The organism is Chryseobacterium sp. L12 (genome assembly GCF_056133985.1).
In genome coordinates, this window is record NZ_JBVYOF010000002.1 from 1 (window position 1) to 57,671 (window position 57,671).

59 protein-coding genes (1 of these 59 running past the window's edge) are annotated in these 57,671 nt (G+C 33.9%); 42 read left to right on the forward strand and 17 right to left on the reverse strand.

Translation table 11 applies throughout. From position 1 onward, the window contains the following. Positions 1 to 103: 103 nt before the first annotated feature. The 17 genes from AC0NBN_RS02605 to AC0NBN_RS02685 all read left to right on the forward strand — a co-directional run bounded on the left by AC0NBN_RS02605 (position 104) and on the right by AC0NBN_RS02685 (position 17,861). Positions 104 to 643, forward strand: coding sequence for a hypothetical protein (locus tag AC0NBN_RS02605; RefSeq protein WP_160813014.1), 540 nt, complete (start codon positions 104 to 106; stop codon positions 641 to 643). Between the two features lie 144 nt (positions 644 to 787). After that, positions 788 to 1,132 carry a hypothetical protein gene (locus tag AC0NBN_RS02610; RefSeq protein ID WP_160813013.1) on the forward strand — a complete coding sequence of 115 codons (345 nt, stop codon included), beginning with the start codon at positions 788 to 790 and terminating at the stop codon, positions 1,130 to 1,132. 29 nt (positions 1,133 to 1,161) lie between these two features. Further along, positions 1,162 to 1,629 (forward strand): DUF4280 domain-containing protein, encoded by a 468-nt coding sequence (locus AC0NBN_RS02615; RefSeq protein WP_160813012.1) that lies wholly within the window; start codon positions 1,162 to 1,164, stop codon positions 1,627 to 1,629. Between the two features lie 21 nt (positions 1,630 to 1,650). After that, positions 1,651 to 2,274 carry a hypothetical protein gene (locus AC0NBN_RS02620; RefSeq protein ID WP_474466915.1) on the forward strand — a complete coding sequence of 208 codons (624 nt, stop codon included), beginning with the start codon at positions 1,651 to 1,653 and terminating at the stop codon, positions 2,272 to 2,274. Then, the gene (locus AC0NBN_RS02625; protein WP_474466917.1) at positions 2,253 to 4,475 is read left to right on the forward strand and encodes a hypothetical protein; all 2,223 of its coding nucleotides are present in this window, start codon (positions 2,253 to 2,255) and stop codon (positions 4,473 to 4,475) included. Before AC0NBN_RS02620 ends, AC0NBN_RS02625 begins: the two co-directional genes overlap by 22 nt. A gap of 343 nt (positions 4,476 to 4,818) precedes the next feature. After that, positions 4,819 to 5,748, forward strand: coding sequence for a hypothetical protein (locus AC0NBN_RS02630; RefSeq protein ID WP_160813016.1), 930 nt, complete (start codon positions 4,819 to 4,821; stop codon positions 5,746 to 5,748). After that, entirely contained in the window at positions 5,748 to 6,728 is a 981-nt protein-coding gene (locus AC0NBN_RS02635; RefSeq protein WP_474466918.1) for a hypothetical protein, read from the forward strand. Before AC0NBN_RS02630 ends, AC0NBN_RS02635 begins: the two co-directional genes overlap by 1 nt. A 73-nt stretch (positions 6,729 to 6,801) precedes the next feature. Then, a complete protein-coding gene (locus tag AC0NBN_RS02640) occupies positions 6,802 to 7,356 on the forward strand; it encodes a hypothetical protein (RefSeq protein WP_474466920.1) in 555 nt (184 codons plus the stop codon). Next, on the forward strand, positions 7,337 to 7,555 hold the full coding sequence (locus AC0NBN_RS02645) for a hypothetical protein (RefSeq protein WP_474466921.1): 219 nt from the start codon (positions 7,337 to 7,339) through the stop codon (positions 7,553 to 7,555). Before AC0NBN_RS02640 ends, AC0NBN_RS02645 begins: the two co-directional genes overlap by 20 nt. Positions 7,556 to 8,691: 1,136 nt before the next feature. Further along, complete coding sequence (locus tag AC0NBN_RS02650; RefSeq protein ID WP_474466923.1) at positions 8,692 to 8,871, forward strand: hypothetical protein; 180 nt, start codon at positions 8,692 to 8,694, stop codon at positions 8,869 to 8,871. Positions 8,872 to 9,461: 590 nt separating this feature from the next. After that, positions 9,462 to 10,091 carry a DNA glycosylase family protein gene (locus tag AC0NBN_RS02655; RefSeq protein WP_160813011.1) on the forward strand — a complete coding sequence of 210 codons (630 nt, stop codon included), beginning with the start codon at positions 9,462 to 9,464 and terminating at the stop codon, positions 10,089 to 10,091. Beyond that, positions 10,063 to 10,698, forward strand: a complete 636-nt coding sequence (locus tag AC0NBN_RS02660) for a TetR/AcrR family transcriptional regulator (RefSeq protein WP_160813010.1) — start codon at positions 10,063 to 10,065, stop codon at positions 10,696 to 10,698. Before AC0NBN_RS02655 ends, AC0NBN_RS02660 begins: the two co-directional genes overlap by 29 nt. 48 nt (positions 10,699 to 10,746) lie before the next feature. Further along, the gene (locus AC0NBN_RS02665) at positions 10,747 to 11,262 is read left to right on the forward strand and encodes a carboxymuconolactone decarboxylase family protein (protein ID WP_160811510.1); all 516 of its coding nucleotides are present in this window, start codon (positions 10,747 to 10,749) and stop codon (positions 11,260 to 11,262) included. A 319-nt stretch (positions 11,263 to 11,581) separates the two neighbouring features. Next, entirely contained in the window at positions 11,582 to 12,175 is a 594-nt protein-coding gene (locus AC0NBN_RS02670) for a TetR/AcrR family transcriptional regulator (RefSeq protein ID WP_160811511.1), read from the forward strand. A gap of 69 nt (positions 12,176 to 12,244) precedes the next feature. After that, positions 12,245 to 13,597: a TolC family protein gene (locus AC0NBN_RS02675; RefSeq protein ID WP_160811512.1), complete on the forward strand. Its 1,353-nt coding sequence runs from the start codon at positions 12,245 to 12,247 to the stop codon at positions 13,595 to 13,597. A gap of 7 nt (positions 13,598 to 13,604) precedes the next feature. After that, complete coding sequence (locus AC0NBN_RS02680; protein ID WP_143883600.1) at positions 13,605 to 14,666, forward strand: efflux RND transporter periplasmic adaptor subunit; 1,062 nt, start codon at positions 13,605 to 13,607, stop codon at positions 14,664 to 14,666. A 6-nt stretch (positions 14,667 to 14,672) separates the two neighbouring features. Further along, positions 14,673 to 17,861 carry an efflux RND transporter permease subunit gene (locus AC0NBN_RS02685; protein ID WP_143883601.1) on the forward strand — a complete coding sequence of 1,063 codons (3,189 nt, stop codon included), beginning with the start codon at positions 14,673 to 14,675 and terminating at the stop codon, positions 17,859 to 17,861. Positions 17,862 to 18,084: 223 nt separating this feature from the next. Here the strand turns inward: AC0NBN_RS02685 and AC0NBN_RS02690 are convergent, their stop codons facing one another. Beyond that, positions 18,085 to 18,531: a KTSC domain-containing protein gene (locus tag AC0NBN_RS02690; RefSeq protein ID WP_143883602.1), complete on the reverse strand. Its 447-nt coding sequence runs from the start codon at positions 18,529 to 18,531 to the stop codon at positions 18,085 to 18,087. Positions 18,532 to 18,850: 319 nt separating this feature from the next. Here AC0NBN_RS02690 and AC0NBN_RS02695 point away from each other — a divergent pair, with 319 nt between their 5' ends. The 7 genes from AC0NBN_RS02695 to AC0NBN_RS02725 all read left to right on the forward strand — a co-directional run bounded on the left by AC0NBN_RS02695 (position 18,851) and on the right by AC0NBN_RS02725 (position 29,076). Beyond that, positions 18,851 to 20,281 carry a tetratricopeptide repeat protein gene (locus AC0NBN_RS02695; RefSeq protein ID WP_160811513.1) on the forward strand — a complete coding sequence of 477 codons (1,431 nt, stop codon included), beginning with the start codon at positions 18,851 to 18,853 and terminating at the stop codon, positions 20,279 to 20,281. 127 nt (positions 20,282 to 20,408) lie between these two features. Continuing rightward, positions 20,409 to 21,047: a hypothetical protein gene (locus tag AC0NBN_RS02700; protein ID WP_160811514.1), complete on the forward strand. Its 639-nt coding sequence runs from the start codon at positions 20,409 to 20,411 to the stop codon at positions 21,045 to 21,047. A 77-nt stretch (positions 21,048 to 21,124) separates the two neighbouring features. Continuing rightward, positions 21,125 to 22,321: a hypothetical protein gene (locus tag AC0NBN_RS02705; RefSeq protein WP_160811515.1), complete on the forward strand. Its 1,197-nt coding sequence runs from the start codon at positions 21,125 to 21,127 to the stop codon at positions 22,319 to 22,321. A 74-nt stretch (positions 22,322 to 22,395) separates the two neighbouring features. Next, positions 22,396 to 23,322, forward strand: coding sequence for a hypothetical protein (locus AC0NBN_RS02710; RefSeq protein WP_160811516.1), 927 nt, complete (start codon positions 22,396 to 22,398; stop codon positions 23,320 to 23,322). Positions 23,323 to 23,325: 3 nt separating this feature from the next. After that, the gene (locus tag AC0NBN_RS02715) at positions 23,326 to 24,306 is read left to right on the forward strand and encodes a hypothetical protein (protein ID WP_160811517.1); all 981 of its coding nucleotides are present in this window, start codon (positions 23,326 to 23,328) and stop codon (positions 24,304 to 24,306) included. 85 nt (positions 24,307 to 24,391) lie between these two features. Next, positions 24,392 to 28,498 (forward strand): lectin-like domain-containing protein, encoded by a 4,107-nt coding sequence (locus AC0NBN_RS02720; protein ID WP_160811518.1) that lies wholly within the window; start codon positions 24,392 to 24,394, stop codon positions 28,496 to 28,498. Positions 28,499 to 28,539: 41 nt separating this feature from the next. Next, a complete protein-coding gene (locus AC0NBN_RS02725) occupies positions 28,540 to 29,076 on the forward strand; it encodes a hypothetical protein (RefSeq protein ID WP_160811519.1) in 537 nt (178 codons plus the stop codon). A 99-nt stretch (positions 29,077 to 29,175) separates the two neighbouring features. Here the strand turns inward: AC0NBN_RS02725 and AC0NBN_RS02730 are convergent, their stop codons facing one another. Genes AC0NBN_RS02730 through AC0NBN_RS02750 form a run of 5 tightly spaced genes read right to left on the reverse strand, consistent with a single transcriptional unit; the run spans position 29,176 to position 32,029 of the window. Further along, positions 29,176 to 29,574, reverse strand: a complete 399-nt coding sequence (locus AC0NBN_RS02730; protein WP_160811520.1) for a hypothetical protein — start codon at positions 29,572 to 29,574, stop codon at positions 29,176 to 29,178. A 12-nt stretch (positions 29,575 to 29,586) separates the two neighbouring features. Further along, on the reverse strand, positions 29,587 to 30,135 hold the full coding sequence (locus tag AC0NBN_RS02735) for a hypothetical protein (protein ID WP_160811521.1): 549 nt from the start codon (positions 30,133 to 30,135) through the stop codon (positions 29,587 to 29,589). A 25-nt stretch (positions 30,136 to 30,160) separates the two neighbouring features. Continuing rightward, a complete protein-coding gene (locus tag AC0NBN_RS02740) occupies positions 30,161 to 31,081 on the reverse strand; it encodes a TIGR01777 family oxidoreductase (RefSeq protein ID WP_160811522.1) in 921 nt (306 codons plus the stop codon). 7 nt (positions 31,082 to 31,088) lie between these two features. After that, positions 31,089 to 31,430, reverse strand: coding sequence for a hypothetical protein (locus AC0NBN_RS02745; RefSeq protein ID WP_160811663.1), 342 nt, complete (start codon positions 31,428 to 31,430; stop codon positions 31,089 to 31,091). Between the two features lie 2 nt (positions 31,431 to 31,432). After that, entirely contained in the window at positions 31,433 to 32,029 is a 597-nt protein-coding gene (locus AC0NBN_RS02750; RefSeq protein ID WP_143883615.1) for an HPP family protein, read from the reverse strand. Between the two features lie 298 nt (positions 32,030 to 32,327). Here AC0NBN_RS02750 and pnuC point away from each other — a divergent pair, with 298 nt between their 5' ends. Together pnuC and AC0NBN_RS02760 are read left to right on the forward strand one after the other, a co-directional pair. Further along, positions 32,328 to 32,921, forward strand: a complete 594-nt coding sequence (pnuC, locus tag AC0NBN_RS02755) for a nicotinamide riboside transporter PnuC (RefSeq protein WP_160811523.1) — start codon at positions 32,328 to 32,330, stop codon at positions 32,919 to 32,921. Between the two features lie 268 nt (positions 32,922 to 33,189). After that, positions 33,190 to 34,200, forward strand: coding sequence for an acyl-CoA dehydrogenase family protein (locus AC0NBN_RS02760; RefSeq protein ID WP_160811524.1), 1,011 nt, complete (start codon positions 33,190 to 33,192; stop codon positions 34,198 to 34,200). A 71-nt stretch (positions 34,201 to 34,271) separates the two neighbouring features. On the opposite strand, the gene AC0NBN_RS02765 is transcribed toward AC0NBN_RS02760, so the two are convergent. The 5 genes from AC0NBN_RS02765 to AC0NBN_RS02785 all read right to left on the reverse strand — a co-directional run bounded on the left by AC0NBN_RS02765 (position 34,272) and on the right by AC0NBN_RS02785 (position 38,435). Next, positions 34,272 to 35,033, reverse strand: a complete 762-nt coding sequence (locus AC0NBN_RS02765) for a hypothetical protein (RefSeq protein ID WP_160811525.1) — start codon at positions 35,031 to 35,033, stop codon at positions 34,272 to 34,274. Positions 35,034 to 35,077: 44 nt separating this feature from the next. Next, positions 35,078 to 35,701 carry an FEKKY domain-containing protein gene (locus AC0NBN_RS02770; RefSeq protein WP_160811526.1) on the reverse strand — a complete coding sequence of 208 codons (624 nt, stop codon included), beginning with the start codon at positions 35,699 to 35,701 and terminating at the stop codon, positions 35,078 to 35,080. Positions 35,702 to 35,840: 139 nt separating this feature from the next. After that, positions 35,841 to 36,419 (reverse strand): hypothetical protein, encoded by a 579-nt coding sequence (locus AC0NBN_RS02775; protein WP_160811527.1) that lies wholly within the window; start codon positions 36,417 to 36,419, stop codon positions 35,841 to 35,843. 110 nt (positions 36,420 to 36,529) lie between these two features. After that, positions 36,530 to 37,420 carry a hypothetical protein gene (locus AC0NBN_RS02780; RefSeq protein ID WP_160811528.1) on the reverse strand — a complete coding sequence of 297 codons (891 nt, stop codon included), beginning with the start codon at positions 37,418 to 37,420 and terminating at the stop codon, positions 36,530 to 36,532. Next, entirely contained in the window at positions 37,413 to 38,435 is a 1,023-nt protein-coding gene (locus tag AC0NBN_RS02785) for a hypothetical protein (protein WP_160811529.1), read from the reverse strand. The genes AC0NBN_RS02780 and AC0NBN_RS02785 overlap by 8 nt, the downstream gene beginning before the upstream one ends. A gap of 254 nt (positions 38,436 to 38,689) precedes the next feature. Here AC0NBN_RS02785 and AC0NBN_RS02790 point away from each other — a divergent pair, with 254 nt between their 5' ends. From AC0NBN_RS02790 to AC0NBN_RS02805, 4 genes are all read left to right on the forward strand, one after another. Next, on the forward strand, positions 38,690 to 39,022 hold the full coding sequence (locus AC0NBN_RS02790; protein ID WP_160811530.1) for a single-stranded DNA-binding protein: 333 nt from the start codon (positions 38,690 to 38,692) through the stop codon (positions 39,020 to 39,022). A gap of 24 nt (positions 39,023 to 39,046) precedes the next feature. Then, positions 39,047 to 39,505 (forward strand): HRDC domain-containing protein, encoded by a 459-nt coding sequence (locus tag AC0NBN_RS02795; RefSeq protein ID WP_160811531.1) that lies wholly within the window; start codon positions 39,047 to 39,049, stop codon positions 39,503 to 39,505. 138 nt (positions 39,506 to 39,643) lie between these two features. Next, positions 39,644 to 41,011: a histidine--tRNA ligase gene (gene hisS, locus AC0NBN_RS02800; RefSeq protein WP_160811532.1), complete on the forward strand. Its 1,368-nt coding sequence runs from the start codon at positions 39,644 to 39,646 to the stop codon at positions 41,009 to 41,011. Between the two features lie 133 nt (positions 41,012 to 41,144). Beyond that, positions 41,145 to 42,137, forward strand: a complete 993-nt coding sequence (locus AC0NBN_RS02805) for an aldo/keto reductase (RefSeq protein WP_160811533.1) — start codon at positions 41,145 to 41,147, stop codon at positions 42,135 to 42,137. A 120-nt stretch (positions 42,138 to 42,257) separates the two neighbouring features. Here AC0NBN_RS02805 and AC0NBN_RS02810 read toward each other — a convergent pair whose 3' ends face one another. Then, a complete protein-coding gene (locus AC0NBN_RS02810; RefSeq protein WP_143883626.1) occupies positions 42,258 to 43,022 on the reverse strand; it encodes a succinate dehydrogenase/fumarate reductase iron-sulfur subunit in 765 nt (254 codons plus the stop codon). A gap of 379 nt (positions 43,023 to 43,401) precedes the next feature. Next, positions 43,402 to 43,590 (reverse strand): hypothetical protein, encoded by a 189-nt coding sequence (locus AC0NBN_RS02815; RefSeq protein WP_143883627.1) that lies wholly within the window; start codon positions 43,588 to 43,590, stop codon positions 43,402 to 43,404. A gap of 276 nt (positions 43,591 to 43,866) precedes the next feature. On the opposite strand from AC0NBN_RS02815, the gene AC0NBN_RS02820 reads away from it, so the two are divergent. From AC0NBN_RS02820 to AC0NBN_RS02855, 8 genes are all read left to right on the forward strand, one after another. Further along, the gene (locus tag AC0NBN_RS02820) at positions 43,867 to 44,328 is read left to right on the forward strand and encodes a hypothetical protein (RefSeq protein WP_160811534.1); all 462 of its coding nucleotides are present in this window, start codon (positions 43,867 to 43,869) and stop codon (positions 44,326 to 44,328) included. 101 nt (positions 44,329 to 44,429) lie between these two features. Continuing rightward, positions 44,430 to 44,813 (forward strand): hypothetical protein, encoded by a 384-nt coding sequence (locus tag AC0NBN_RS02825; protein ID WP_160811535.1) that lies wholly within the window; start codon positions 44,430 to 44,432, stop codon positions 44,811 to 44,813. A 421-nt stretch (positions 44,814 to 45,234) separates the two neighbouring features. Continuing rightward, on the forward strand, positions 45,235 to 45,408 hold the full coding sequence (locus AC0NBN_RS02830; RefSeq protein ID WP_160811536.1) for a hypothetical protein: 174 nt from the start codon (positions 45,235 to 45,237) through the stop codon (positions 45,406 to 45,408). A gap of 201 nt (positions 45,409 to 45,609) precedes the next feature. Further along, the gene (locus AC0NBN_RS02835) at positions 45,610 to 46,578 is read left to right on the forward strand and encodes a KGG domain-containing protein (RefSeq protein ID WP_160811537.1); all 969 of its coding nucleotides are present in this window, start codon (positions 45,610 to 45,612) and stop codon (positions 46,576 to 46,578) included. 72 nt (positions 46,579 to 46,650) lie between these two features. Then, entirely contained in the window at positions 46,651 to 47,274 is a 624-nt protein-coding gene (locus tag AC0NBN_RS02840) for a YciE/YciF ferroxidase family protein (RefSeq protein ID WP_160811538.1), read from the forward strand. Between the two features lie 66 nt (positions 47,275 to 47,340). Continuing rightward, entirely contained in the window at positions 47,341 to 48,138 is a 798-nt protein-coding gene (locus AC0NBN_RS02845) for an SDR family NAD(P)-dependent oxidoreductase (RefSeq protein WP_160811539.1), read from the forward strand. Between the two features lie 32 nt (positions 48,139 to 48,170). Beyond that, entirely contained in the window at positions 48,171 to 49,694 is a 1,524-nt protein-coding gene (locus tag AC0NBN_RS02850; protein WP_160811540.1) for an FAD-dependent oxidoreductase, read from the forward strand. Between the two features lie 65 nt (positions 49,695 to 49,759). Continuing rightward, positions 49,760 to 50,359: a hypothetical protein gene (locus tag AC0NBN_RS02855; protein ID WP_160811541.1), complete on the forward strand. Its 600-nt coding sequence runs from the start codon at positions 49,760 to 49,762 to the stop codon at positions 50,357 to 50,359. 26 nt (positions 50,360 to 50,385) lie between these two features. Here the strand turns inward: AC0NBN_RS02855 and ccoG are convergent, their stop codons facing one another. Further along, complete coding sequence (gene ccoG, locus AC0NBN_RS02860) at positions 50,386 to 51,843, reverse strand: cytochrome c oxidase accessory protein CcoG (RefSeq protein WP_143883635.1); 1,458 nt, start codon at positions 51,841 to 51,843, stop codon at positions 50,386 to 50,388. 353 nt (positions 51,844 to 52,196) lie between these two features. On the opposite strand from ccoG, the gene AC0NBN_RS02865 reads away from it, so the two are divergent. The 3 genes from AC0NBN_RS02865 (at position 52,197) to AC0NBN_RS02875 (ending at position 54,947) form a co-directional block, all read left to right on the forward strand. Then, positions 52,197 to 53,459 carry an SDR family oxidoreductase gene (locus tag AC0NBN_RS02865; RefSeq protein WP_160811542.1) on the forward strand — a complete coding sequence of 421 codons (1,263 nt, stop codon included), beginning with the start codon at positions 52,197 to 52,199 and terminating at the stop codon, positions 53,457 to 53,459. Positions 53,460 to 53,471: 12 nt separating this feature from the next. Beyond that, positions 53,472 to 54,242 carry an alpha-amylase family glycosyl hydrolase gene (locus AC0NBN_RS02870; protein WP_160811543.1) on the forward strand — a complete coding sequence of 257 codons (771 nt, stop codon included), beginning with the start codon at positions 53,472 to 53,474 and terminating at the stop codon, positions 54,240 to 54,242. A 93-nt stretch (positions 54,243 to 54,335) separates the two neighbouring features. After that, positions 54,336 to 54,947, forward strand: coding sequence for an alpha-amylase domain-containing protein (locus AC0NBN_RS02875; protein ID WP_160811544.1), 612 nt, complete (start codon positions 54,336 to 54,338; stop codon positions 54,945 to 54,947). Between the two features lie 19 nt (positions 54,948 to 54,966). Here AC0NBN_RS02875 and AC0NBN_RS02880 read toward each other — a convergent pair whose 3' ends face one another. Both AC0NBN_RS02880 and AC0NBN_RS02885 read right to left on the reverse strand, forming a co-directional pair. Then, positions 54,967 to 55,374: a hypothetical protein gene (locus tag AC0NBN_RS02880; protein ID WP_143883637.1), complete on the reverse strand. Its 408-nt coding sequence runs from the start codon at positions 55,372 to 55,374 to the stop codon at positions 54,967 to 54,969. Between the two features lie 24 nt (positions 55,375 to 55,398). Then, on the reverse strand, positions 55,399 to 56,664 hold the full coding sequence (locus AC0NBN_RS02885) for an NAD(P)/FAD-dependent oxidoreductase (RefSeq protein ID WP_160811545.1): 1,266 nt from the start codon (positions 56,662 to 56,664) through the stop codon (positions 55,399 to 55,401). Positions 56,665 to 56,938: 274 nt separating this feature from the next. Between AC0NBN_RS02885 and AC0NBN_RS02890 the strand changes: the two genes are divergently transcribed. Next, complete coding sequence (locus AC0NBN_RS02890; protein ID WP_143883639.1) at positions 56,939 to 57,550, forward strand: DUF4142 domain-containing protein; 612 nt, start codon at positions 56,939 to 56,941, stop codon at positions 57,548 to 57,550. Between the two features lie 64 nt (positions 57,551 to 57,614). Here the strand turns inward: AC0NBN_RS02890 and AC0NBN_RS02895 are convergent, their stop codons facing one another. Beyond that, positions 57,615 to 57,671, reverse strand: partial view of a MarR family winged helix-turn-helix transcriptional regulator gene (locus AC0NBN_RS02895; RefSeq protein ID WP_160811546.1) — the end only. It continues 591 nt past the right edge of the window; the window shows 57 of its 648 coding nt (coding positions 592-648); the start codon falls outside the window, past its right edge; it ends in the stop codon at positions 57,615 to 57,617.

Sequence of the window (57,671 nt, forward strand, 5' to 3'; positions counted from 1 at the left end):
TAAACACCAAGGGCGACATTATTGATCAAGATAGATTGATTGCGGCTTAAATAGAACTCACGTTATTTTAAATAAAAAAGTATCTATTATTATGATTAAATATATGAGTATAGCACCAAAAACCTGCAAAATATCTAAAGGCACAACTCTAAAAGAGTTGGCAAATTTCTTCAAACTGACAGAAGAACAGCTTAAGAGGTATCACAATACTTATTGTCCTTTGGATAATTTAATAGGTCATGATATTCCAAACCATGTTACTATTATTTATGTTCCACCAGAAGATAAAGAGCTGAGAGAAAAAATATTCAATCCCAGAGGAGGAAATTATGTAAACTATAAAAGTAAAAATACTTTAGATAACAGGGGCTCATTCAACAAAAGATACGGTATTATTCAGAAAACATTCATCAACGGTGAGGAAAAACTGAAAATTCATTATGAAATAGAAATTAAGAAGAATAATAATATAGTAGAAATAAAAAGAAAATCAGTTTATCTCAACCATCAACGTCCCGATTTGATTGTGGAACAAATGGCAGATAAAATTGGGAATATGATGTATCCGTTAGAATTAGAACTCAACGATGAAGGTACTATTAAAGAAATTAAAATCAGCAAGCAATTCTTGATCGTTGGTTAAGATTAAGACCAGAACTTGAAGATTATTACAAAGGAAAAGAAGCGGAGGAGATTTTTCAAAAAGTTGGCAAAAATATAAGAACTAGAAGCAAATTCTTAAACAGGATCAAAGATAGTTTATTTTATGTAATGTATTTTTTTTCCTTTGTACGAAGCCTTCAATGATGATAAAAAATATACTTTCCAAATATATCTTCCTTTAGAAAAAAATTCAGGAAAAGTACCTTTTGAGATTACCCTATCATTAAATGAAGAAATATCAAAAGCAAATAAAATTTTTATAAAAGCGGAAGGAAAAGGTATGTCTCCTATGCCTTATTCTATCCAAATTCCAGAAAATGAAAATCAACCTATAAATGAAGGGTATTTTGACATCATTTATAAACTCAACTCCAAAGACAATAGTATTTTTTCCATTTTTGGAGAAATGGGTTTTGAATCCCAAAAATTAAACAAAAAAATAACTTTTGAATGTTATGAGCAGTTATAATAACATCTAAAAACTAATAAAAACACAATATGAGCCAGAAACATTTAGTTTGTCAAGGAGCTTTATGCAAATGTAACTTCGGAACTACACCAGATAAGCTCAAAGTCTTGACCCAAAGCAAACGCTATATCAATGATAAAGATGGAAGCGAAAAGCTGATGGCAACACACAAAGACATTGGTAAAACCTTAGAGAAAAATACCTTTGGTAGTTGTGCAAAAATGAATAATAATCCCTGTCAAGTTGTGGTGACGGAATGGAGCGGATATTATGATAAGATTACTTTGGAAGACAACAAAGGGAAAGCATTGTTAGAAGATAGTAAAGCAACCTGTCCTATTGGAAGCAAAGACTGTATTACAATCATTAAGCACGGGCAAAATGCTGAAGTTTCCTCACAGAATATAAAGAATGCCAATAAAGAGGCTGTTGCGGAGTTGTGTCCGATTATGGATGTTAATAAATATATTCGTAAAACAGACAATATTGAAGTTTAATAAACTCTTTGACTTAAAATTATGGGACAGAAACTAACAGCATTTATTTTACATCCGGATAATGGGTTTAATGAGCAATATCGTGTTTTAACTTTAAATGAAGGAGAGGTCTTTACAGTTGGAATTAAGGAATATGAAGAAGCTAAAAAGGAATTCCAAAAGAAAATTGATGATATAAGAAATGAAAAAAATATTATTGATGCCAATTTGAAAACGGAAGAAAATAGATTATTTCAGCAAGCACAAGAGAGATACAGAGAAGGTGGAAAATGGATTGAACCAAAGAAAGTTAATGGTAAGATTGTTAGCCAAGCACAAGAAACCTATGATGCAAATATAGAAGATGCGAGAGCAAGAGTTGGTAAATTAAAAGATCAGAAAAATGCTCAAATAAAAGTTATTGAAAATGAACTATCCACCTTAGAATCAACATTTAGTTCTGTTGTTTGGGCATGGAATCTCGCATACAGCAGAAGCAGTAAACCTTCAGGAAAGAACGAACTTTTAGGAGTAGGAGAAAAAGAACAGACGCTTACACTAAGACGACATTTGCATGGAGGTGGTTTTGCTTGGATAGAACCATTTTTAGATGGAGATAAACCCACTGGGATATTAAAAACGGATTGTATGTTCACACAAGACTAAATGAACCTGATGCTAAAATTGCCGAATGGTACGGTTATGATGCATCAGGAAATCCAATGAAAATTGATAAACCGGTTGCACCTGGATCTAAAGTTCAATTGCACATTTACACTCAAGGTTTGTATGGTCAAAATATTCGGGTAGAACTAAAAGCAAACGGAAAAACTCTAAAAGCCAATAATTATGGAAATACACTCATTTTATATGTCAATAAGGATCCGAAAGCAAAAACAAAAAATTCTGAATTCAAATATGAAATTCAGGATTCTAACGATTTTTTTCTAACAGAAGTTGAAATTTATGATTATTCAGACCCCAATAGCATTCAACCTCCCAAAGGTTCTATAACAGGATATCTGATTGATGACTCTGATGATTTTTCCGATGGAAGTATCACAAGACTTGCTAATGTACAGAAGGCCGTGTTGGATTTATATATAGATCCCATATGGAGTTTTGATATTCCGGAGACGGAGGTCACTATTAAGCCAACTATCCACTTTATGGGTAAAATGAAAGAATTGGATGCGGAGTTACAAGTGAATAGACATAAAGATCCCGAAATCACCATTCCTGAAACTGGGAATATGCCAGTTTTTGTAGATAAAATAGAAACAGATTTCAAATCATTTCATCCATGTGGTTATAATACATTTGAGATAAGTGATGGTAATCGCACAGTTAATTTATTAGAAGACAAATCCATTCCTCCACTCAACCTTTTTGAGCTGGTAGCTGGGCCAAAAGAAAACACGCATGACATTACCATAGATTTGGATACAGATACATCAGAATGTTCGTTTGACGACGAAAAATATGTAATTACACTTGCAGAATATCCCGAAAAAAAGATAGAACAAGATGCCAAACCAGAAGAAGAAAGCAGTACTTCTTTTGATAGTAAGTTAAAAGTACAGGTTGGAGGAGATAAAAACAATATGAGCCATGAGCATCAATTGGGCTTTAGTGGGAAATTGGAGAAATATACTCCAGATGGAGATGATAAACAACTTAAGTTTAAAGCTCGATTTATATATGACTATACTCCTATTAAATTTGCAGGATTTTCTGTGCATCCCATTTTTAGATATTTTTGGTTAGGCAACGGTGTTCCTACTAATACCTATTTGGTGCAGACCCGTACTTGCCGATACCAACAGGATGTTGCTGTAAAAACCTATCCTGATGTAGCTTGGAGCCTGAAACTCTCCTATAAAAATACAGCAGTTGAAAAAGAATTATGGGGTAATCAGCGATATGTAGATACCAAAAAAGCTAAATTTAAACGCGAACCACAAAAATGGATAACCACAGGCGATAAAAGCATTGGAATTTCTTTAGGCGCGACTTGGGATAACGGTAATACATACGATGCTACGGCAGACATTACAGAACAAGTACAAAAACTATTGAATAGTTTGGGAGTTATAGGCAAATTTGTAAACTCTGTCTTTTTGGGTGAAGAAAATAATGGAGATAAAAATAATGAACATGCTACAGATGAAAACAAAGAAGCTTTAGAAAAAATAAAAAACCAACAACAAGGAAAAAATGCAACAGCTGATGCAGAAAAAAAGAGAGATAAAGAGCTGAATGAGCTTAAGAGAAATTTTAATGATGCAAAACAAAGGTATGAAACCGCCAAAACAGAAAGAGACAGAGAGAAAGCCAAATCGGATATGACATCTTTGCAACGTAAAATGGATAGTAGATCTGCAGATTTGGATCTGAAACTTACCCGATCCATTGCCTCTATTAGCATACAATGGCCACAGTTGGATGCACAGTTTGAGTGGAGTTTGGAAAATATAGACCAGCAAGGGCCGTATTACAACCAGACGGGGGTGGTTTTGCAAGGTGTTTTGGAGTTAACACCTCTGATAGGTCTTACCGCTACGCTGGACTTTCTGGCATTGGCACAACGGGCACATCCTGTGGCTCTAGCAGTAATAGCTGCGGCAGATATTACGAGGGCAATTATTGGGGATGGTAGCAAGATTACTTGCGACCTTTCCGCATCAGGTACTTTTGGTGGAAAAATACAGGGATTTTTAAACACCAAAACAAAAGAAAACAGCTTTAACAAATACGACCGCAATGCCAACGATAAACAATTGGCGGAACTGAAATGCGATTTGGAATTTAATTTAGAGATAGGTATTAGATTAAATATAAAAAAAAAAATATACTTGCTGAAGTAATTTTAACAGGTGAAGTTAATGCTAAAGCAACAGCCAAATGGACAGGGAGAGCACCATTAGATGCTGATGATTACGGTTGGTATATTGCTCCAGAATTAAATTTCGAAGGATTAGAAATAAGGGGAGAAGCAAATTTTACAGCTGATTTAAAAACAGGAAAAGGAACTCCTATGGGATCTGCAAGTAGTAATAATAATTTCAATTGGCAAGCCATTGATGCATGGGAAGAACCAAAGAAATTTGAGAAAATGTATTTCATAAAATCACAATAATAATGTATAAAATTTTAATTCTAATAATCAGTTTAATGAGTCTGCAAGGTTGTGGGCAAAACAATAAAGTCATGGATGAAAAAGTAACAGAAATTTTTGGTAACCTTTATAAAGATGTAAAAAATTATAATGAACGTATAAACTATCATGCTCAGATATCAATTGGTGGATGTAATTTCGAAGTATTAATTAATGATTTTCCGGTTCACCAATTTTTCGGTCCTATAAATGGCTCCTTAAACACCAATACCCCTATAAATATGGCGATTTTAGGAAATGGAGAACAAACTTGGAAAGTCAGAATATACCCTATACACGATCGTAAAGAAATTAATGATGGTGTAACTTTTACTCCTAGAGCAGCAATAGAAAAAGGAGCAAGAGCAAAAATTAGTATTAAGGGCTTACGCTTTAAAGAGAATGGTGATATCGAAAAAGAATTTGGAAAAGTACTTAATTTTGAAGCTCCATTAAATAAAGATGAAAAAACAGGGGAAAATATTTTTTCAGATGCAGGAAAACCATACATAGAATATAGTGGAACATTTCAGGCGGATGTACCTTATACTTTAAATGGATGGAAAAATAGTATTGACTTATCAAAGGAAAACAAAGCACAACTTAAAAATGAACTTCTCAAAGAATACGAAAAATATAAAGATTGGTTACAAAATCGTGAATTGGATAAAATTGCAAGTAGTAAACTCAATGGTAAAAAAGAAGATGCACAAGCTTTATTTTATAATAAAAAAATCAATCAAGAGTTTATATATGATTTCATTGATATGTGGGAAAAAAAGGGACTTAAAACACAATCATTAGAAAATATTGATATAAAATATTATGGGAATAATAAAGTAATAACCTTAACCAATAGATCATATAATGACTCACCACTATGGGCAACTTATATTGATGAAGAAAATGATAACAGTTATATTTTAATACCATTGTACTTTCACAGACCAAAACCAGATGCTCCATTAGAAGTCATAAGATAATGAAATTTTTATTAATATTTTTTGGTTTGTTTATTTCTCTGCAAAGCTGTGCACAAAAAGAAATAAAAATGGATAAAATCGCAAATTTATACAAGGACGTTAAGTACAGAAATCAAGCAATAAGCTATCAAGCTGAATACTTTATAGGGGGGTGTAATTTTGAATTGTTAATTAATGGATTTCCAATTGAAAGACACTTTAGTTCAGGTGATGGTTCTCTAAGCGCTAGTGCACCAATCAATTCGGAGATTTTAAAAAGTGGAGAACAAACTTGGGAAATCAGAGTGTACCCAGTTCATATTGATGGTATTCCACAACAAAGTATTTCAGATGGAGCAAGAGCCGAGTTAAAAATACAGGCTTTTAAATTTAAAGAAAACGGTGATATAGCAGAAACATTTGAACCAGTATTGAACTTTGAAGCTCCATTGAAGAAAAATGATAAAACTGGGAAAAATATTTTTGCCGATTCAGGAAAACCTTATGTAAGTTATAAAGGTACATTTACAGCCGAAGTCCCTTATTCATTACAAGGTTGGACAAACGGAGAAGAGTTTAATCCCGCAGATAGTGTTATACTTAAGAAAGAAGTACTAAATAAATTCAATGAAATTAGAAATTTGATTGTAAACAAAGAAGCTATTAAGTTTGAAGATATTGTTTTAAATAAGGAAAGAGAAGTGGCACAAGCACTATTTATGAAGGAAACTGACAGTAGAGATATTGCAAATTTCTATTCTAGTGCGTTTAATAATTCTTTGGAAGGCTTTTCTATGGTTCCTATAGATAATGAGGAAATCGTATATTATTGTGATAATAAAGTTCTTACATTATTGTTTACAGCAAAAAAATGTATTCGTTGTAAAGGAGAATCTGTATTGTCAGGAAGATTTAAAGATGGTGATAAATATAGAGTAAGGTCTTTTTACATATATCTATATCGTCCCAAAGGCAAAAAAGAATTAGAAGTCATTAGATAATATGAGGTTTTCAATATCAGTAATTTTTAGTTTATTGTTTTGTCTGCAAGGTTGTGGGCAAAACAATAAAGCTATGGATGACAAAGCAACAGAAATTTTGGGTAATCTTTATAAAGATGTTAAAAATAGAGATGAAGCAATCAGTTATCGTGCAATCTATTTTATAGGAGGCTGTAACTTTGAACTTTTGATAAATGATCTCCCAATTATGACCTATTTTGGATCTGGAGATGGCTCATTAAGCGAAAGTGCACCAATTAATACAGCCATTCTCAGATCAGGAGAACAATCGTGGAAAATTCGTGTTTATCCTGTACATGACAAAAAAGAAATGAATGGAAAAATTATCTCTGTTTCAAGACCACTAATTCAAGATGGAGCAAGAGTAGAACTAGCAATTGAGGGAGTTCTGTTTAAAGAAAATGGAGATATTGAAAAAAGGTTTGGAAAATTATTTGAGTTTGAGGCTCCATTAAAGAAAGATGAAAAAACAGGGAAAAATATTTTTGCGGATGCTGGTAAACCTTACATTGAATATAATGGAACATTTCAAGTTAATGTACCTTATCAACAAGAAGGATGGACAAATAGTGAAGACTTATCTATAATTGACAAATCAAATTCTTGAAGGACTGTTGCTAAAAAAATATAAAGAATATAGTACTTGGTTGCAAAACAGAAATTTAGAAAAAATAGCATTGTCTAATCTTAAATCTGAAAAAGAATATGCACAGGCACACTTTTTTAACGAAGAATTAAATCATGAGTTTTTAGAAGGATTTATAAATAGTTGGGAAAAAAAAGATTTAAATATATATCCAATTTAAAATTACACAATCAAATTTTATGGAAATGGTAAATTAGCCACGCTTCAAAGAACTGATCATGTTGGAGATACGGCACTTGCTGGTTGGTACATAGATGAGAATAATAGAAGAAAAATGAAAACTTTTACTTTATACTTTCACATTCCTAAAGGCAAAAAAGAATTAGAAGTCATAAGATAATATGAAAAGTATTTTGTTTTAGGTTTGTGTATGTCTCTTTCTTTTACTTCTTGTGCACAGGAAGTAAAAAGAAGACATTATGAAAGAAAGTGATTTTCAAATTGTGATTAAGGAGTGGATTAAGGTATATTATTGCAGGTTTACATTTTCTTTTATTCTACGTTCTATTTATGTGCTTATAATGTACTCTTATCGATGGTTCGATTATATTTTGGGATTTATCTCGTTAGGGATTTCTCTGCTAATAGTGGTTCAAACTTCATTATACTATCTCGTAAAGCGTAATAGGAAGCAAAAAAGAAATAGTAGCTAAATATTATTGTGTTTGAACTGAATTTATTGTATATGTAGAATATTAGACATTGGATTTATGAATTACAACTTTTAGCTTGAGGCATTTTGATGTGTCTTTGCTTATTCCGTTTCTTAATATATTTTTTTTAACTTAATATTTGATTATTTAAAACAAGCCGTTACCCTCATATTTTAAATTAATTTTTCCAAATCAAAAACATCTGCCAAATCGCTTCCTAACTGCGGTTTGGCTTTTTACTATTGCAAATGTAGGACAGCATCATTCACTCAAAAAAATCTTTTTGGGTTTCTACAAAAATTCTTTCCACGAGTTCCAATAATTTTTCCAGACACTCCTAAATTCTTCGGACAAAAAGATTTCTAGTTCGATTCAAAACTTGTAAGCAATTACGGAAATTGAATCGGGTTTTTGTGCGCCTGATACTGTCCTATAATCATCGGCAAAGAAAAAACCGGAACCTCAGTTATACGAATCAATTTAACAGCAGACGTTCTTTGACATCAACAAATACATAAATATAAATCATACTTTTTCAAAAAAGAAAAGAAAAAAGAAGCCGAGTGTCCTTGATACCAAATCATTTTACTCGAAAATTTCAACAACAATTAACTAAAAAATCAACAATTAAAATCAAGAAATTATGAACACAATCGTAGGCAGAATTACAAGAAATGCAGAAATCAATACCTTAAAAATCACAAGCAAGTTGTCAATTTTTCAATTATCATCAATGACAGCTACAAAACCAAACAGAGCGAGCGCAAAGAACAAAAAACTTATTACTTTTTCAGAAGAAATAGAAGGTGATTTATTATTTTGAAATTCAGAAATATGCAAGCACAATTCAATTTTCAAGTAAAAACAAAGTAACAATGATTGATTAGTTTTATACGTAGTCTTTGCTGAGTTCGGTCAGTACTCTTTAAAAAGGGTACATCCTCATAACTGTCTGCCCATTATCTTCTTCATCTTGTGCGTGTTGACGGGGAAATAACATTATCAAAAATTGTGTCCAAATTGGTCATCATGGTTTTATAAGCCAGAGATTCAATGTTATTACTTTTATTGGTGTTTTTTATTTTATACTTTACCTCAAAATAATAGTTTTTTAAGTCGATTCATTTTTAATAATGTCAGTAAAAAACACAATGCTTTTTTGAGAAAGTAAGATTCTGGCTCATCCGGTCAGATGCCTATAAATAAATGGTGTTTTGAGAAATTTTGGCTAAATTTGTAATATCAGTAGTTTGCAGACAAAAGGTGAACCCCTCGGAATGTCAAAATAGCGCAGAAAACCGCTCTAAATCGTACTCTTCAATTGAAAGCATATTCGTTTGTTTTGATTATTAAGTGTTTATGTATTAATACAATTTTTTATCTTAGTTTTTTCTACATCATCAAATTAAGTTTATGAAATTAAGCATAGAAAATAATTTAGCTAAGTCAGATCCTGTTCTTGAAAAGATTATTTCCCAAATACCCAGTATTATTATCAATTCCACAAATAATATTTTTCACGATGTAATAAGCTGTATTATAGAGCAGCAAATCCATTACCGAAGTACTAAAAAAGTCTTTGAAAAAGCTTTGGAGCGAGCAGGAATTGAATTTTTAACTATAGAAAATTTTCATTTAATTGAAAAACATTCTCTTTCAAAAATCAAACTCTCAATGGGTAAATATGAGACTATGATGGCTTTTATAGAATATTGGAATGCAAATACAAAAGACTTTAGTAAATTATCTGACGAAGAAATCAGAAAAGAGTTATCTGCTGTAAAAGGAATTGGCAGATGGACTATTGATATGATTTTGCTTTACACTCTGCAGAGACCAGATGTTTTTCCCTATGATGATTTCCATCTAAAAAATATCATGGTTTCACTTTACAATCTAGATCCTAAAATAAAACTTAAGTCACAAATGTTGTCAATAGCACAACAGTGGGGAAATCAAAAGTCATTAGCTGTATTATATCTACTTAGCTGGAAAAACTTACAAAAACAATACAATGCGACGAGCCAGAACAGAAATATCTAAAGAAAACCGTAAACAATTTATTTTAGATTGTGCAGAAGAGCTAATTCTTGCAGAGGGTTTATCAAGTTTAAGTTTAATGAAAGTATCTAAAAAAACCAAGCTTGCCGTTGGTACTATTTATCTTTATTTTAGTAGTAAAGAGGATATAATTGCAAATCTTACAATTAAATCCAGAGAAATTTTACTTGAAAAGTTTATACAATATACCAGCGAAAAAGAAAATGCCATTGAAAAAATAGCTGAACTTCTTAAGGCATTTTATTCTTTTTATAAAGAAAAGCCTTTCTATAATCAGCTGGTGTCCTTCTATGAAACCAATTCAGGTCTTGAGGAAACTGAAGAATTAAAAGCAGCAAGCTTCAATATAACAAAACTAGTGTCAGATATTATACGAGAAGGAAAAAAAGAAAATATCATTCACAAAGATTTAAACGAAATGGAATTTTCGTTCTGGCTATGGGCAACTACCATCGGTGTTATTCAGCTTTTAGAAATAAAAGGGAATATATTGACTGATACATTAAAACAATCTGAATCTGAATTTTATCAAAATCATATTAAAATGATAATCAGTTCTTTAAGTAAAAAATTAAAAATACAAAAATAAATGANNTCATTTATTTTTGTATTTTTGTTCTTATTAAAACTTAAAGAAATGAAAGAAACAAAAATTAGATTATTTCAAGAAGCTGAAAAATTAGGAATGTTTGTAGTTGGTCAAAAAAGACCAGACATTTTTAATGCCTTTTTGAATCTGGCTCATGAGGTTATGCATCCCGAAAGTGCTTTTAGTCCTTTAATTAGAGAGTTGCTGGGTTCCTATGTATCAAAGAAGTTCGGGTGTAGTTTTTGTCATTTAGGACATTTAGAAACAGCTTTTGCTATTGGTGGAGATAAAGTAAGAACGCTTGTAGACAATCCGTCAGAAGAATTAAAACCAATATATTCACTGGCTGATAAAATAGTTGATAATGCTGTAAAAGAACAAGATGTAGTAGATTTTCTTAATTTAGGCTATACTGAAAAACACTATGAAGATATTGTTTTTGTATGCGCTTTATTTGGATTTGCTAATCGAATGGTTACCGGCTTTGGAATTGAATACAATCCAAAACGAGATGAATCGTCTTCTCGCTATTTAGCAAGAGGATATAAAATGATAAATAATTAAACTGACTCTGGTAAATGCTTATATCTTACCATTAGAATAAACTAAACCCATCTAGACAAAGCCGTTTCGCTTATTAACAGTAATTTACATAATCCTTAATTGATAAGTGTAACGGCTTTGTATATTAGGATATAGAGTATTATAATGTTAGTTACTTTATTTCCTGCTTTATCATTCTGATCTATAGTCTCACTTTTATTGTATAAATGATATTAACTAATATATGATGCATATCATAATAATTTTATTAATATTTTAGTTTAACAATTTTGTCAAAACATTTGTTTGGTATAAATTTGCACAAATTTGTTTAACAAAAATGTCAAATCAAAATAAGAAAGATCAAACTCAGGAATTAATAAAAGATACTGCCAAGAATTTGTTTTTCGTACAGGGAAAGTTCAATGCAACGACACAGGAAATTGCAGATGAAGCAGGAGTAAACAGAACTTTGATTAATTACTATTTCAGATCAAGAGACAACCTCATTCAGATTATTTTTAACGAAGCACAACGTGTGGAAAAAGAAAAATCTGAAATCATTATGAATTCTGATCTGCCACTCAAGCAGAAAATCAGCGAGTTTATAGAAGGAAGTCTGTCAACAAGCCTGCAATATCCATATCTGGAAACTTATATTGTTTCTCAAATCAATAAAGGAACCTGTCATCAAAAAGATATTGAAGAGAGAGATCTGAAAAGGCTGTATGACGATATTGAAAAGGAAATGGATAAAGGCAATATCGAAAAAATGGCTCCCGTTCAGTTTCTGATCAATATGGTTTCGCTACTGGTTTTTCCAAGTGCAGTGAGACCTTTATTCATGGAAAATCTTATGCTTAGCGAAAGTGAATTTAATAAAATTATTTCTGAGCGAAAAGAAATTATCATCAATATGCTTTTTAAGAATTAATTTTTAAAGTAAATGAAACAGTATTCCGTCATTTAATAATAACATAGAAAAATAAACGAAGTATAAATTATGAACAGAAAACGTATAACTGCTAAAAAACTCAAAATAGGAGTTGCTGCAGCATTTATGTTGTTTACCTCTTCTTCTGCATTTGCCCAGCAGCAGGTTTCTTTACAGGAAGCCATCAAACAGGCTCTTCAGAATAAAGCGGAAGCCAAAAAGGCAGCTTTGCAGGTAAAAAAAGCAGAGTACAAGATCAATGAAGCAAAGGCAGGAGCCTTGCCTCAGATAAGTGCTAATGCGGGTTTAACGTATAATCCCATCATTCAGGAGTCTTTGCTTGAATTTGGAGGTCAGCGTTTACGAGCACAGTTGGGTCAGCCTTGGGTTTCTCAGGCAGTCGTGCAGGTTCAGCAGGCAATTTTTGACCAAAGAGTTTTCACCGGACTGAAAGCAGCAAAATCAACCAGAGAATTTTATATCCTCAATGCACAGCTTACCAACGAACAGCTTATAGAAAATGTTGCAACCGCTTACTATCAGGTTTTTGTACAGGAAGAAAATCTTAAAACCATTGAAGCCAGCTATGCTAATACCGAAAGAGTACGCAATATCATCAAAAGTCTGGTAGATAATGGTCTGGCTAAAGGAATTGATTTGGACAGAACCAATGTGCAGCTTACCAATATAGGTTCTAATAAGCAGCAATTGATCAATGCCGTTGAACTTTCAAAAAATGCGCTGAAGTTTTATATGGGAATCCCTATTGACACAGCAATTGAACTGGAAGAGAAAACGATAGAACCACAGCCTCAGCTTTTAGAAAATACGGTAAATCTGAATAACAGAACCGAGCTGAAAGTCCTTAGCAAAAATAGAGAACTTTTGGTATTCAATAAAAAGGCAACGGAAGCATATCTTTATCCAACTGTCGGACTGCAGGCAAATTACGGATGGGCAGGAATGGGTTCTAAATTTCCTTTAACCAATGGTTTCAACAACGGAGTTTTATGGAGCGATTATTCTGCAATCGGATTGAATATCAATATTCCAATTTTTACAGGAGGATCTACCAAATCTAAAATCCAACAGGCGGAAATTGATATTCAGGATCTTGATCAGGATATTCAGAACACGCAGCAAAGTCTTGATCTTGATTATAAAAATGCAGTTACCAATATTGAAAACTCTTTAATCAATATCGAAAGCATGAAGAGTAATGTAGCACTTGCCGAGAAAGTACAGAAAGATACACAGGCAAACTACCAATATGGCCTTGCTCCTCTTACAGAAGTTTTGGATGCTGAAAATGCGCTTACCCAGGCAAAACAGAACTACGCCAATGCACTTTTGGACTATAAGCAGGCAGAAATTAAATTAATAAAAGCTAAAGGAGAACTCAATACACTACAAAACCCATAATTAAACAATGAAAAAAACTTTAATATACATTATCGTAGCTGCTGTACTGATAGGTTTGGCAGCATGGAAAATTGCTGATAATAAAAAGAAACAGGAAACAGAAGTAAAAGAAGTAGCAAAGCAGGTTGATAAAATCAATGTAAATGTAGTTACTGTTTCCAGAGAAAATATCAATACAGATTACTCAGCCAACGGAACTTTTATTCCAAAGCAGGAAATGAATCAGTCAGCTGATATTTCCGGACGTATTGTAAGCGTGATGGTAAAAGAAGGAGCAAGAGTTGGTGCAGGTCAGGTATTGGCAACAATAAAAAGAGACGCTATTGAAGTAGATGTTACTCAGGCTCAAAATAACTTACAAAACGCGATTATTGACAATCAGCGTTACGAAAACGCTTTCAAAACAGGCGGTGTTACCAAACAGCAGCTTGATAACTCCAGATTACAGCTTAAAAATGCACAGGCTGCAGTAAGAGCACAAGGTGTGAGAGTAAATGATACAAGCATCAGAGCGGGTATCAGCGGAACAATCAACAAAAGAATGGTAGAGCCGGGAAGCGTAGTTGCTCCGGGAACTCCTTTATTTGAAATTGTGAATATCAATACTTTAAAACTTTCTGTTTTAGTGGATGAAAGCCAGATTGGAAGAATTTCATTAGGTCAGGATGTTGCCATTAATGTCAATGTTTTACCAGAAGAATCTTTCAGCGGAAGAATTACTTTCATTGCTCCGAAAAGTGATGCTTCTCTGAATTTCCCGGTTGAAATTGAAGTTCAGAACAGAGGAAATCTGAAAGCAGGGATGTACGCGACAGCAATATTCAAAACCAATAACGGAGCTGAAACCCAAAATATGCTTACCGTTCCTGCAGAAGCATTTGTAAACGGAGTAAGTTCAGGGCAGCTATTTGTTGTAAATAATGGAACTGCGAAACTCATTAAAGTTCAGACCGGAAAAGTGTATGGTGATAAAGTACAGATTTTAAGCGGACTTAACGGTGGTGAACAAGTGGTAACAAGTGGACAGATCAATCTGGACAACGGTTCAAAAATCAATATCGTAAAGTAAGAGAAGATGAAGTTAGCAGAAATATCCATTAAAAGACCATCCCTTGTCATCGTATTGTTTACGATTCTTACATTGGGAGGTTTATTAAGCTACTCCATGATGGGGTACGAGCTGATTCCAAAGTTTGAAACCAATATGGTAACCATTTCTACGGTATATCCGGGAGCTTCACCGAGCGAGGTAGAAACTTCGGTAACCAGAAAGATTGAAGATGCTGTTGGTTCTTTGGAAAACGTAAAAAAAGTTGAATCATCTTCCTATGAGAGTTTGTCGGTAATTATGGTTCAGCTGAATACCGGAGCCGATGTAAACTATGCTTTGAATGATGCTCAGAGAAAGGTAAATGCGATTCTGGCAGATCTTCCGGAAGATGCAGATCCGCCTTCTTTGCAGAAATTCTCATTAGATGATTTACCAATCATGACTTTGAGTATTACCAGTGGTAAACTAAATAATAAAGAGCTTTATGATCTTTTAGATAAAAAAATAGAGCCTATTTTCTCAAGAGTAAATGGTGTTGCTCAGGTTGACCTTATTGGCGGACAGGAGAGAGAAATTCAGGTAAATCTGGATGAAAAGAAAATGCAGGGGTACGGCATTGCTATTGGAGATGTGCAGCAGGCAATTTTATCATCCAATTTAGATTTCCCTACCGGAGCACTGAAAACAAGAACTTCAAGATCAACGATCAGACTTTCAGGAAAGTACCGTAACATTGAAGAGATGAATAATCTTGTAGTTTCCAATAAAAACGGAGCACAGGTTCGTTTGTCTGATATTGCTATGGTTTTTGATACTCAAAAAGATGTAGAAAAAGTAGCACGTTTTAACCAGAATCCTACGATTTTACTTCAGGTAAAAAAACAGTCTGATGCCAATGCGGTTTCTGTTTCGGAAGCTATTCAAAAAACAATTGCTCAGGTTCAGGAAGATTACAAAAATCAGTCACTTAAAGTGAATATCGTTGATGACAGTACCAATTTCACGTTAGATGCAGCAGATCACGTAATATTTGATTTATTTCTTGCTATTATTCTGGTAGCGGTTGTAATGCTTTTATTCCTTCACAATATCAGAAACGCATTTATTGTAATGGTTTCTATTCCGGTATCATTGATTGCAACGGTTATTGGAATGTATTTGATGGGATATACTCTTAACTTAATGAGTTTACTTGGTCTTTCGCTTGTGGTGGGTATTCTTGTGGATGATGCCATTGTGGTATTGGAAAATGTTTACCGTCACATGGAAATGGGAAAAAGCAGAATCCGTGCAGCGTATGACGGAGCTTCAGAAATTGGCTTTACGGTAACGGCAATTACTTTGGTAATCGTGGTAGTATTTTTACCGATTGCAATGAGTTCAGGATTAGTTTCTGATATTCTTGCGCAGTTCTGCGTAACGGTGGTAATTGCAACAATGTTCTCATTATTGGCATCATTTACCATTATTCCTTGGCTATCTTCAAGATTTGGTAAATTAGTTCATTTGACAGGTAAGAATCCTTTCGAGAAATTCATTCTTTGGTTTGAAAAGCAATTAGAAAAGTTTACACAGTGGATCAGCGGAATTCTGGAATGGTGTCTTAAAACAACTTTAAGAAGAGTAATGACTGTGATCGTGACTTTCATTATTTTGATTTCTTCATTTATGCTGGTAGCGTTCGGATTTATTGGAGGTGAATTTTTCCCTAAAATGGACAGAGGACAGTTTCTTGTTCAGATGGAATTGCCAAAAGATGCTTCTGTAGAAAAAACCAATCAGGTAACTTTGGAAGTTGAAAAGTATCTCCGAAATGATAAAGATGTAGTAGATATGATTACCACAGTAGGTCAGCAGTCTTCCGGATTTGGTGGAGTTCAGGCTACTTTATATCAGTCAGAGATTCAGGTTATCTTAGTGGATAAATCAGAACGTAACGAAAGTACCGATATTAAATCTGCCAAAATCAAGAGAGCTTTAGAAGAAAAATTTACCGGAGTTGAGTTCAAAACAGCGCCAATCGGTTTAATGGGGGCAGACAATGCACCAATTGAGTTGGTGGTAACTGCTCAGGATAACGAAACAGCGAATAAAGAAGCCAACAGAATTTTGGAATTGCTTAAAAAGGTACCGGGATCTGTTGATGCAGAATTATCTACCGATTCCGGAAATCCTGAAGTTCAGGTAAATATCGACAGAGATAAAATGTCTTCTTTAGGATTAAATCTTGCAAGTGTAGGACAGACTATGCAGACGGCATTCAGCGGAAATACAGATGGAAAATTCAGAGCTGGTGAATATGAATATGATATTAACATCCGTTTTGGTGATGCCAACAGACAATCTATTGAGGATGTAAGAAATTTAATTTTCACCAATCCTCAGGGAGAGCAGGTAAGACTAAGTCAGTTTGCTGAAGTGAAAATGGGATCTGGACCAAGTTTGCTTGAACGTAGAGATAAATCACCTTCTGTAAAAGTAAAATCTAAAGTAGTGGGTCGTCCTGTAGGAGATGTAGCAAATGAATGGGCAGCTCAGTTTATGGATAACGAAAAAACAAAACCTGCCGGTGTAAGTTATATTTGGAGTGGAGATATGGAGAACCAGACAGAAGGTTTCGGTACCTTGGGAATCGCTTTATTGGCAGCTATTGTATTGGTATATCTGGTAATGGTATCGCTGTATGATTCATTTGTGTATCCTTTTGTGGTATTATTTTCTATTCCTCTGGCATTAATTGGAGTAATGGTAATTCTTGCTATCACAGGAAATTCTTTGAATATCTTCACCATGCTCGGAATGATTATGTTGATCGGTTTAGTAGCGAAAAATGCAATTATGATTGTCGACTTTGCCAATATGAGAAAAGCGGCAGGGGCAAATACACATGATGCATTGATTCAGGCAAACCACGCCCGTCTTCGTCCGATTTTGATGACAACAATTGCGATGATTTTCGGGATGATTCCGATTGCTATTGCAAAAGGAGCGGGAGCTGAAATGAATAATGGTTTGGCATGGGTAGTAATCGGTGGTTTAACATCATCTTTATTCCTTACATTGATTATTGTACCGGTAGTTTATTCATTGTTTGACTCTATTTTAAGAAGAATGGGTAAACATGAAAAAGTAGACTACGATGCGGAAATGAAGGCAGATTATGAACACAGAGAACTGAGTGAGGATGGTTTTACTCCTAAACACGTAGATTAAATTTATAATAGCCATTAATTAACCTTAAAACCGTATCAGAAATGATGCGGTTTTTGTATTTATATATAAGAAAAGTGATCATAAAAATTATACATTTATTAAAGAGAATAATTTCAGCAGAATTCCGTAGAAAAGTTCAATCATTTTATTGGTATTCGTACCAATCAATAAAAAAAGCTTCCAGAATCCTCTGAAAGCCTTAATTTGTTTCTTGAAAAAAAAATTAATCTGCCATTACTTCGCCTGATTTTCTGTACAGAAAATTTCCGTAGATATGTCTTCTTGCAAAACGGCTTGGAGAATCAGAATTAACCATTTTAATATACGTATTTCTGGGTACTCCGATGTATTCAAACATTTTCCCGTTCAAATGCTGTACTTTCAGAATTGATTTTTCCAGATAAAAATCTGTAATGATTGATTTTGTAATGGTTTCTGTATATTCCTCTTTGTACTTTTCCTGAGTTTCTTCGTTAATGCTTACCAGAAAATGGTAGGCTTCAATCACAGATTTGCTTTTCTCCTCTGCTTCAATTTTTCCTGCCTCATTATTGATAAATTTATCAGGATGAGTATCCTTCATTACATTTCTGTAAATATTTTTAAGTTCCTTCAGTGTAACATTTTTATCAACTTCTAGAAGCTTTCTGTATTCGCCTAATTTTTTCATATGGTTGAATCCTTATTTCGGAATGCAAAATTAAGCTTTTTTAATTGATAAACTGTAAGTTATATATTTTATTAATAATGTGTTTCTACAGTCTTAAATATTGTAATGTATAATTAACGTAAATTTAATATTACGGGAATAATTTTTTATAAATGATACTTTTTTCAGAAAAAAAACCAATATACCACAATTTTGAATTAAATTTGCAAACCACCTTAAAGTTCTAGTATTCTTAAAAGAGATTGTCCGTTTTCTAAACGGTCTCATCATATATCACCATTTCACAAGCTTTATTTGCACGACATAAAAATGAAATGTGATGATAAAATTTAAGCTGTTATTTTTACTGATACTTTTTTTTGCTAAAGTAAATTCGCAGAATTCTTGTGTGATATTGGATTCTTTGATGATGAAAGAGCCTGATAAAATGCTGGCTGATAATATTTCCAGACAAAAAATCATTAACTGGAATCTATTGATGATGAAAAAGGCTCAAAAAGAAAATTGCAAAAAGGCAATAATTTGGGGAAATATTAATCTGGGAGTACAATATTACAATCTGGCAAAACCGGATATAAGTCTTACATATCTTAATAAGGCTAAAACGCTTGCAGATGAAATATCTGCTGATAATGAGACTTATAGCAGGATTTTTCAGGAGTTTTCACAAACTTATTATACATTGGGAATGTACGATGTTAGTTTAAAATACAATTCCAAAGCAATGTATTACGGAAGAAAAATTATAAATATTAAATATAAAAACTGGTTTTTAAGTTTTGTTTACAATTCTCGTGCAAGTAATCTGATACAATCAAAAAAAGATTCTGCTCTGTTTTATCTACATAAGGCATCAGCTGCTTTAAAAAATCCCGTAACATATTCAGCTTTAGCAGGATATTATATTAATAACAATATTCATACAGATTCTGCCAGGTTTTATTTGAATAATGCTGAAAAACTTTTTAAAGAAAAAAAAGTTAATCCTTACAATTTATCTGTATTGTATTATCGTTATGCCTGTTTATATGCAAATGAAAAAAACAACGAAAAATCTCTCGAATATCTGGAAAAATCTCTCGATTTAGCATCCAACGGTAAGAACAGACAGCATCTTTTAAACGTATATAACCTGCTTGGAGAGATGTACAGAAAAACTGGCGATATTGATAAAGAGAAAAAAATACTGGAGGAGTACAAAAAATTTAATGATTCTTATAAAGATGCCCAGGCAAAAAGTGTTGATATAACAATACAGAATTTAGAAAAAGAATTGTCAGAGAAACAAGATAAACAAACTAAAAAAATAATTATTATTTCTTCAGTTTTATTATTAATCTTGTCATTATTACTTCTTTATTATAGTAAAAACAAAAGAAGATCTGTTAAATTGGAAAATACTATTGATGAAGTCTTTACAGTTGCTGAAAAAAAAGAAGAAGTACTGCCTTCTGTTACCTTGGATGAACTGTATGAATCTGCAAAATCAAGAGATCCTAACTTTTATAATAAATTTCAAATCTTTTATCCCGAATTTTTCAAAAAACTTACAGAGTTCAATTCTGATTTACAAAAAAATGAACTTCATATTCTGGCTTATATTTATTTAAATTTTGAAACAAAACAGATCGCTGATATTCTTCATTTGTCTACAAAAACTATTCAGAATAAAAAATATAATATCAGAAAAAAGCTCAATATGCAGACTAATGAAGATATGTATATATGGTTAAAGGTCTTTTATCAATAAAATTACAGAGTTTTTTGATTACGTAACTGTCTAACTTTCAGTATTTTATTTTGTAGGGTAGATTAGGGGTAGGCGTTTTTTTTGTTTTCATATTCTGCTTTTATTTCTTTGCATCAGATATACACAGATGCACAGTTGGAAAAAAAATATTACGGCAACAAAACATTACACTGTTTTTACAACAGTTGTAGTGTTTTTTGTTTTTTTGTTTCCTGTTTCATTATTTTCACAAAAGGCTAATCCCGACTCACTTACTCAAAATAAAGAATTAAAACCGGCTGCAAAAGAAAAACTTACTTCCGATAGAAATGCCATAGTAAAATCTCAGGATTCTAATCCTGTCTTGTATGTAAAGGAAGGGGTTACAGTGTATAATTTTGATAATATCAATAATATACGTATTGTAGAAATTCGGGAAAATTCTGAAAAACCTGTAAGAGTTGCTAAGATTTCGGTTCATAAAAAACAGAAAAAGAAAGAACATATTAGAATAGCCGTAAAAAAGGCTACTGTACCGAATAAGTTTACTTATAAATCATTTCCCAATCATTCTCGTTTTACTGTAGAAAGTTTAGTAAAAAACGTTGCTGTAATCATCAGTAATAGCTCCAATCATAAGAATGTTTCTGGTCTTGCTAATATATATACTCCTTTTATTGCTTTTTATGCAATTCCAGAAAGTAATTTTGGGGAGAATTCTTTTTTATATTACAATATAGTCTCACAAAATAATTTTGCGAGACCTCCTCCTGTGAAGATTTCATAAAAACGATCATTTTTTAATTATTCAACATACTAATATGTTGATGAGTTATTTATTGTTTAAAAATTAAAAATAATTAAATGAAATCTCAGATCTTTATCTTATTATCACTTGCTGTATCTTCATATGCATATTCTCAAACAGGAAGAGTAGGTATCAATACCGAAAATCCGCAAAATACCTTTCATATAGATGGGGGAAAAGATAATCCTCTAACCGGAACACCATCGGATGCTCAGCAAGCAAACGATATAATTATTACCAACGATGGCAAAATTGGAATCGGAATGACAGTTCCAAAAAATTTGCTGAATATCAGCAAAAAAGGAAATGCAACAGGGATAGTAACTCCTTTTGTAGATGGAATTACCATTACAGCTGATACAAATAGCCCTGGTTGGTCTGGTCCCGGTTTATATTTAGAGGGCGCAAATGTTACAGCAGGACAAAAGCTTTTTAAATTAAATTATACCAGAAATACAGCCGGAAACTCTTTCTTAAACTTTCAGGCAGTAGCAGATGATGCTTCTAACAGTACTAGACAAATTATGTCTGTATACCATAATGGCAATGTCGGGATTGGTGGCAATCCTAATACTACGCCTGCAGCAGAGAGACTTGATGTGGTTGAAGGTAATGTAAGAGTAAGAACCATAAATACTAATGTAGGTGCAACTACCGACAAAGCAGTAGTAGCAGATGCTACCGGAGTTTTAAAAACAGTAAGCCTACCGGCAGGAGCACTTATAGGTGATATAAAGCCAGGTTTTCAAACCGGAGATCATTCTGGCTGGGTAAGATTAGACGGCAGATTAAAAAGCAGTTTATCTGCATCTCAGCAAACGGCAGCAACTTCTTTAGGTTTCGGAACAAATTTACCCAATGCAACAAATTCTTATTTATCCCAAAACGGCACAACACTCGGAAGTATCAGCAGTGTCAACACCAAAGTGATTAATCAAAATAATCTTCCCAATGTAACTTTGGGTGGGAACACCAATACTGTACAGCCTGCTATAAGATATGATATTAAAAATGGTTCGGGAGCTAATCAGGCACAAATTGCTAATGGTCCATCAGTTACTTTTCTGGCTGCTGACGGCACCAATGGTATAGGGGTTTATAATGACGATGTGGTTAATAATAATATTTTATCTCAAAATTCTCATAACCACACGATCACTACTGAAAGTATAAATGGGGGAGTAACACAGCAGGCACTTAATATTCAGCCACAGACAATGAGCGTTAATATGTTTGTTTATCTAGGACAATAATTTAATGAAAAAATACTTACACTATCCCTGTCAACCACAGGGATAGTATGATAACACAAAATTTATAACACAAAATGAAAAAAACAATTTTATCACTATCAATAGTGATATCAGGAATTCTTTCTTCTCAGGTAGGAATCAACGAAAACAATCCATCTGCAACATTAGACATCAAATCCAAAGGAAACACCAGCGCAACAAAAGCTTTGGAAATCAATAATTCTGATGCCAAAGAACTGGTCACCGTATTAGACAATGGCAATGTAGGAATAAATGTTCCGACACCAACAGCAAAACTGCATACCGATGGAGGAGTACGATATGAAAATCTACCACAGATAAGTACAGGTATTACTCCTATTGCAATAGATGCCAATGGCTATGTAGGCACTTATGTGCCATCGGTACTTTATTCTTATCTTACTATTGACAACACTCAAGCTGTAGATAGTTTTCCTTTGGCCAGTAATACTTCATTTACTCTACTACCTTTTCTCACTTCAGGAATCCAAAATAATCCTTTGGGTGTTTCCATAGGTACAGACACAAATTCTATGCTTACCAGAACCAATGGAACTAATATTATGGGAGTAAATGCACGTTATATTACGATTCCAATTCCGGGTGTTTATAAAATTAATTTAAATTATTATACCTCTTGTTCAGGAAATAGGACAGGAAATAGTGGCGGTGTAAATCTCTTAGGAATAGGAACAGGTATCTACAAAGCGAATTCAGGAAGCACTAACTATTCAGAACTTACTACCATTCGATATAATGCTTTGCCAAGAAGAACAGATGCAGGAGCTTTGGCGACAGGATATTATAATTATCCATTTGCTCACAATATTTTTTCTATTGTAGAAACTACTACAGCCAATGAAAAAGTGGCGTTTTTTGTGAATTGGGGAACTGGTGATCAGTATAGTGGTGGCTCCTGTACATTTCCTGCACCTGCTGGTTTGGATAAGAGGGTAACATTAATTATTTCAAAACTGTAGAAGATGAGAAATGTTAATATTATAGCCTGTTTTTTTCTATTTGGATTTACATTTGCACAAAATGATAAAGTAGGAATTGGTACAGAGACTCCGTCTGCAATGTTGGATATTGTTACAAAAGGAAATAATGATGCTGCGAAAGCTTTAGAGATTAATAATTCTTCTAATACAGAGCTTTTAAAAGTAACGAATGACGGGAAAGTAGGAATTAATATAGGTACAAATATTCCTGATGCACTCCTTCACATTAATTCCCAAGGAATAAAAAATATCAGACACCAGAATTTACCTGTACTTAACGAAACAGATTATACACCTCCTTTTAACAATTTAGGTGTATCTTCTAACGGTAACGCCGTAGGAATTCCTACCACAGTAAAATATCTCTATTACCAAAATGGAAGTGCATTTCCTGCAACCTATAACAATACTAATAATACAGGTGGATTTTCATTGTCAAATACAAATCAATACATTAATTTACCCATACGAAATGATGCTGGTCTAAAAGGTGATACTATCGGAATGACCTTTGGTACAGATACAAACGCTACCATCAATGGTCAGTCGGTAAGCAACGTGCAGTATATTACGATTCCGGAGCCGGGTGTTTATTTGTTTGAATTTTATGGTACAGCAAGATGTAACAGATTTAATGATACCCAAAACTACACATTCAACGGACAAATTGAAGTCAATACCATTTTTGCTTCTGCAAGCGGAACGATTTATACTACAGACACTATTTTTAGAGGCAGACTAGATGGGATGAGGAATGATAGTGGCAGTACTTTTAACACATCATACAGTTTAGCAAATCCTCAAACTCTTACTGTAGCCTACCAGACAACACAGGCAAATCAAAAAGTAGCGTTGTTTTTTAATTATGCAGGTGGTGATAATGACTTCAGTAAAGACGAGTGTCTATTCAATATTCCTGCAGGTTCAAACTTCAGTTATTATTTTATTATAACAAGATTATAAATTTCAAAACAACATATTCTAGTTAAATGAAATTCTATTAAAATAAAAATTAAAGAATAGTTCTTTTAACGAAAAAACAAAAAAAATGAAAAACAAAATTTTTATACTTATTCTAAGTATGATGAGCGTAATTGGATATGCTCAGTGTGTCCCATCTGCCACCAATCCTGATTCAGACGGTGACGGAATTGCAAATGTCTGTGATTTAGATGATGATAATGATGGGATTTTAGATACAGTAGAATGTCCTACTGTAAATAATAAACCTCTTTTTCACCTTTTTGATTACACACCTACAAATTTAGCTGATCCTTTATGGCTTTATAAACAGACAAATGGTATTGCTTCAGCATATGTTTGTGCGAGTGGTACAGGTTGTAGCACAGCACCAAATGGACAACCTTATTTAAATGCTAATGTAACAGGAACTGTTGATAACTTAGCGTATGATGATGGTAAATATTATATCATAAATTCTGCTGGTAATTTGCTTTATTCTGCCAACATCATAACAGGAAACTTTGTCAACCTAGGGAATGCAAATATTGGCAGCGGTTATAAAAATCTGGGTTATGATAATGGTGTATTTTACCATTGGAAGAGGATTGGTACAACCAACAATATAGAACTATATCGTACAACCAATCCCGTATCTGTTCCATGGACTTCTTTAGGTACAATAGTAGGAGGTACATATACTTTTGGAACCGGAGGTTTCAATTATTTATTGAAAGATATTGCTGTTAATGATGGTGTTTTCTATTTTTTGTATGACGGTACTGATGTCCCTACTGATGAGTCGTACAGTAGTGTTCGCTCTATAGTTTATTCAAACAGTGCTCCTACGACTGCTGCTTCTAGTTGGCAAAATTTAGGTTCTGCCAATTTTGGTGTAGATGTTTACAATATAGCTTATGGCTCTGAAGATGTATTAACTCTCTGTGATACTGATGGTGACGGAATCCCTAATCATTTAGACTTAGACTCTGATAATGATGGTTGTCCGGATGCAATTGAAGGTGGTGCGGCTTTCACATCTACTAATCTTGTTAACTCTTCAATGTCGGGAGGTAACTCTGGTGCTACAAGCGGCACTTTCAATCAGCCGGTTACTCAGAATTTAGGAAATACGGTCAATACAACCTCAACCTCTACAAGCTATGGTGTGCCTACTGTTGCAGGTTCTGGACAGACAATTGGAACTGCGCAAACGGCTAATCCCGTTTTAGCGGCAGGAACTGCAGGAACAAATCAAACTATAACTTCAGGAAGCACACCAACAGCGTTATCGTTAACAGGTGCTACAGGAAGCGTTCAATGGCAGCTTTCTAATGACAATACTACATTTACAAACATTTCAGGAGCAACTAATACAACTTATGCTCCGGGAACATTAACGGCTACAAGATATTACCGTGCAATTGTTACCAGTGTTGGTGGATGTACTTCGATAAGCAATACGGTAACAATTACCGTAAATAATCCTTGTTTAATTTCTGCAACTAATCCTGACTCAGATGGAGATGGTATTGCTGATGCATGCGATTTAGATGATGATAATGATGGAATTTTAGATTGTGAAGAAAATCTTTTAAATAGACCAGTTAATGAATTTTTTAAGATTAACGGTAATGCTCAGATGGTTAATAGTACAGAGGTACGATTGACACAAAATGCACAGGCACAATCAGGACAACTGTGGTCTTATGGAAAAACAGATTTTACAAAAAGTTTTACAATTTCTTTTCAGGCTTACTTAGGTGCTGATAATGATGGTGCTGATGGAGTTGCTATTGTTTTTCACAATGATCCGGCAGGAGTTAATGCTACTGGTGAGATAGGATCTGGTATTGGGGCAAGAGGTATTCAAAACGGAATAGTTTTAGAACTTGATACGTTTGAAAATTGGTGGGAACCAATTTCAGATATTACTGCAGACCATGGTCATATATGGAGATCTAGTAATCAAGCTTCATTATCAACCCCTGTCGCTTTACCAAATTTAGAAAATGGTGCATGGCATGCGGTAATTGTAACTTGGAATCGTTCAACCAATACGCTTTCTTATACTGTAAATGGCACATTGGCAGGGTCTTATACAGGAGATGTTATTAATTCTATCTTTGGAGGAGCTAATAAAGTATTTTTTGGTTTCACGGGATCAACCGGAGTTTTTACCAATGAGCAAAAAGTAAGGTTTTCTCAAACCTGTTCCTTACCTTTTGAACTTGATACCGATGGTGACGGTATTCCTAATCATTTAGATTTAGACTCAGATAACGATGGCTGTCCGGATGCCATTGAAGGAGGCGCAGCTTTCACCTCAGCAAATCTTGTTAACTCTTCAATGTCGGGAGGGAACTCTGGTGCTACAAACGGAGCTTTTAACCAACCGGTTACTCAGAATTTAGGAAATACGGTCAATACAACCTCAACCTCCACAAGCTATGGTGTGCCCACTGTTGCAGGTTCAGGACAGACGATTGGAACTTCACAAACAGCAAATCCTGTTTTAGCGGCAGGAACAGCCGGAGCCAATCAGACCATAATTTCAGGAAGTGCGCCAACAGCGCTTTCATTAACAGGAGCTACAGGAAGCATCCAATGGCAGGTTTCTACCAACAATACATTATTTACAAATATTTCAGGAGCGACCAATGCTACTTACGCTCCGGGAGCATTAACGGCTACGAGATATTACCGGGCAATTGTTACCAGCGCAGGTGGATGTACGGCAATAAGTAACACGGTAACTGTCAATATTACAACGCCTTGTAGCGTGAGCACTTTACAGCCAACAGTTTCCGGTACGCTTACCAATACCTGTCCTGCCAATTTTGCAGATTTGAACACAACGTATTCAGGAACTCTGCCTCCAGACTCAGAGATGAAATGGTTTACGAATAATACCCATAGCGGAACAGCATTAACATCGGTGCAGGTTTCAAAAGCAACTGCAGGAACTTACTATGCATTCTTCTATGATACAGTAAACAATTGTTACAGCAATGCTTCTGCGCCTGTAACAGTTACGATAACTCCTTGTTGTCCGTCTTTTACAAGTTACAGTACGACGGGCTGGTCTGCAAGAGTATTTGATGCTCCTGCCGGAACTGATGCTTGGACAGAGATCTCAAATGCTAATAACTTTCCTACGAGCAGCTATTCTCAGGTAGCTACATTTAATTATAATGTAAAAGCAGGAACCAGTGATGCTTACAGTATAGATTTTCAAACATTAGGTACAGGTTTAATGCCTTCTAATCCACAAATTCAAAATTATGTCGGAACTCAGATCAACAATGATCCAAGCTGGCCGGTTGGTGATCCCAGAATTAATGAAGATTATGCTGTTTTATTTAGTAAAACGGTTGCGAGTGGAGAAGAAGGAACTTATCAATATGATTTAACGTATGGTGATGATCATATCTTTATTTATAAAAACGGTGTGAAAATTAATCAAATGGATAATGCTTACTATCTGTATCCTTTTGTCAATTTTGCAACGGTAAACTTAGCGGTGGGTGATGTTATTTCTGTACTGATGGTAGAGGAGTTTGAGTTCAATACAGAAGTGCAGATATCTGCCAATAAAATTCCGACAGTACAAAATATCACCAATACCTGTCCATCTGTAACGGTTAATCTGAATGATGCTTATACAGGAAATACTGCACCCGGAGCAAATCTTGTATGGTTCAACAATAATACGCACAGCGGAACAGCTTTAACGGCAGCACAAGTTGCCAATGCTGGTGCAGGAACTTATTATGCTTTTTATTCAAATGGTTCAGGATGTTACAGTCCAGCTTCCAATGCAGTAACGGTCACTATTAATAGTTGTGTTTGTTACAGAGATCCTGTAAATAACGGAACAGGAAGCGAGACAAAAATGGGAATTACATTATTAAAAAGAGCAGGAAGTAATGATCCAAGTAATTGGCCGATGGTAAGAAAATCAGGACACATAGCCTTAGAATCTAATACACAAGGTTTTGTAGTGACAAGAATTGCTAAGGCAGATTTAGGAAATATTACCAATCCACAGGAAGGAATGATGGTGTATGACACAACAGATAAATGTCTGAAAATATATTCTGACAATGCCTGGAAATGTTTCAGCACGCCTGCTTGCCCTGATGAAAGCCCAATTCCGCCTGTAGTTAATCCCAATACTTCTCCTCAAACTTAAATCTTAATTGGATTGATTTAAATTATTAATACAACAAAAAAATGAAAAAAATATATTCAACAATTTGTCTGGTCATAGCATCTCTTTGCTTTTCACAGGTAATTATAGGTAACAATATAGGAACGGTCAACGACAAAACATCCGTTTTATTAGAATTTGCTGACCAAAATAAAGGTATCATACTACCTTACAACAGAACACTGCCTTCCGGTTCTGGCTTGGTAGAGGGAACAATTCTCTTAGATGCTACAGATCCGGCTAATGCTAAAGTAAAATATTATAATGGCACTTGGCAGGATTTGAGCAGTGGTAACGGAGCAAATGTAAGTTCTTATTTGTCGATACAACCTTCTACAATAGAAGACACAACAAAAGGTGCAATTATAGGTGCTCCGACATCTTCAGCAAACGGTGTACTTATCTTGGAATCTGCCAACAAAGCAATGGTTTTACCAATGGTAGAAAATACAGACAATATTCCTGATCCTGCTCCGGGAATGATGGTTTACATCAATAAAGCAGGAGCTAAAAGATTAGCGGTTTTTAATGGTTCTAAATGGACTTTTTGGAAATCATAATTGTATTAAAGCTTAATAAAAAAGAGGATAAATATTTATCCTCTTTTTTTGTTATCAGTTGAATAAACTGACGTATTAATCGTTTGATTTTCAATATAATCATATAAAAGTCTTTTTTGAACGTTGATATTCTGCAAAAGCTTTATAACTTTCAGAAAATCCGAAATAATAAATAGCATCAGCATATACAAATATCATTACATATAAAGGAATTTCCTGAAGAGGAGAAAAATTTGAAGAAAATATAAATGAAACTGCCACAATGACGGCGAGTGAGAAAAGAATGAGAGACACCATTCTTGCCCATTTTTTACCAATGAAAACCAGATACATCAGTCCACAGGTAAGTATAAAGCGGATAATCTGCGAAATAAGTTTTGAAAGCTTAAATCCCGGAACAACAGATTGATAAATATAAATAGAATAGAGGCTTACCAAAAGTATACTGATGATAACAGCAATTGTTCTTTTCCTGCCTCGTTGCTGTAGTGATGTCAAAAGATATAATATTTAATTTCCGATGTATGAAAGTTTCGATCCTTCTATAAAAGTTTCCAAAGGCATTTCTTTTGTTGCAGCATTATTAATGAGTTCAAAATAATACACTGAATTTATTTTAAGACGATGATCTCTGAAATCAGTTTTAAATCTTTTTACTTTTATATTTTTGTTCCCACTGCTAATCTCTGAAGCATTACTTAGTTCAATATTATTGACATCAAAGGCCGCTCGGGGATCTTTCTGTAACTTCAGAAACCTTTTTTGGGTTTTGTCTGTATTTTCATCAAGAAATTTCTGCATTTGGTAATCGGTCATAAGCTGTGGATAGATAAGCCCTTGTTTCAGGACAGAAGTAATGATCTTATCTTTGTTATCATAGTAAACCGTTTTGTTGTCAAAAACAACCGCTTTTTCCTGCATATTGATCTTTCCGGAAAATCTGTGATAGTTTTTCTTTTTATAATGATTTTTAAAATGTTCCACTGCTTTTATGTCATTTATAACGTCTGTCTTTTGAGCGTAAAAGCATAGAGACAGCAATATAAAGACTATCATCATACATTTGTTTTTCATAACCATTGTATTACTTTTTATGTTCTTGTTTATTTAATAAATCTTCTAATGCTTCTTTCAGATCCGGAAACTTGAATTCATAGCCTGCTTTTTGTATTTTTTCAGATGATGCTCTAGACCCTTCCAGTAAGACACTCGAAAGTTCACCAAAAATTAATTTCAGCATAAAACCCGGAACATTCGGCACAAACAATGGTCTTTTCAGAACATTTGCAATCGCTCTTGTAAATGTTTTATTGGTTGCATGTTGCGGTGATGAAGCGTTAAAAGTTCCTTCCATATCAGGATTTTTTAAGGCAAATTCATAAATTCCGCAAATATCGTCAATGTGTATCCAAGGCATATATTGTTTCCCGCTTCCAATAGGTGAACCAAAGCCTAATTGTATCGGGAACATCATTTTACTGAGTGCGCCATCATTTTTAGATAAAACAACAGCAGTTCGGATTTTCACCACCCGTTCTGCCATATTTTCGGTTTTAAACTGGTCTGCAGCATTTTCCCATACAATAACGACGTTGCTGAGAAAATCGTGTCCGGGAGGATCATTTTCGGCAAATATTTTTTCGGAAGTTATGGTGCCGTAATAATTAATCCCGGATGCAGAAATAAATGATTTTAGTTTTATGTTTTTTTGCTTTAAGTATTCCAGAATAAGATTTGCAGATTTTACCCTGCTCTCAATAAGTTCTGTTTTACGGTCTTCACTCCATCTTTTTTCAGAAATATTGGCTCCTGCAAGGTGGATGATATGATCTACATTTTCAAAAGCTTTTTCATCTGCAATATTATTTTCCAGATCCCATTCAAACTCATTTTCAGCCTCTTTTTTTCGGGTAAGAAATCTTATAGAATAGCTGTTTTCCAGTTTTTTTGAAAGTGCTCTTGCAATAGCTCCGCTGGCTCCTGTAATGAGTACAATTTCTTTCATTGTGAAATTAGTTTTTAACGATTAAAACAAAATCTTCTTCCAGTATTTTGTATCCCTGATCGTAAATAAATTTGTATTCCGAACCGTTTTTATAAATTTTTAAATTGGTAAAGTAATTAAAATCAAAACCTAAGCCATCAAGCTTCTTTTTTGGAATTTTTGTTTTCCCTTCTGTATTGATTTCGCTCAGGATTCTGTAGTTTTTGCGCAGTTTATTGTTTACGTTGCGCATAAGGTTGGTAGAATCTTTATTTTGTTTGTTATTGTAAGCGTTTCTGCATGCATCGTTGCAGAATTTTTTATCAGATCTTCCGATAATTTTTTCGCCGCATTCCATACATTCCATAATCATTAATTTTTCAATTTGTGTTGATGTTTTTTCCTCAGCATATTTTTTATTCTGCTATGGTTTGGGTAAGTTCTGTTTTGGGTTAAATTGTTGAATACCAATGCAACTGCCAAAAGTATAATACATCCCGAAAGAACAGGAGAAAGCACATACCAATATCCCAGGTCAGGAATTTTTCCTGTTGAACTTACCGCAATAAGTGCTGTAGCACCACCTGGAGGATGCAGAGTCTTTGTATACTGCATAATGACGATAGAGGAGGCTACCGCAAGGGGAGCAGACAGCCAGATAATATCCGGAACAAACTGATAAACAGTAACTCCTGCCAAAGCAGATAATACATGACCGCCGATCAGATTTCTCGGCTGTGCGAGCGGACTCTGGATCGCTCCATAAATCAGTACGCTGGATGCACCGAAAGACCCGATAAGAAATATATTTTCCTGCTCAAATAAATATTGCGACTGAAGAAATGCAATAATGCCAATTCCGAAAAATGCGCCTAAAAATGACCATAAATGTTCTTTTTTATCAATCAGCGTTTCACGGTAAATTACATATTTTGATACTCTTAATGTTCTTTTTATCGTTTTTTTCACAACTTTATTTGAGCTTTAAAGATACAAAATATCCGTTTGTAAACGGCTAATTTAAAGAAATAAAAGAATATGCAGATTAAAATTTCTAACGCTGTAATTCCACAACGGGTATTTAACAGTTTAAAAAAATCAAAAGATTTTCATTTTCCAAAAAAAAGTCTCACATTTGCGCCATCAATGGGGTGCTGCAATAGCGGCTGAGATGATACCCGGGAGTTTTTTCCACACCTGATTCGGATAATGCCGACGTAGGGATTTTTTGATTTATCATCTCATCATTTAATTTATATAAGTTAATTTGATGCAGGAAATTTTACAGCAGACTACATGGCAGGAATGGCTCGGTGTTGTCTTTTCAGTATTTCAGGTATTATTGGCACGAAAAAATAACTCCAATAACTATCTTTTCGGAATTGCCGGAATTTCACTTTCGCTTTATGTGATGTTTTTCGCAAAACTTTACGCAGAGTTTACCTTAAATCTCTATTACCTCGTCATGAGCATTTACGGATGGCTGTACTGGAAATTTGGTAAAAAACAAAAAGAAACAGCGATTTCAGAAACCACCAATCATGAGAAGATGATTACGGCAGCAATTGTAATTGGGACATTCTGCCTTTTCTGGTATTTTCTAACCCGGTTTACAGATTCAGATGTTCCAATATGGGATTCTTTGGTCAGTGCTTTTGCGTGGGCAGGAATGTGGCTCATGGCACGAAGAAAAATAGAAAACTGGATTTTACTGAATATGAGCAACATCATTGCAATTCCGTTGTTGATCCACAAAGGTCTTTACTTGTATGCTGCTTTAACGGCTTTTTTATTCATCGTGGCGATCTTTGGTTACTTAGAATGGCGGAAAATTATTAAATCGAAAGTGGTCGTTGCGTAATCTTTAAATGAATAAAATAATTAAACGCAAAGATTTAAAATAAAAACTACAAATTTTAAGAAGCAAATATTGCGACACGTCGCTTGATGAAGCTTCAAAATAGATGCACGCTTAAAATCAATTTTATTGATTATCCTTTACTGACTGGAATGAGCAGAGTGTAAAATAAATCTTTGCGTTTAAAATAATTAAAGTCAAACACGGGTTTTATTAATCACAAAAATTTTCAAAAGAATGATTAAAATCCATCCATACTAATTTAAAAGATATGTTAATACCTCAGGAAATCAGAATTAAAATGCAACAAGTTTCAGAAGTTCCTGCTGAAATTATTGAGCAAATTCATCAGGAAAGGCTGCTTCAGATCTGGGTTCCGAAAATATATGGCGGATTGGGATTGCGCTTGAGTCAAGGTTTAAAAGTGCTTTTCAATTGGTCAAAAATTGATGGAAGCCTGGGTTGGATGTTAACTTTATGTTCGGGAGCCAATTTTTTTTCAAGAAATTTAAAGCCTCATATCGCAAGTAAACTTTTTTCGGATCATAAAACCTGCTTCGGCGGAAGCGGAATGATTGGCGGAACAGCCGAAAAAGAAACTGACGGAACTTTTTTAATCAACGGACTGTGGCATTTTGCAACCGGAGCACCTCATTTAAGCCATTTTACATTAAATGCAAAGCTTACGGATAATGAAATTCCTTTGCTGGATGAATCAGGAAATGAAATGATTCGGTCATTTATTATTTCTAAAAATCAGGCTGAAATTATCCCGAACTGGCAATCAATGGGAATGAAAGCAACCGGAACCTATTCTTTTAAGGTTGAAAATGTAAAAGTTACAGAAGATTATAGTTTTGTGTACGATGAGTTTTTTACGGATGATGTTCTAGATAGAATTCCGTTCAGGATTTTTGCTGATCTGACTTTATTGGTCAACTATCTTGGCATGGCTTCTCACTTTGCAGAAGAAGCTCTCAAAATTAGATCTCATCTAAATTTGGATTTATTCAATAAGAAAATAGAAGAAGCAATGAAAAAGGCTGTTGAATTTGCAGATGAAATTGAATCTCTGCTTACTAATTCTAAGTTGGTTATTTCTGAAAAACAGTCTGAAATTCATGATTACTCTTCATCTTTAGTTGAAAATTTATCGCATCAGATTCTTGAAATTTATTTTCAGCTGGGAATAAGGGCAAGTCACACAGATTCTGCAGTTTACCAGGTTTTTTGTAATTATTTTACAGCAACGCAGCATGCCAATTTCAGGAGGGAAATGTAAAGTATCTTTTTTCCGTGATCTGTCCGTAACAATAATTGAGATCATAATTTCAATGATACTTAATTTTTAATCTACTTTTGAGAATATTTTATTGGAGGTAGTTTTTCATATTTCTCAATGTATTCCCAAATATACTCCATATTAGGTAGGAAATATCCATCTTTTTCTAAATTGGCAAGTTCATTGTCTTTTATATTTCTAATGTCAAATGGTTCAAGTTTATTTTCCCGTAAGATTTCTAAACCTCTTGAAATCTCATTCTCTATTTTTGTACTTTTTGTCCAAGGATAATAGTTTATGAATATTTTTAATCGATCAAATGCAAAAATTGTTCTTTTAGTTTTTGACCAAAAAGTTTTATCATATTTTTTATTTAATTTGTTAATTTTTACGTCGTCTATAATATTGTTGAATATTTGAGGTGTAAAGAAAATGTCAATTTCAATATCGCCGAAACTCATAAAACCCTCTGCTACTTTATTCCAATTATAAAATATTCTTATTGTTCTTCCGTTTTCGGTCTTTATCAAGCCTTCATATTTGTCTATTTGCTCTTTTTGAAAATTTCTAAACTTTAGATCTTCAAAAATTTTTTTTGAAAAAATTTTGTTATGTACATTTTTCCCGACGTAATCATTTACATCAATTATTATACAAATGAATATCCAAAAAATTATAAAACAAATTAACGAAAAAACTAGTTTTTTTGATGAGAAATATATTGCAGGAAAAATAAGAATAAATGAAATAATCATGTTTATTATATACTGATGAAAATCAACATAATATTTACCGTTTTTTAATTTTTTAATGGTGATTAACTTGTTTTCCATAAAGTTCATAAGAGTTGTAATTCTGTTTTTTGGGTAAACACTTATTATTTGCAGTTTCTTTTTATTATTTCAATTTCTTTTTCCATTTTCTGTTCCCAATTTTTTCCATTTCTTTTTTCAAGATATCGTTTTACAATTTCTGCATATTTTTCTTGAGCATTAATTTCATGTTCCATTACAACACAACCTGTATTTACGAATATTAATCCATATCTTTTGTTGATACTGTCAATTTTATTTTCAGTATTTTGATTACATTCCGAAATTGTTAAACCTCCTGCATATCTGTACGTAACCCGATCATTTTTAATATCCAGATTTGCTTTATTAACATATTCTTTTTCTAATTTGAGATACTCATTTTTCATCATTTTATATCCTGAAATACCTTCAAATATTATAAAGGCTAAAAATACTGTATTAACTAGAGCAAAAATTCCTAAAAATTTATTTTTAAAATTCAGATTTTTAAAGTTTAAAGTCGAAATAAGGGCTGTAGGAATTGCAATTATAACTAAAATAATAATTATGTATTCAAATCCATATCCATTAAAATTGAACAAAAAATTAAATTTTGTTGGATAATTAATTCCATAAAACGTTATAATATTTGAAAAAAATATTAAAGTCAGAATTATAATATTTATTATTGTTAATTTTTTTGTCACGGCATTTTTTTTATGGCTTTATCTACAGCCGTTTCGGCTTTGTTCAGACAGGAAGTTGAAATATAATGTTGATATTATTACTAAAGTTAAATTAAAAAACTACACTTGAGTTTGTACTTCAGTCGGTAAGTAAAACTTGCTACTGATTGGTATTCTTTTTAGTTCCATCATTATTTATAAATGTAAACTCGTGGTCTTGATTGATAATTTCTCCGCCTGCTTTCCAAAAATTTTCAAACAAACCTAGCCAATCCTCAAAGTCATTTTCTTTTTCAGTATCCCATCTAATTAAACCATATTCATTTCTGCCATCACTTTTATCTATTACAACACCAAATTTATTATGAAGTGAAACTTTTGTTCCTAATAAGAACTCTTGGTTTCTTTTCCACTTGTCAGTAATACGAAAAACATTGCGCCCAATTTTTTGTCCTTTATCGCCAAGCAAAATTTCCCATTCTTTTGTTGGTGTGAACCATTCCCAAATTCTTGTGAAGTCTGCAACATTATCTCCTTCAATTTCATATAGCTCTTCAATAAATTCGTTTTTGAATTTAATGAGTTCGTCATCATTTTTTTTATCTAAAATATCAATCAGAAGATTTTCTGCTTTATGCAACTCGTCAAACAATTCAAACAGCTCCCATTTTTTCCAATAGTCAATTTTGGAAATTCCGTCCGAATATTTAGCTTTTTTATTGAAAAGTTTTTTAAACATATTGTTGTTTTTAAGGTTGAAGGTAACTACTACTAATATTTATTAGAAATGCGAATGTTCAATTTAGCACTGAACACGGCATTTTACTAAACTGCTGTTAGGCGTAGTTGTTATTTTATTTTTTGAAGATCAAATTTTATTATTTCGAACAATATTATTGATAACCAATTTATTCCGTGTAGAGTGATTGGCTTAAAAAATTGGTCTGGAAACATTAGTTCTGTGGAATCAAAATTTTCTTGCCAACTACCTTTTAAATTATGAAAAAATCTATTTCTAAGTTCAATTAATAAATCATAATAGCCTATGAATTTTATTTTAATGAAACTGTTATCTGATTTGTCTAAAACAAATTTTTCATTAACTTTCTTTAAATATAGTTCGTAATATTTAGGTCTTAATTCTTCAATGTCAACTAAATTTAAATCAATTGTAATGTTGGAACTGTAAAAATCTTCATCTTTAAAAGTCTCCGATACAAACCTTTTAAAAAATAGAAGTTCTCCATCCTTATCTTTACCAAAGTATGATTGTAAGTCGTGGTATGTTTTATTATAATCATCTTTTTTGGAGACAAAGATTAAAGGTATTGAGTAAGAAATTCCTTCAATAATTCTATATAAATAAATGAAAGATTCTAAAAATTTATCGCTTTTATATGCAATTAAACATTTTATTAATTCAACTTCAATTGATTTATAAAATTTTCTATTAGATCTTGCTTTTAAGAAAAAATAATTTAAATCTTCTAATGATACACTTTCATCAAATTGTTCAAGGAGAGTGTCATATTTTAAAGATATATTTAATACAGTAGGAAATTTTATGTTATTATCTCTTATCTTATATATTTTATCTTGATAATTGTCTTTGATATTTACAGTACCCGAAATTAGCCTAAAGATATTAAGAATAGGAGATGGATTTTCTTCAGTCTTTAAGTGCTTATATTTCGTGTTATTTCTAGCTACTGAATCAACTATTGAGTATCTGTTAATCATTTGTTATATCACTAAAATATTCTAATAATTCATATGTATCAAAATCTTTAAGTTTTGAGTAATTTTTAAAATATTCAAAAGATAATTCTCTTCTCATTTTACCTAACTTAATTTTGGAAGGATTAAAATCAGAAAATGCCTTTTCAAAAATCTCAATTGAATTTGAAAACTCTTCTGGAGTTAAATCTAAAATTATTTTGTGAGAAGTTTTCAAACCAACTGCAAATCCTACCAAATTATTAGCTTGCTTTAACCATTTAATATTTGCAGGAATAACTTGAAATTTAGCAATAGCTTTTATAACATCTTCAAAATTTCCTGAATCGTCTATAGGTTCAGTCGAAATGATCTTATTTACAATTAATTCATCCATTTTATCTTGGATAATTTTTTTATTGTCTACCATTGGAGAATTAGCCATATATGCTAAATATGCTTGCTCAATATCAGATTTATTAAAAGAGTTTATTTTGATTTTATCAGCTCTTTCTTTTTCAGTTTGAACTTCAATGCCAAGTGCTTCAAAGTTAAATACATTTGCCATTAACATTTCAACTTGATGACGTGGTGTCATTGGCTTTTGCCCGTTATTTAGAGTAATCATTCGATAAAGCAATTTGTCAACTTTGTCACTAAAAATGATGTTGAAATAAAGTTTTTTATCGAAATCAAAATTTTCTTGATTTGAAACTCTTAATAAAGTGTTGAGTCTTTGTATTCCATCTAATACAAATGAGTTCTCATATTCATTATTAAAATATGCTTCAATTTTCTCTATTTGGGTTTCAAGATTAATTTCTTTTTCTACAAAAGCTAGTGTAATAGGAGGCATAACACAACCATTAACAATGTCTCTTTCTAGTTTTTCATAAAACTTTTTATCTTGTAATTTCCTTTGAAATTCAGTTTTACTAATTAATGGTGTTAACTTTTCAATGGCTTCTCTGTAGGTCAATGAGCCAGTTGCTACAACACCATTAATTACTTTGTCAAAATCTTTATCGTATATTTTCATTTTTTTAAATTACGGTTTTTTTACAATTACGCCAACCATCCAAATTTACACAATTATCAATAATTATAAACAATCATTAATTTATTTTCAAATAACTCATAATCAAACAAATATGCATTTTCAAACGACTACAAACGAATTTAAATAGTTTTCTACCGAATAAAATTCCCAAGCTGATGAATCTTTGCAACAGAGATTTGAGAAAACAAGTGAACGTCTCTTATCTGAATTGTTAATCTAAAAAAAATAAAGTTATGTCACTAAGAAACAAAGTAACCTTAATCGGGTTCACAGGAAAAGAAGTTGAAAAGGTAAACTTCGAAAACGGAGGAATGAAAATTTCAGTTTCCCTTGCTACAAACGATCATTACACGAATGTAAAAGGTGAAAAAGTAGAAGAAACGCAATGGCATAATCTGGTTGCTTTCGGAAAGACTGCGGAGATTTTTCAGAAATATGTTACCAAAGGAAAAGAAATCGCTATTGAAGGGAAACTGACGTACAGATCGTACGAAGATAAAGATGGTGTGAAAAGATATATTACTGAGATAAGAGTGGATGAACTTCTGCTTTTAGGCAGCAAATAATTTCTCAACTTTAAAATGACCGAGATGAATGTAAAAGTTTTAAAAATCAGAATTGCAGACGAATTTCTGTTGCAGGATCAGAAGATGATTGATGATTTTCTGAACAATCACGAGATTATAAAAGTGGAAACCGCTTTCGTACACGAAGAAAACTTTTGGTCAGTGATTTTGTATTTCAACGAATATAAGACAGAGATCAGTAAAAACACGGTGAAAGATTCTAAAGCAATGAAATATTCTGCGGATGATGAAATGCTGACCAGTGATGAAATTGAAATTCTGGAAGCCCTAAAACTATGGCGTTCCGAAAAAGCCAAAGAACAAAATCTTCCTTCCTACTTTATTGCGACCAATAAAGAACTGATATCTGTGGCTAAATTTAAGCCTGCAAAAAAACAGGAATTATTGGAAATAAAAGGATTTGGTAAACATAAAATCGAAAATTATGGCGAAGAAATTCTCGAAATATTAGAAAGTGTGTAATATGATTCAAAAAAGCATAAGTGATTACAGGATGCCAGAGAAATTATAATCTCTGGCTTTTTATTAATTTAAAAGTCTTTTCAAATCCTTATTTTTGCAGTCTATATCATTTATAAAACATCAATTATCATTCATACAATGAAGCCGAGCTTAGCAAAAGGAACAAGAGATTTTACATCTTTGGAAGTATCCAAAAGAAAATATATTATCAATATTTTACAGAAAAATTTTGAATTGTTTGGTTTTCAGCCTTTGGAAACCCCAAGCTTTGAAAATCTTTCAACTTTAACAGGAAAATACGGCGAGGAAGGAGACCGCTTGATTTTTAAGATTTTGAATTCCAGTATAAATGAAGCCAAAGAAGACAAAAAAATGCAGATGCTGAATGATTTTCAGAAAGCTTTAGACAAGCCTTTCAGTTCAGAAAATCTTACGGATAAAGCCCTTCGTTACGATTTAACTGTACCTTTTGCGAGATTTGTAGCGATGAATCAGGGGAAACTTACTTTTCCGTACAAGCGCTATCAAATCCAGCCCGTTTGGAGAGCAGACCGCCCGCAAAAAGGAAGATTCAGAGAATTTTATCAGTGTGATGCCGATGTGGTGGGAAGTGAAAGTCTTTGGCAGGAAGTAGAATTGGTGCAATTATATTTAAAATCTTTTGCAGAGCTTAAAGTTTCCGTAACGATTCACATCAACAACAGAAAAATTCTTTCCGGATTAGCGGAGTTTGCCGGAATTACAGATAAATTAATTGATTTTACGGTTGCATTAGACAAGTTGGATAAAATAGGGAAAGATGGAGTAGTGAAGGAGCTTTTAGAAAGAGGAATTTCTCAGGAATCTATTGATAAACTGGATTTCTTATTTACTCAATCTGATGATGCTCTGGAGAATCTTCTTCAATTAAAAGAAAAATTTGCAGGAAACGAAATCGGCTTAAAAGGTGTTGAAGAATTGGAATTTGTCATTACTCAATCATTAAATCTTGGTGTTGATATTCAGAATCTTGTTTTTGATATTACTTTAGCCAGAGGTTTAGATTATTACACCGGGGCAATTTTCGAGGTGAAAGCAGATGAAGCGCAGATGGGTTCTATCGGAGGAGGTGGAAGATATGATAATCTTACGGAAGTTTTCGGAGTGAAAAACGTTCCGGGAATCGGGATTTCTTTTGGTCTGGACCGTATTTATCTGGTGATGGAAGAGCTGAATCTTTTTCCTGAAGAAGCAGCATCAAATGTAGAATATCTCTTTGCAAATTTTGGAGGCGAAGAAACTCTGGAAGCACTAAAGCTCATCATACAGCTGAGAGAGAAGGGTATTTCTGCTGAACTTTATCCTGAAAATGCAAAAATAGCAAAGCAGTTTACGTATGCTGAAAAAAAGGGCATCAAAAATCTGGTCTTTTTGGGTGAAGAAGAGATAAAAAACAAAACAGTTACTTTTAAAAATCTTGAAGCAGGAGAGCAGAAAACAGTTTCTCTGCAGGATTTTTTAGGATAATTGATCTGAAACTGAACACATATTACAAATCGCCGGTCTTTACGCTGGCGATTTTTTATTATCTGAAGTAAAACATCAGTTTAAAAAACTCTGCATGAAGTTTGTACTGTTTCAGCATCACAAAAAATATAATATGAGTAACAGTATTTTAAAAAAAGAACATGAACTGGGTTTGGGAGGCGTTGCGATCGGAACGGCTTTTGAAAAATTGACAGATGAGCAGTCACACGAAATTCTGGAAAAAGCCTGGGATGAAGGAATAAGATATTATGATACCTCCCCATGGTACGGTCTTACTAAGAGTGAGAGAAGGTTTGGTGATTTTTTAAAGGAAAAAAACAGGGAAGATTTTGTTTTTTCAACAAAAGTAGGAAGGCTTTTCAAAGAAGTGCCTTCTTCTGAAGTTCCTGAAACCATGTGGCAGGATCCGCTTAATTTTGATTTTGAGCACAATTATACAGCAGACGCAATTAAAAGATCCATAGCTGACAGTTTACAGAGAACAGGTCTTGGCTATATTGATATTGTTTATATTCACGATCTGTCCGAGGATCAGGTAGGTGATAGGTATCCGTACTTTATGGATCAGGCAAAAAAAGGAGCTTTCAAAGTCTTATCTGAATTGCGCGATGAAGGGATAATAAAAGCTTGGGGAATGGGCGTTAATAAAATAGAACCGATTTTAGATTGTCTGGAATTTGCGGATCCCGATATCTGCCTTTCAGCAACTCAATACTCTATTCTGGAACATGAGGACGCTGTTGACAGATTACTTCCGGTAGTAAAAAAGGCTGGGATCAAACTTATTTCGGGAGCAGGATACAATTCAGGATTCATCAATGGCAGAAACCGTTATAATTATAAAGAGGTTATTCCTAAAGGGATGACCGAAAAAAGAGACAAAATAGCAGCAATAGCTTCTAAATATAATATTGATATTGTAGATGCAGCTCTACAGTTTGTGCTCGCAGCCGATGAATTCGTTTCTATCATTCCCGGTGCAAGCAAACCCGATCAGGTTTCCGATAATATCAGTGCATGGAAAAAAGAAATCCCTCAAGAATTCTGGCGTGAGATTCAGGAACAAGGTCTTGTTTATGAAAAAGCACAGTTGCCATTATACTGATTTTAATGAAACGAAAACTTACCTCTTTCCGAAGGGGTATTTTTTTAAATAAAACTTAGAATGATCTCCAGCAAAACCAAAATCTAATTTCATGGTTTAATATAAAAACACCTGATTGATTTATGGCTCTTTGCTCATCCACGCATTCATATATTCTCTGTTGAGTCTTGCAATATTATCAAGCGAAATATGTTTTGGGCATTCAACTTCGCAGGCTCCGATTACAGAACAGTTTCCGAAACCTTCATCATCCATAGCTTTTACCATATTCAAAACCCGTCTTTTAGCTTCGGTTCTGCCTTGTGGAAGGAGAGCAAAATGAGAAACTTTTGCACCTACAAAAAGCATTGCAGCACCATTCGGACAGCAGGCAACACAGGCTCCGCAACTGATGCATGCGGCAGCATCCATGGCTTTGTCTGCATCTTCTTTAGGAACAGCAATTGCATTGGCATCTAAAGTATTTCCAGAAGTATTTACAGATATAAATCCTCCTGCAGCCATAATTCTGTCAAACGAACTTCTGTCTGTGATAAGATCTTTAATGATAGGGAATGCCGCACTTCTCCAAGGTTCAATTACGATAGTTTCACCATCTTTAAACATTCTCATGTGCAATTGACAGGTGGTAATCCCTGTATCAGGTCCGTGTGCTCTTCCGTTGATATACAATGAGCATGTCCCACAAATGCCTTCTCTGCAATCGTGATCAAAAGCTATCGGCTCTTCATTTCTGGTAATCAGTTGTTCATTTAAAATGTCAAGCATCTCAAGAAAAGAAGCATCCGTTGAAATATCAGAGACTTGATATATCTGAAATTTTCCTTTTGTTTTGGAATTTTTCTGCCGCCATATTTTAAGCGTAAGATTAAGATTTCTCTTCATAAGATTGTTGTGATTTGTTAGTTATATAATAAGCTGATAATCAGGATAAAATACAGTTTTTATTCCTGATATTTGGATCTGTATTAATATAAAACCCCAGTTCGGGATAAGAAATAAATTTTAATAATTGATTTATAGAATCATTATTAATTTATCTCAAAGAAAAACAGAAGATTTTTTTACTTATTGAAAGTCGTTAAGCTAAACAAAGGCACTTCGTTTATTGAAAAAAGACAAAAATGGTATTACTTTGATAAGTTAAAGTTTATATTGAGCGTAGTCGAAGTGCCTTTGTGTATATTACAGAATTACAGATAATTTCAGAATAATTTACACGCAAAATTAAAAGCTGTAATTAAACTGAAAAAACAAAATAGTTTTAATTTTTGTGACTTCGATCTTGATTGATTTGTGCAGTATCAGAAACTTCCTGTAAGGTACGAATGCTATCACTTTGAGGATTGTTAACCGATTGTTTTTTGTTTTCCTTATCAATATACTGAGTTTCAGATTTTGTACATGAAGCAGCGAAGGAAATAATGATCATTACTGATAATAACTTTTTCATAGGTAAATATTTATTGTTTTTATTTCTGATATTTAATCGCATGATATTGATGATGAATGTTTTACAGTCACAGCGATACAATATAGAGGATTTGGTATTCCAAATGTAATCAATATCTTCTATAGATCTTATGACAGCGATCATAAGAAATTTACCACTACTGATGAGATATGCTTTGGGTCATAATTTAAACAACGGTTATATTGATAGTTTTACAAAAAATATGTTGTGTTCTTTTTTGTAATGGTGAAGCGGACAACATTATAAACCGGTATAATGATTAAAGCCTATATTCTTGTTCTTTCGTTTTTGTGTGTAAATTTTTGCTTCTGCCAACAGCTTAGTATAAAAATTCTGGAAGATGCCGCAGAAAATGAATTTGTTTTGCTTGATGAATTGATGAGGAATCATCAGTACACCAGAGAATACGATCCTGAAGAGACAAAGTACAGAGTTTACAGCAACAGTTCTAAAGATACAGAAAAGCTCGTTGTTCTGACAGTAATTGCTGTAAAAGATAAAACGTGTAAAAATATAGTGAGTGCAGTTTCCGGAAAAAAGACAGATATGAGGGACCTTAGAAAACAACTGTCGGATTCAGAATATATTTTTCAGGGAGAAAAAAGTCTTACAGATCAGATAAAGCTTCTGCATTATTCTAAAAATAATAAAGGAATATCTTTTACAGAAGAAATTACGCAATCTGGTGGTTATCAGATTTTATTTACCTGCAGATAAGCTTATAACTGATTTGTATTTACCGTAATAGACATTTGTTTTTACTAAAAGCATTTGTATGGCATACATTCTGTAATATAACAGCCAAGCAAATATTATTTATGGAACAAATCAACATTAAGGTAGCATTCTGCCTGCAGTGCGGAGGCTATCATTCATCGGCACCTGCTGATTTTAGCCAGGTTAATGATCCTGAAGTTACTGATCATTTTTTCTATCATGGGGAACCGTGGTTTACATTAAATAAGGAGACTTTCGAAAAGGCTCTGCTGCTTGAAGACACAGTAGTAAAAACATTGAACTTATCAAACCATAAAATAAACGATAAAAAATATTGTAAGTGCACACGGTCGCCAAAACCTGTCAATAAAATACAGGTCTATTCATTTCCTGTGTCTGACGAAATTTTAATGAATAAAAATCAGGTTTCGGATAGTGAGCTTTATTTTACGGAAGTGTACAGATTATGCTATAATTTTCATTAATTTTTTCTATATATTATTCTTCTAATTTTAATGAGAATCTAAAGAAAGGTTTAAATTATTATAATTACATTAATTGAGATTAATACTCGAAATAATCCGTCTTGTAAAACGATACAGGACGGATTATTTTATTTGAAAATGCTTAACACGTATTACGGAAGTTATTCTAGAATCTATAAACTTTTAATCTCTTTTGTGTAAATTAATCTTTACTACAGCTTAAATTTTTTATAAGAGTAAAGTTATATTTAGGAATTTTCAGAATTTCCTTTTTATGATCAATACTAATACACATTATTTATTTCAAAATTAATAATTTTTAGAAATAGGTTATGGTTTTTTATGTTGAAAATCAGTACTTTATTGTAGCGTTAAGTTAATAAAAGCTAAAAATGTTAAAATTATCAAAAAACTTTAATATATGACTTTGATCATAAATAATGGTAAGTATATTCTCGTAGATTTGGTATACCAAACCAGATATATTATGAAAACAAGTAATGCTACAGCATATTTGCTTTCTGCATTTTTATTACAAAAAATTGCAGACCTATTAGAAAAGTCCCAATTTTCTACCCAAAATTCAACAGGGTAATTACCATAATTTTCACGGTATATTTTAAAGATTTTTGATTGAACGTCAATAATCTTTCATTGTATGCTTTCATTATATCATTGATCATCCTGAACGAGAATACGTTCAAGACTGTCAATTAATGCTAAAAAAAAACAGAAATCCGAATACTAGTCAAGGGTTTTTGAAATCACTCAATATTAATATTTAAAAAATTCAGTTATGAACAACAGAAATTCAAACAGAAGCAATTCAGGTAACCGATCTTCGCAAAATGACAGATCAACACTGGAAGAAGTTTATCAATTAGGTTATGATCACGGTTTTACCGATGCATCGGAAGATGAAGATTATGATGATGATTTCTCAGATTATGAGGATTATTATGATGATGACAATGAGGACGACGATTATGAAGATTACGATAATTATGATGACGACGATGATTATGATGATGACGAAGACTATGACGACGATGATTATGATGACGATGACTATAATGACGACGATGATGATAATGGTGGAGGTCGTGGAAGATCTGGACGTTCAGGAAACAGAAATCCAAATAGAGATAGTCAGGGCAGATTTACTTCAGGTGGAAGAGGCTCTAGAGGCGGAAATTCAGGTTCTGGATCAGGATCAGGAAGAGGAAGATCAAATAGCGGCAGCTCCGGCAACTCAGGACGAGGTTCAAATTCAGGAAGGGGTTCCAATTCAGGAAGATCTGGAAATTCAGGGAATTCAGGTAGAGGTTCCAATTCAGGTTCAGGAAGACAGGGATTTGCATCTATGAGCAAATCTGAACGTACCAGAATCGCACGTATGGGAGGCGAAGCTTCTCACGGTGGAGGAAGAGGTTCAAATTCAGGTTCTGGAAGATCTAACAGCAGTAACTCGGGAAGCAGTTCTAGAGGAGGAAACTCAGGTTCTGGATCAGGATCAGGAAGAGGCAGATCAAATAGTGGCAACTCTGGTAATTCTGGAAGAGGTTCCAATTCAGGAAGATCTGGAAATTCAGGTAACTCTGGAAGAGGTTCCAATTCAGGTTCAGGAAGACAGGGATTTGCATCAATGAGCAAATCTGAACGTACAAGAATTGCACGTATGGGAGGTCAGGCTTCTCATGGTGGAGGCAGAAGTTCAAATTCAGGATCAGGAAGATCTGGTTTTGGAGGAAGAAGAGATTCATAATTTATAACTCAGACTGCCTTTTTAATAAGAAAGGGCAGTCTTTCATTAATTAATCTTAAAATTTATAATAATATGGCAACTAAAACAAACAGTACAGCTGCTCAGACCACTGATACATCAGATATACAAAGCAAAACAGCAGAAAAAGATTCTTCTACAATGAAAGTAGATAATGCAACAGTAGAAAAAGATGAAATGAAAAACGCACCATTGCATAAATTCTTTGTAGATGCTTTAAAAGATATTTATTATGCAGAGGAAGCAATAGTTTCTGCATTGGGAAAAATGCAGGAAGCTGCAACAACAGAAGAACTGAAAGATGCATTTGAGGATCATCAGCTTCAGACTAAAAAACACATCAGCCGATTGGAAAAAGTTTTCAAATCTATTGATGAAAAACCAGAGAAGAAAAAATGTGATGCTATCGAAGGGATCATTAAAGAAGGGGAGGAAGTAATCAAATCGACTCAGGAAGGAAGTATGACAAGAGATGCAGCTCTTATTATAGCTGCACAGAAAGTTGAACATTACGAAATTGCTACTTATGGCGGTCTTGTACAGCTTGCCATTACGATGGGTCACGATAAAGCAGCAGATCTCCTGGAAAAAACGCTTCAGGAAGAAGAAGATACAGACTATGATCTTACTGAAATTGCAGAAACGTATATCAACTTTGAGGCAGAACAGGAAGATTAAGTCCTACTTTATTCAGCCATACGGTCAATGATTTCGTATGGCTTTATTTTTTAATACTATGAATTTATGGATCAACAAAAAAAATATGCTCTGATTACCGGAGCTACAAGTGGTATAGGATACGAACTTGCGAAGTTATTTGCCAAAGAAGGCTTTAACCTGATCATTATTGGAAGGAAAAAAGAAACTCTGGAAGATAAAGCTAACGAATTCAAAAAGTTAGGGGTTGAGGTAATTCCATTGGTCAAAGATCTATTCAACAGTGACGAGGCAGATTCTATTTACGAAGATCTGAAGAAATTAAATGTGAGTCCGGAAATATTAGTTAATGATGCCGGTCAGGGAGCTTACGGAAAGTTTCAGGATACAGACATCAATAGGGAAACAGATATCGTAAATCTCAATATTTCATCAGTTATTATTCTCACCAAATCATTTTTAAAAGACCGCCTTCCGCAAAAATCTGGTAAAATACTGAATCTTGCATCTATTGCCAGCAAGGCTCCCGGACCATGGCACTCAGTATATCACGGGACAAAAGCGTTTATTCTTTCATGGTCTGAAGCTATCCGCGAAGAGCTTAAAGATACAGGAATTTCTGTGACAGCTCTTTTACCGGGACCTACAGATACAGATTTCTTTAATAAAGCTGATATGAACCGAAGCAAAATTCTCGAAGACAGAGATAATCTTTCTTCACCAGAAGAAGTGGCAGAAGATGGGTTCAAAGCTTTAATGAATGGCGATGATAAAATTATTTCAGGAATGAAAAATAAGCTTACTGTGGCGATGTCTAACATCTCTCCAGACAGTATGGCAGCTCACCGCATGAGCGAAATGCAGAAACCTGCAGATGAGAAATAACAGTTTTTTTACAATAAATAAAATCAGACAAAATGTTTAGAGACGGAGCAAGAAAAAGTGCTTGGCAGGAAGAAATAAAAAGATTTTCTTCTGTGAAAGTAAATTCAGATCATATTAAATTTGACGTTATTATTGCAGGTGGCGGAATTACAGGGATTTCGACTGCACTGCATCTTCAGAAGCTAGGTAAAAAATGCCTTCTTGTAGAAGCTTCAAATATCGGATTTGGTACAACAGGCGGAACAACCGCTCATCTCAATACTTTTTTTGATACTACTTTTGATGAAGCAATCAGCAAATACGGTGAAGATCAGGCTAAGCTGCTGGCTGAGGTTGGGAAGGATGCCATTGCAATTATTCAGAATAATATTACGGCACATGAGATTGATTGTGATTTTGAGACAAAATCGGGATATGTTTTTGCTTTGAATGATGCACAGAATAAAAAGCTGGAGAAAATGGTAGAAGGCTCAAAAAAAGTAGACGTAAATATGGAATTTTGTAAGGGGATTTCGTTTCCTGTTCCGTTTGTAAGTGTTGCTATGGTTCCTGATCAGGCTCAGTTTCATCCGGTGAAATATATCAAAAAACTAGCAGAAGCGTTTATTTCTTCAGGCGGTACTGTTTTAGAAGATTGTATCTGTATAAGTCATCTTGAAGAAGATTCCACGATTACTGTGAAAACTTCTCAAGGCGAATTTAAGACAGAGAATCTTGTTTACGCCACTCATACGCCGCCCGGAGTCAATATTCTTAATATGATGACGGCTCCTTACAGAAGTTATGCAATAGCTTTCGAAATTAAAGATAATAAGTATTCTGACGATCTGATTTATGATCTGGAAGATCCTTATCATTATTACCGAACCCATATTATCAATGGACAAAAACTTCTCATTGCAGGTGGTGAGGATCACAAAACAGGGCATGAGGATACGGGAGTCTGTTTTTCAAACCTGGAAAACTATGTTAGAAAATATTTTGATGTAGGAGCAGCGGCATACAGTTGGTCCAGTCAGTATTACGAATCGGTAGACGGCTTGCCTTTCATAGGAAAACTGCCCGGAAGCAGCGGAAATGTTTTTACGGCAACAGGTTTTATGGGTAACGGAATGATTTTCGGAACCATCAGTTCGCAGGTTATTGGTGATTTAATTATAAAAAAAGAAAACAAATATGAAAAGCTTTTTGATCCGGGAAGAGTGAGACCTGTTTCAGGCTTTAGTGATTTTGTAAAAGAAAATGCAACATCAGCATTTGATTTTATTAAAGACAAGCTCTTTATGACAAAAATCGACAGTCTTGCGGAAATAAAAGATGGTGAAGCTAAAGTAGTGAAGTATGAAGGTGAATCTTATGCCGTTTACAAAGAATCTTCTGACAAGATTCATGTACTCAAAAGTACTTGCCCTCATACCCACTGTGAAGTACGGTGGAATTCCGCAGAAATAAGCTGGGACTGTCCTTGCCACGGCTCCAGATTCTCTGTAAACGGAAGACTTCTTACTGCGCCTTCTACCCAGGATTTGCAGAGAATAATGCTGGATGATAAGTAAGTATTGAGCATATCTGTATTCTTTTAAATAATTAAATATATTACTGAATTATTTATAATAAAACCATGAAACCTAAGAACATCCCCGGAGTTCCCAAACATTATAAGGGAAGCTACCATGATACTGAAAGTGTAAAAAATATTGAAAAACATGAAGATATTGATTTTCAGTTTAATATTCTGAAACAACGTTTTTTTGCAATTAATAACTGGCGGAAATATTGTCCGGAAAGCACTACAGATTTTAAACTTTTCGATTCTGCGGGAATCAGTACAGAACGGATTCCCGAAATTGGAGATTACATCAGAATTGATATTCCCGGACCTGGCGGAAGTGAAGGCAGATCATTCGATTGGGTTCAGATCGTAATGTTGGATAAAGAATCTGAAGATTTTGTATTAATGCAATGCAGACCCTGTCATGATCCTGCAAAATCAGGAAGCAGAAAAGTTGCCCATTTTTATTCTAATGCGGCAACTTCTACTTTTGTTGTTTCAAAACATACAACCTTTATAAAAGCCGGTATTTATGGAAGAAATGAATCTCCTAATTTCAATTCCGGTTTTTTTAACAGTTTAAGAAACCTTTTGGTCGCTGTCGGAGGAATGCTCGGGTTTTCAAAGATACAATGGAAATGTCTGAGCAACGGTCTTGTGAATTTCTAAACAAATAAAAAAACACAGCTTCATTTTCATTTAAATTGCAGCCTAAACGGACCTTCAAAATACGTTTCATAAGAATCTACCAGATTTCCTTTAAGGTCGTAAACACCAATTTCTATATTTTGTTTGGATAATTTCATCTCATTCTCAGGGAATGAGATTGTAATTGTCCCTTTGGCTATTTTGTCTCTTTCTACTGTAATTTTTTCTGATTGCGTGAAGCTGATTCTGCCATGTTCCGGCGAAATAACTTTGACTGTCAGAATTTTCTTGTCATTCGATTTATTCAGAAAAGTATAATTGTATGAGTTGGTAATCATGCCGTCTCTTACAAAAAAGGTACTTCCCGCAGGTTTTATGAATTTGGCTTCAAGGTCTCCTCTGCTGTAAAGTAAAAAGCCCAATAGAAGCTGTAATCCAACCAGCAGAACAACAAAAATCTTCATTCTTCCGGTAAATCTGGTTGGTTTTCTGGTTTCAATTTCTTTTTCTGAAGCATATCTGATAAGACCTTTCGGCAGACCCACTTTTACCATTACCTCATCACAAGCATCTATACAGGCAGTACAGTTTACACATTCAAGCTGTTGTCCGTCACGGATATCAATACCCGTAGGACATACTACTACACACTGAAAACAATCTATACAGTCTCCTTTTCCGGCAGCTTCACGATCTTCGCCTTTTCTCCATTTTGCTCTGTTTTCACCTCTTTTATAATCATAAAATACATTGATGGTTTCTTTATCTATCAAAACTCCCTGCAATCTTCCGTAAGGACATACCAATGTACAGACCTGCTCTCTGAACCACGCAAAAACAAAATAAAAAGCCAGAGTAAAAAGCATGATAACAATAAAATTGGTAGGATGTGCCAAAGGTCCTTCTGCAATAGTCTGAAATACTTTTTCGTATCCAACAATCGTCATCATCATAAAATGCGTAAAGATTAAAGACAGAATAAAAAAGATGGTCCATTTTAGTGATCTTTTCCAGATTTTCTCACTGTTCCATTCCTGCCGGTCGAGTTTCATTTGTCTGTTTCTGTCTCCTTCAATAGCAAATTCAATTTTTCTGAAAACACTTTCCAGAAAGATGGTCTGCGGACAAATCCATCCGCAGAATATTCTTCCGAAAGCGATGGTAAATAAAATAATACAAACTAATCCGACAATAGCTCCCAAAGTAAGAAGGAAAAAATCCTGGGGATAAAACGGCTGTCCTAAGATAAAGAATTCACGATCTATCACGTTCAGCATCAGAAAAGGATTTCCGCCGATTCTGATAAATGGAATAATTAAATAGATGGCAAGAAGAATATAGGCAACAATGGTTCTGTAATTGGTGTATTTACCTTTAGGTTTTTTAGGAAAAACCCATTTTCTTTTTCCGGACTGTTCCATAGTTCCAATGGCGTCCCGATAAGTTTCCGGATCTAAGACCTGACCTTGTCCACCGCGTATTTCTGAGTTTTCATTTAAAGACATTTGTAATTGGATTGTTTGGTGTGAAATAATAAAATCTGTAAAGCCTAATACAATTATAAGACCACATTATCTTAGTGAAAACAATAATTATTTGATAGTCTGTGGTTTATGATTTCAGTCATAATAATTTATGTGAGAATCTTTTAAAAGAAAAAATAAACCGCTGTGATTGTAAGCATAAAGAGAATAAATTTAAATTATGTAATTTCGATTAAAATCAACTCAATCACAATCATTGTACGAACTATTAATATGGAAGTTTATTCTGGACAGCCTTATAAATGGATATGCCGTTTTCAATTGAGAAGTGATTCAATCTAAGGAATATATTTCCTGCTTAATTCTTATATTTTATGGAACTTGAAAAAAATCTTCTTTCCGAAATCGGACAGTTGTTAGCAGATATTGATGAAACTGTAGCTGTTGCAGAAAGTGTTACCTCTGGTTATCTTCAGTTTTGTCTTTCTCAGATGAAAGATGCCTCAAAATTTTATTGGGGCGGAATTACCACTTATACCCTTGATGAAAAAGTAAAATTTCTACAGATCAGCAGGAAAGAAGGCGAGAAATGCGATTGTGTATCAGAAAATATCTCTGAAGTAATGGCACTGAATGTTGCAAAATCTTTCCAAACCGACTGGGGAATATCAGTAACAGGTTATGCTACTCCTGTAGAAGAATCAGATTTTAAACTTTTTGCCTACTTTAGTTTTAGTCATAAAGGCAAAATTGTTTACAGCAAAAGATTAGACCTGCATCCGCGTACACAGTCTCAGAATGCGCAGATTTGTTATGCAGAATATATTTTAGGCTGCTTTAAAATACAATTGGAAAAACATCTTTCACAACAATATGATAATACTATGGAAAATTTAACTTTAAAAGACAAAACTGCACTTATTACCGGTGGCAACAGCGGAATAGGAAAAGCCATTGCTCTTCTTTTTGCCGAACATGGAGCCAATGTTGCCATTATGTACTATGATGGAGATGATGAAGCAAAATCTACTGAGGAAGAAATTGTTGCATCCGGTAACAAATGCATGATGATGAAGGGAGACGTCGGTGACAGCAGTTTCTGCGAGCAATCTATGCAGAAAATAATGGATGAATGGGGACAGATTGATATTTTGATTAATAATGCAGGAACACAGATTCCTTCAGATAATATTGTCAATCTAAAAGAAGACGACATCCGCAAAACTTTCAATTCAAATATTATCGGGATGATATTGCTTACAAAAGCTGTTTTTCCACACTTGAAGGAGGGCGGATGTATTATCAATACAACATCAGCCGTAGCGTATCAGGGACACGCAGAATTACTGGATTATTCTGCGACAAAAGGAGCAATAGTTTCATTTACCCGTTCACTTGCTTTACAGGCAAAACCATTGGGAATAAGAGTAAATGCTGTAGCTCCCGGTCCGGTAGCAACACCGCTTACAAAAAAAACTTTCGGAGAAGAGGAAGAAGATCAAAGCCAACCGCCTTTGCAGAGAAATGCTTCTACAGAAGAAATTGCTCACAGCTACTTATTTCTGGTTAGCGACGGATCCGTACAAATGACAGGTCAGGTTTTGCATCCGAACGGCGGAATTATTGTAAATGGCTAAAAATCTGTAACCATGATTAACGGAGTTATTTTTCAGTTTTTTCACTGGTATCATGAGGGCGATCTCTGGAATGAATTTGCAGAAAAGGCACCATATCTGAATGAATTAGGAATAACGGCTGTGTGGCTGCCGCCTGCAACAAAGTGTTTTCTTGGTACGGAGGGAAGGGGTTATGATGTTTATGATCATTATGATTTGGGGGAATTTTTCCAGAAAGGAACGGTGAGAACAAGATACGGAACTAAGCAGGAATATCTTAATGCTATTCAGAAAGCACACGAGTGCAACATTCAGGTATATGCTGATGTGGTGTTAAATCATAAAATGGGCGGTGATAAAACTGAAAGCGTAACTGTGCATGAAGTTGATGCTGAAAACCGGACTCAGAAAATAGGAAATCCTTTTCAGGCGGAAACTAAGACATATTTTAATTTTCCAGGCAGAAACGGAATGTATTCTGATTTTGTATGGGATTATCAATGCTTTAGCGGAATTGATATTATTAAAGTAAACGGAGAAGAAAAAAAAGGAATTTTTAAGATCCACAATAATTCCGGCACCGAATGGGATGATTCTGCAAGTCACCAGTTCGGAAACTATGACTATCTTATGGGTGCAGATGTTGAATATCGAAACCCTGAAGTAGCAAAGCAAGTAAAAAACTGGTTAAAATGGTATTTGGATCTTACCAAAGCAGATGGTATAAGGCTGGATGCGCTTAAGCATATTTCATCAGATTTCCTTATACAACTTATTGATTTTATTAAGAATGAAATTAATTAAGATTGTTTTATAGTAGGTGAGTACTGGAAAGATAAGCCTGATATAATATCTGCTTTTTCAGAGAAGATTAATCATCAGATTTCATTGTTTGATGTGCCTCTTCATTACAATTTTCATGAAGCTTCAAAAAAATACAGTAAATATGACCTGCGAACAATTTTAAAAAACAGCTTTTTAGAAGAGCATGCCCGGATTTCTGTATCATTTGTTGAAAATCATGATACACAGCCTTTGCAGGGATTAGAATCTTCGGTTACTGAATGGTTTAAACCTTTAGCTTATGCGATAATATTACTTATGGAAAAGGCATATCCGTGTGTTTTTTATGCAGATTTTTATGGAGCTGAATATTGTGATGCTAAAGATGGCGCAATTCAGAGAATAACATTAAACAAAGTTGAAATTCTTCCGAAATTACTTGAAGCCAGAAAGAGATTTGCTCCGGGCAACCAGATCAATTATTTTGATCATCCCAACTGTATCGCATGGCTTAGAAAGGGGAGTGATATCTCTTTATCCTGTCTGGTTATTATTTCTAATGGTAATGTTGATCGAAAAGCAATTACCCTTGGAAGCTGTTTCGGCAAAAGTAAATTTGTTGATTTTTTAGGTTACAGATCCGAAACTGTTGAGTGTGATGAAAATGGCAAAGGAACCTTCATGGTAAACCCCAAATCTGTAAGTATTTGGGTAATGGAATCCTAAAGGTTCCTTTGCCTTGTAATTATTTTATTCTGTTGTATATCAATTTGGTAACTATTGCTCCAAATGTATAATATCCTATGGTCATTAGCTTTTTCTTGTTGTTTTCGGCTACGGGTGTATCGTCTAATCCTAATTTTTCGGGAAGCATTATAGCACCAACGCCTGCTGCAATACCGCTGAGAACTTCGTGATTGGTTGCCGTTCCTGCATAATAAACTGCATTGCTGATAACGTCACCAGCTAACGTAGCTGCGTAGATAGTATCAGGATCAGATAATTGTATGTCATTGGCTTCAGCAGCTTTTTGCAATGCCTCTTCTCCAATTTCATTAATGTGCGGAACGTCTTCAAAATTCTTTCTGATGACTTCATGCAGGATGTTGAGGGCGATCGCTCCTCCCAGTCCTGCGATTAATTTCTTAAGCATAATATATTTATTTTAAGTGATAATTTATGATTTACTGTTCTTTCCGGGCTGCATGATCATTCTGATGGAAGGATTATTAGTAATAAACAATCTGAACCATTCTGTAGCCAGTCTTATTTTAGTTCTGAAACCGGTCAGCGGAATTATATGGATAAAAAGCCAGGTAAGCCATGCAAAAAATCCCGTGTAGGAAAAAGCCGGGAGATCTACTACGGCTTTAAATTTAGAGATAATAGCCATACTTCCTTTATTCTTGTAGATAAATGGCTGCATAGCCTCTCTTTTTCTATGTTTCTGAATATTTTTAGCAGCCAGTTTCGCCTGCTGAATAGCAACTTGGGCAACTTGAGGATGACCTTTTGGATATTCTTTATCATTAAGCTGCAGGCAAATATCGCCTAATGCAAAAATATTTTCAAAACCGGCAACACGGTTGTACTCATCAACCAGGATTCTTCTTCCTTTTCCTAAAACATCTTCAGGAATCCCCGGGACTTCTTTTCCTATAACTCCGGAAGTCCATATCAGGCTTTCTGTCTGGATTTTCTTTCCGTCAGATAAGATAACATTTCCGTCAATATAGTCCTTTACCGAGACATTCAGAAGGATGTTTACGCCGAGTTTTTTTAGATTTTCATAAGCTGATTTCTGTGCCTCATCACTCATAGGAGATAATAAAGTAGGGAGCGCATCCACAAGGTAAAGATGAGAAAGATTAAGCGGAATCTCCGGATATTCTTTTTCGGCAATATAAGATCCCATCTCTGCGATCATCCCGGCAAGTTCTACACCTGTTGGTCCGCCTCCTGCAATTACAATATTCTGCAGACGTTCTGCTTTTTCTGGATCTTTGTTTCTGGATGCCTCTTCTAAAGTTAGCAAAATATGATTTCTAAGATATAACGCTTCATGGATAGTTTTCATCGGAAGAGCGCATTTTTTTACATTTTCCATACCAAAAAAATTGGTTTCGGTTCCCATACAGATTACCAGATAATCATAAGATATACTGCCATTGTCGGTTTCAATAGTTTTTGTTTCAGAATTAATTTTTTTAAGACTTCCCATGTGAAAATTAAAATTTTCATAGTCTGCAAAAAGCTTTCTGAAAGGATAGCTGATGTGAGAAGGCTCTATAAAGGCTGTAGCAACCTGGTAAATAAGAGGAGGAAAAAAGTGGTAATTATTTCTGTCAACCAGAGTTATTGTGAAATTCTTATTATCAGCAATATTTTTTATCAAATTAATTCCGGCAAAACCTCCTCCAAGTATAACGATGTGGTTTTTCATAAGTAAAATAAAATGTGAGTAGTGTATGATGACCGCTTCAATAATAAGACCAAAGAAGATTGCAATAGGATCATTTTAATACATAGGTACTAATTATTGCTTTAAATTTTAATTTTTCAGTAATGAAAAATTGGATTTGAATAATTTATTTCAGGATATTTTCAGGGATAGATATTATTAAAATAATTGATTATTTTTAAAATTATGATAATTTGGCAGCAAAATTGTTAGTAAAACACAAAACAAATTACATTAATCAACCAAATAAAATATTATGAAAAATTCAATTCTTACAGTTCTGGCTGTTGCAGCTATGGTTTCATGTAACAAAAAAGAAACAACCACTGCAGACAATTCTTCTGATACCATGATGATGACAAATTCTGATTCTATGACAACGCTGGATGACTCGGCTACAACTGCAGGTACAATGGGAACAGAAAACTCAATGCTTAGCTCGCAGGACAAAATGTTTGCAGATGCAGCAGCAAGCGGAGGAATGATGGAAGTAATGATGGGAAAATTAGCTGAAACCAATGCAACCAGCGAAACTGCAAAATCTTTAGGGGCAATGATGGTAAAAGATCACAGTGCAGCTAATGAAGAGCTTAAAAAGTGGGCTGAAGCAAACAATTACACATTGCCTACGTCAATGAAAGCAGAACATCAAAAAAAATATGATGAACTGAAAATGAAAAAAGGAGCAGAATTTGATAAAATGTATGCCGACATGATGGTTACAGATCATAAAAAAGATATTGCTGAATTCAAAAAGCAAGCTGCTGAAGGAACTGAATCTTCTCTTAAAACATTTGCAGGTAATAAGGTTTCTACCTTAGAACATCATTTGATGGAAGCTGAAAAAGCAAAATCTACTTTAAAATAATTGATTAAGTCAGATAAAAAAAGCCGTTATTTAAATATAAATAACGGCTTTTAATTTTTTAAATTTATTTGATTATTTCATTAATTTTAGAAATATTTTCGTTTTTGTATTCTGTATAGAC

Excerpts from the sequence above, each read along its gene's own strand:
- AC0NBN_RS02605 (WP_160813014.1), top strand. The coding sequence starts at position 104 with ATGAGTATAGCACCAAAAACCTGCAAAATATCTAAAGGCACAACTCTA.
- AC0NBN_RS02615 (WP_160813012.1), top strand. The coding sequence starts at position 1,162 with ATGAGCCAGAAACATTTAGTTTGTCAAGGAGCTTTATGCAAATGTAAC.
- AC0NBN_RS02620 (WP_474466915.1), top strand. The coding sequence starts at position 1,651 with ATGGGACAGAAACTAACAGCATTTATTTTACATCCGGATAATGGGTTT.
- AC0NBN_RS02630 (WP_160813016.1), top strand. The coding sequence starts at position 4,819 with ATGGATGAAAAAGTAACAGAAATTTTTGGTAACCTTTATAAAGATGTA.
- AC0NBN_RS02635 (WP_474466918.1), top strand. The coding sequence starts at position 5,748 with ATGAAATTTTTATTAATATTTTTTGGTTTGTTTATTTCTCTGCAAAGC.
- AC0NBN_RS02640 (WP_474466920.1), top strand. The coding sequence starts at position 6,802 with ATGGATGACAAAGCAACAGAAATTTTGGGTAATCTTTATAAAGATGTT.
- AC0NBN_RS02650 (WP_474466923.1), top strand. The coding sequence starts at position 8,692 with ATGAACACAATCGTAGGCAGAATTACAAGAAATGCAGAAATCAATACC.
- AC0NBN_RS02655 (WP_160813011.1), top strand. The coding sequence starts at position 9,462 with ATGAAATTAAGCATAGAAAATAATTTAGCTAAGTCAGATCCTGTTCTT.
- AC0NBN_RS02660 (WP_160813010.1), top strand. The coding sequence starts at position 10,063 with ATGCGACGAGCCAGAACAGAAATATCTAAAGAAAACCGTAAACAATTT.
- AC0NBN_RS02665 (WP_160811510.1), top strand. The coding sequence starts at position 10,747 with ATGAAAGAAACAAAAATTAGATTATTTCAAGAAGCTGAAAAATTAGGA.
- AC0NBN_RS02670 (WP_160811511.1), top strand. The coding sequence starts at position 11,582 with ATGTCAAATCAAAATAAGAAAGATCAAACTCAGGAATTAATAAAAGAT.
- AC0NBN_RS02675 (WP_160811512.1), top strand. The coding sequence starts at position 12,245 with ATGAACAGAAAACGTATAACTGCTAAAAAACTCAAAATAGGAGTTGCT.
- AC0NBN_RS02680 (WP_143883600.1), top strand. The coding sequence starts at position 13,605 with ATGAAAAAAACTTTAATATACATTATCGTAGCTGCTGTACTGATAGGT.
- AC0NBN_RS02685 (WP_143883601.1), top strand. The coding sequence starts at position 14,673 with ATGAAGTTAGCAGAAATATCCATTAAAAGACCATCCCTTGTCATCGTA.
- AC0NBN_RS02690 (WP_143883602.1), bottom strand. The coding sequence starts at position 18,531 with ATGAAAAAATTAGGCGAATACAGAAAGCTTCTAGAAGTTGATAAAAAT.
- AC0NBN_RS02695 (WP_160811513.1), top strand. The coding sequence starts at position 18,851 with ATGATAAAATTTAAGCTGTTATTTTTACTGATACTTTTTTTTGCTAAA.
- AC0NBN_RS02700 (WP_160811514.1), top strand. The coding sequence starts at position 20,409 with ATGCACAGTTGGAAAAAAAATATTACGGCAACAAAACATTACACTGTT.
- AC0NBN_RS02705 (WP_160811515.1), top strand. The coding sequence starts at position 21,125 with ATGAAATCTCAGATCTTTATCTTATTATCACTTGCTGTATCTTCATAT.
- AC0NBN_RS02710 (WP_160811516.1), top strand. The coding sequence starts at position 22,396 with ATGAAAAAAACAATTTTATCACTATCAATAGTGATATCAGGAATTCTT.
- AC0NBN_RS02715 (WP_160811517.1), top strand. The coding sequence starts at position 23,326 with ATGAGAAATGTTAATATTATAGCCTGTTTTTTTCTATTTGGATTTACA.
- AC0NBN_RS02720 (WP_160811518.1), top strand. The coding sequence starts at position 24,392 with ATGAAAAACAAAATTTTTATACTTATTCTAAGTATGATGAGCGTAATT.
- AC0NBN_RS02725 (WP_160811519.1), top strand. The coding sequence starts at position 28,540 with ATGAAAAAAATATATTCAACAATTTGTCTGGTCATAGCATCTCTTTGC.
- AC0NBN_RS02735 (WP_160811521.1), bottom strand. The coding sequence starts at position 30,135 with ATGATGATAGTCTTTATATTGCTGTCTCTATGCTTTTACGCTCAAAAG.
- AC0NBN_RS02740 (WP_160811522.1), bottom strand. The coding sequence starts at position 31,081 with ATGAAAGAAATTGTACTCATTACAGGAGCCAGCGGAGCTATTGCAAGA.
- AC0NBN_RS02760 (WP_160811524.1), top strand. The coding sequence starts at position 33,190 with ATGTTAATACCTCAGGAAATCAGAATTAAAATGCAACAAGTTTCAGAA.
- AC0NBN_RS02765 (WP_160811525.1), bottom strand. The coding sequence starts at position 35,033 with ATGGAAAACAAGTTAATCACCATTAAAAAATTAAAAAACGGTAAATAT.
- AC0NBN_RS02775 (WP_160811527.1), bottom strand. The coding sequence starts at position 36,419 with ATGTTTAAAAAACTTTTCAATAAAAAAGCTAAATATTCGGACGGAATT.
- AC0NBN_RS02780 (WP_160811528.1), bottom strand. The coding sequence starts at position 37,420 with ATGATTAACAGATACTCAATAGTTGATTCAGTAGCTAGAAATAACACG.
- AC0NBN_RS02785 (WP_160811529.1), bottom strand. The coding sequence starts at position 38,435 with ATGAAAATATACGATAAAGATTTTGACAAAGTAATTAATGGTGTTGTA.
- AC0NBN_RS02790 (WP_160811530.1), top strand. The coding sequence starts at position 38,690 with ATGTCACTAAGAAACAAAGTAACCTTAATCGGGTTCACAGGAAAAGAA.
- AC0NBN_RS02795 (WP_160811531.1), top strand. The coding sequence starts at position 39,047 with ATGAATGTAAAAGTTTTAAAAATCAGAATTGCAGACGAATTTCTGTTG.
- hisS (WP_160811532.1), top strand. The coding sequence starts at position 39,644 with ATGAAGCCGAGCTTAGCAAAAGGAACAAGAGATTTTACATCTTTGGAA.
- AC0NBN_RS02805 (WP_160811533.1), top strand. The coding sequence starts at position 41,145 with ATGAGTAACAGTATTTTAAAAAAAGAACATGAACTGGGTTTGGGAGGC.
- AC0NBN_RS02810 (WP_143883626.1), bottom strand. The coding sequence starts at position 43,022 with ATGAAGAGAAATCTTAATCTTACGCTTAAAATATGGCGGCAGAAAAAT.
- AC0NBN_RS02815 (WP_143883627.1), bottom strand. The coding sequence starts at position 43,590 with ATGAAAAAGTTATTATCAGTAATGATCATTATTTCCTTCGCTGCTTCA.
- AC0NBN_RS02820 (WP_160811534.1), top strand. The coding sequence starts at position 43,867 with ATGATTAAAGCCTATATTCTTGTTCTTTCGTTTTTGTGTGTAAATTTT.
- AC0NBN_RS02825 (WP_160811535.1), top strand. The coding sequence starts at position 44,430 with ATGGAACAAATCAACATTAAGGTAGCATTCTGCCTGCAGTGCGGAGGC.
- AC0NBN_RS02830 (WP_160811536.1), top strand. The coding sequence starts at position 45,235 with ATGACTTTGATCATAAATAATGGTAAGTATATTCTCGTAGATTTGGTA.
- AC0NBN_RS02835 (WP_160811537.1), top strand. The coding sequence starts at position 45,610 with ATGAACAACAGAAATTCAAACAGAAGCAATTCAGGTAACCGATCTTCG.
- AC0NBN_RS02840 (WP_160811538.1), top strand. The coding sequence starts at position 46,651 with ATGGCAACTAAAACAAACAGTACAGCTGCTCAGACCACTGATACATCA.
- AC0NBN_RS02845 (WP_160811539.1), top strand. The coding sequence starts at position 47,341 with ATGGATCAACAAAAAAAATATGCTCTGATTACCGGAGCTACAAGTGGT.
- AC0NBN_RS02850 (WP_160811540.1), top strand. The coding sequence starts at position 48,171 with ATGTTTAGAGACGGAGCAAGAAAAAGTGCTTGGCAGGAAGAAATAAAA.
- AC0NBN_RS02855 (WP_160811541.1), top strand. The coding sequence starts at position 49,760 with ATGAAACCTAAGAACATCCCCGGAGTTCCCAAACATTATAAGGGAAGC.
- ccoG (WP_143883635.1), bottom strand. The coding sequence starts at position 51,843 with ATGTCTTTAAATGAAAACTCAGAAATACGCGGTGGACAAGGTCAGGTC.
- AC0NBN_RS02865 (WP_160811542.1), top strand. The coding sequence starts at position 52,197 with ATGGAACTTGAAAAAAATCTTCTTTCCGAAATCGGACAGTTGTTAGCA.
- AC0NBN_RS02870 (WP_160811543.1), top strand. The coding sequence starts at position 53,472 with ATGATTAACGGAGTTATTTTTCAGTTTTTTCACTGGTATCATGAGGGC.
- AC0NBN_RS02880 (WP_143883637.1), bottom strand. The coding sequence starts at position 55,374 with ATGCTTAAGAAATTAATCGCAGGACTGGGAGGAGCGATCGCCCTCAAC.
- AC0NBN_RS02885 (WP_160811545.1), bottom strand. The coding sequence starts at position 56,664 with ATGAAAAACCACATCGTTATACTTGGAGGAGGTTTTGCCGGAATTAAT.
- AC0NBN_RS02890 (WP_143883639.1), top strand. The coding sequence starts at position 56,939 with ATGAAAAATTCAATTCTTACAGTTCTGGCTGTTGCAGCTATGGTTTCA.